General features: G+C 58.5%; 57 protein-coding genes, 1 tRNA gene and 2 pseudogenes (2 of these 60 cut by a window edge). 32 read left to right on the top strand and 28 right to left on the bottom strand.

Annotated features, from left to right (window positions below; genetic code table 11):
- The 6 genes from EAH78_RS08770 to puuE form a co-directional block, all read right to left on the bottom strand.
- Positions 1-417, bottom strand: partial view of a nucleobase:cation symporter-2 family protein gene (locus EAH78_RS08770; protein ID WP_140667201.1) — the start only. 942 nt of this gene lie to the left of the window's left edge; only the first 417 of its 1359 coding nucleotides appear in the window; the start codon lies at positions 415-417; its stop codon lies off the left edge, out of view.
- A 173-nt stretch (positions 418-590) separates the two neighbouring features.
- Positions 591-1892: a urate hydroxylase PuuD gene (locus tag EAH78_RS08765; RefSeq protein WP_140667200.1), complete on the bottom strand. Its 1302-nt coding sequence runs from the start codon at positions 1890-1892 to the stop codon at positions 591-593.
- A gap of 50 nt (positions 1893-1942) precedes the next feature.
- On the bottom strand, positions 1943-2446 hold the full coding sequence (locus tag EAH78_RS08760; RefSeq protein ID WP_010456681.1) for an ureidoglycolate lyase: 504 nt from the start codon (positions 2444-2446) through the stop codon (positions 1943-1945).
- A gap of 121 nt (positions 2447-2567) precedes the next feature.
- Entirely contained in the window at positions 2568-3563 is a 996-nt protein-coding gene (gene alc, locus EAH78_RS08755; protein WP_121733428.1) for an allantoicase, read from the bottom strand.
- Between the two features lie 92 nt (positions 3564-3655).
- Positions 3656-4171, bottom strand: a complete 516-nt coding sequence (uraD, locus tag EAH78_RS08750; RefSeq protein ID WP_140667199.1) for a 2-oxo-4-hydroxy-4-carboxy-5-ureidoimidazoline decarboxylase — start codon at positions 4169-4171, stop codon at positions 3656-3658.
- Entirely contained in the window at positions 4168-5094 is a 927-nt protein-coding gene (gene puuE, locus EAH78_RS08745) for an allantoinase PuuE (RefSeq protein ID WP_008031461.1), read from the bottom strand. Before puuE ends, uraD begins: the two co-directional genes overlap by 4 nt.
- A 419-nt stretch (positions 5095-5513) precedes the next feature.
- Here puuE and uraH point away from each other — a divergent pair, with 419 nt between their 5' ends.
- Entirely contained in the window at positions 5514-5867 is a 354-nt protein-coding gene (gene uraH, locus EAH78_RS08740) for a hydroxyisourate hydrolase (protein ID WP_042558430.1), read from the top strand.
- A 199-nt stretch (positions 5868-6066) separates the two neighbouring features.
- On the opposite strand, the gene EAH78_RS08735 is transcribed toward uraH, so the two are convergent.
- From EAH78_RS08735 to EAH78_RS08705, 7 genes are all read right to left on the bottom strand, one after another.
- Positions 6067-6693 carry a LysE family translocator gene (locus EAH78_RS08735; protein ID WP_140667198.1) on the bottom strand — a complete coding sequence of 209 codons (627 nt, stop codon included), beginning with the start codon at positions 6691-6693 and terminating at the stop codon, positions 6067-6069.
- A gap of 78 nt (positions 6694-6771) precedes the next feature.
- On the bottom strand, positions 6772-8121 hold the full coding sequence (locus tag EAH78_RS08730) for an NCS2 family permease (RefSeq protein ID WP_140667197.1): 1350 nt from the start codon (positions 8119-8121) through the stop codon (positions 6772-6774).
- A gap of 405 nt (positions 8122-8526) precedes the next feature.
- On the bottom strand, positions 8527-8898 hold the full coding sequence (locus EAH78_RS08725; RefSeq protein WP_140667196.1) for a glutathione S-transferase N-terminal domain-containing protein: 372 nt from the start codon (positions 8896-8898) through the stop codon (positions 8527-8529).
- Positions 8899-9002: 104 nt separating this feature from the next.
- Positions 9003-9548 carry a GTP cyclohydrolase I FolE gene (gene folE, locus EAH78_RS08720; RefSeq protein ID WP_003204506.1) on the bottom strand — a complete coding sequence of 182 codons (546 nt, stop codon included), beginning with the start codon at positions 9546-9548 and terminating at the stop codon, positions 9003-9005.
- 77 nt (positions 9549-9625) lie between these two features.
- On the bottom strand, positions 9626-10183 hold the full coding sequence (locus EAH78_RS08715) for a Smr/MutS family protein (RefSeq protein ID WP_140667195.1): 558 nt from the start codon (positions 10181-10183) through the stop codon (positions 9626-9628).
- Positions 10184-10268: 85 nt separating this feature from the next.
- Positions 10269-10589 (bottom strand): hypothetical protein, encoded by a 321-nt coding sequence (locus EAH78_RS08710; RefSeq protein WP_123434160.1) that lies wholly within the window; start codon positions 10587-10589, stop codon positions 10269-10271.
- A gap of 131 nt (positions 10590-10720) precedes the next feature.
- The gene (locus tag EAH78_RS08705) at positions 10721-11311 is read right to left on the bottom strand and encodes a cysteine hydrolase family protein (protein ID WP_027922498.1); all 591 of its coding nucleotides are present in this window, start codon (positions 11309-11311) and stop codon (positions 10721-10723) included.
- 239 nt (positions 11312-11550) lie between these two features.
- On the opposite strand from EAH78_RS08705, the gene prmB reads away from it, so the two are divergent.
- Positions 11551-12459 (top strand): 50S ribosomal protein L3 N(5)-glutamine methyltransferase, encoded by a 909-nt coding sequence (gene prmB, locus EAH78_RS08700; RefSeq protein WP_027922499.1) that lies wholly within the window; start codon positions 11551-11553, stop codon positions 12457-12459.
- 52 nt (positions 12460-12511) lie between these two features.
- Here prmB and EAH78_RS08695 read toward each other — a convergent pair whose 3' ends face one another.
- Together EAH78_RS08695 and EAH78_RS08690 are read right to left on the bottom strand one after the other, a co-directional pair.
- Positions 12512-13303: a hypothetical protein gene (locus EAH78_RS08695; RefSeq protein WP_140667194.1), complete on the bottom strand. Its 792-nt coding sequence runs from the start codon at positions 13301-13303 to the stop codon at positions 12512-12514.
- 95 nt (positions 13304-13398) lie between these two features.
- Complete coding sequence (locus EAH78_RS08690) at positions 13399-14352, bottom strand: alpha/beta hydrolase (protein WP_140667193.1); 954 nt, start codon at positions 14350-14352, stop codon at positions 13399-13401.
- Between the two features lie 130 nt (positions 14353-14482).
- On the opposite strand from EAH78_RS08690, the gene aroC reads away from it, so the two are divergent.
- The 5 genes from aroC to mtnC are packed head-to-tail and all read left to right on the top strand — an operon-like array spanning position 14483 to position 18649.
- Positions 14483-15574, top strand: a complete 1092-nt coding sequence (gene aroC, locus EAH78_RS08685) for a chorismate synthase (RefSeq protein ID WP_007914036.1) — start codon at positions 14483-14485, stop codon at positions 15572-15574.
- Positions 15575-15626: 52 nt separating this feature from the next.
- Entirely contained in the window at positions 15627-16772 is a 1146-nt protein-coding gene (locus tag EAH78_RS08680; protein WP_140667192.1) for an MFS transporter, read from the top strand.
- Positions 16769-17395, top strand: coding sequence for a methylthioribulose 1-phosphate dehydratase (locus tag EAH78_RS08675; RefSeq protein ID WP_140667191.1), 627 nt, complete (start codon positions 16769-16771; stop codon positions 17393-17395). Before EAH78_RS08680 ends, EAH78_RS08675 begins: the two co-directional genes overlap by 4 nt.
- Positions 17396-17415: 20 nt before the next feature.
- Positions 17416-17961, top strand: a complete 546-nt coding sequence (locus EAH78_RS08670; protein ID WP_140667190.1) for a 1,2-dihydroxy-3-keto-5-methylthiopentene dioxygenase — start codon at positions 17416-17418, stop codon at positions 17959-17961.
- A 4-nt stretch (positions 17962-17965) separates the two neighbouring features.
- Complete coding sequence (mtnC, locus tag EAH78_RS08665) at positions 17966-18649, top strand: acireductone synthase (protein ID WP_140667189.1); 684 nt, start codon at positions 17966-17968, stop codon at positions 18647-18649.
- 145 nt (positions 18650-18794) lie between these two features.
- Here mtnC and EAH78_RS08660 read toward each other — a convergent pair whose 3' ends face one another.
- Positions 18795-19073 carry a DUF3509 domain-containing protein gene (locus EAH78_RS08660; RefSeq protein ID WP_140667188.1) on the bottom strand — a complete coding sequence of 93 codons (279 nt, stop codon included), beginning with the start codon at positions 19071-19073 and terminating at the stop codon, positions 18795-18797.
- Positions 19074-19414: 341 nt separating this feature from the next.
- On the opposite strand from EAH78_RS08660, the gene EAH78_RS08655 reads away from it, so the two are divergent.
- The 10 genes from EAH78_RS08655 to EAH78_RS08605 all read left to right on the top strand — a co-directional run bounded on the left by EAH78_RS08655 (position 19415) and on the right by EAH78_RS08605 (position 28647).
- Positions 19415-21253, top strand: coding sequence for a long-chain-acyl-CoA synthetase (locus EAH78_RS08655; RefSeq protein ID WP_140667187.1), 1839 nt, complete (start codon positions 19415-19417; stop codon positions 21251-21253).
- Between the two features lie 96 nt (positions 21254-21349).
- On the top strand, positions 21350-21868 hold the full coding sequence (locus EAH78_RS08650) for an ankyrin repeat domain-containing protein (RefSeq protein WP_140667186.1): 519 nt from the start codon (positions 21350-21352) through the stop codon (positions 21866-21868).
- 281 nt (positions 21869-22149) lie between these two features.
- Complete coding sequence (locus tag EAH78_RS08640; RefSeq protein ID WP_140667185.1) at positions 22150-22680, top strand: hypothetical protein; 531 nt, start codon at positions 22150-22152, stop codon at positions 22678-22680.
- Between the two features lie 64 nt (positions 22681-22744).
- Complete coding sequence (locus EAH78_RS08635; protein ID WP_140667184.1) at positions 22745-22936, top strand: PLDc N-terminal domain-containing protein; 192 nt, start codon at positions 22745-22747, stop codon at positions 22934-22936.
- Between the two features lie 254 nt (positions 22937-23190).
- Entirely contained in the window at positions 23191-24066 is an 876-nt protein-coding gene (speE, locus tag EAH78_RS08630; protein WP_140667183.1) for a polyamine aminopropyltransferase, read from the top strand.
- Positions 24067-24284: 218 nt separating this feature from the next.
- Positions 24285-24518 carry a hypothetical protein gene (locus EAH78_RS08625; RefSeq protein ID WP_140667182.1) on the top strand — a complete coding sequence of 78 codons (234 nt, stop codon included), beginning with the start codon at positions 24285-24287 and terminating at the stop codon, positions 24516-24518.
- Positions 24519-24731: 213 nt separating this feature from the next.
- Positions 24732-25073, top strand: a complete 342-nt coding sequence (locus tag EAH78_RS08620) for a ribonuclease E inhibitor RraB (protein WP_027922513.1) — start codon at positions 24732-24734, stop codon at positions 25071-25073.
- 395 nt (positions 25074-25468) lie between these two features.
- Entirely contained in the window at positions 25469-26878 is a 1410-nt protein-coding gene (locus EAH78_RS08615) for a circularly permuted type 2 ATP-grasp protein (RefSeq protein WP_027922514.1), read from the top strand.
- A 12-nt stretch (positions 26879-26890) separates the two neighbouring features.
- Positions 26891-27841: an alpha-E domain-containing protein gene (locus EAH78_RS08610; RefSeq protein WP_140667181.1), complete on the top strand. Its 951-nt coding sequence runs from the start codon at positions 26891-26893 to the stop codon at positions 27839-27841.
- Entirely contained in the window at positions 27838-28647 is an 810-nt protein-coding gene (locus tag EAH78_RS08605) for a transglutaminase family protein (RefSeq protein WP_027922516.1), read from the top strand. The genes EAH78_RS08610 and EAH78_RS08605 overlap by 4 nt, the downstream gene beginning before the upstream one ends.
- A gap of 130 nt (positions 28648-28777) precedes the next feature.
- Here EAH78_RS08605 and EAH78_RS08600 read toward each other — a convergent pair whose 3' ends face one another.
- Positions 28778-29599, bottom strand: coding sequence for a c-type cytochrome (locus EAH78_RS08600; RefSeq protein ID WP_140667245.1), 822 nt, complete (start codon positions 29597-29599; stop codon positions 28778-28780).
- A gap of 593 nt (positions 29600-30192) precedes the next feature.
- On the opposite strand from EAH78_RS08600, the gene EAH78_RS08590 reads away from it, so the two are divergent.
- The 3 genes from EAH78_RS08590 to EAH78_RS08580 all read left to right on the top strand — a co-directional run bounded on the left by EAH78_RS08590 (position 30193) and on the right by EAH78_RS08580 (position 34388).
- Positions 30193-31398, top strand: a complete 1206-nt coding sequence (locus EAH78_RS08590; protein WP_140667179.1) for an acetyl-CoA C-acetyltransferase — start codon at positions 30193-30195, stop codon at positions 31396-31398.
- 27 nt (positions 31399-31425) lie between these two features.
- Positions 31426-33570, top strand: coding sequence for a 3-hydroxyacyl-CoA dehydrogenase NAD-binding domain-containing protein (locus tag EAH78_RS08585; protein WP_140667178.1), 2145 nt, complete (start codon positions 31426-31428; stop codon positions 33568-33570).
- A 95-nt stretch (positions 33571-33665) separates the two neighbouring features.
- A complete protein-coding gene (locus EAH78_RS08580; protein ID WP_140667177.1) occupies positions 33666-34388 on the top strand; it encodes an amidotransferase in 723 nt (240 codons plus the stop codon).
- Positions 34389-34552: 164 nt separating this feature from the next.
- Here the strand turns inward: EAH78_RS08580 and EAH78_RS08575 are convergent, their stop codons facing one another.
- The 3 genes from EAH78_RS08575 to EAH78_RS08565 form a co-directional block, all read right to left on the bottom strand.
- The gene (locus tag EAH78_RS08575; RefSeq protein WP_140667176.1) at positions 34553-35524 is read right to left on the bottom strand and encodes a magnesium and cobalt transport protein CorA; all 972 of its coding nucleotides are present in this window, start codon (positions 35522-35524) and stop codon (positions 34553-34555) included.
- Between the two features lie 149 nt (positions 35525-35673).
- Positions 35674-36396: a 1-acylglycerol-3-phosphate O-acyltransferase gene (locus EAH78_RS08570; RefSeq protein ID WP_140667175.1), complete on the bottom strand. Its 723-nt coding sequence runs from the start codon at positions 36394-36396 to the stop codon at positions 35674-35676.
- 214 nt (positions 36397-36610) lie between these two features.
- Entirely contained in the window at positions 36611-37300 is a 690-nt protein-coding gene (locus EAH78_RS08565) for a crotonase/enoyl-CoA hydratase family protein (protein ID WP_140667174.1), read from the bottom strand.
- A gap of 308 nt (positions 37301-37608) precedes the next feature.
- On the opposite strand from EAH78_RS08565, the gene EAH78_RS08560 reads away from it, so the two are divergent.
- The 9 genes and pseudogenes from EAH78_RS08560 (at position 37609) to EAH78_RS08520 (ending at position 41768) form a co-directional block, all read left to right on the top strand.
- A tRNA-Ser gene (locus EAH78_RS08560) sits at positions 37609-37698 on the top strand.
- A gap of 303 nt (positions 37699-38001) precedes the next feature.
- Positions 38002-38184: a hypothetical protein gene (locus EAH78_RS08555; RefSeq protein ID WP_140667173.1), complete on the top strand. Its 183-nt coding sequence runs from the start codon at positions 38002-38004 to the stop codon at positions 38182-38184.
- A gap of 113 nt (positions 38185-38297) precedes the next feature.
- A pseudogene (locus EAH78_RS08550) lies at positions 38298-39157 on the top strand (serine hydrolase domain-containing protein); the annotation flags it as partial.
- A 12-nt stretch (positions 39158-39169) separates the two neighbouring features.
- Entirely contained in the window at positions 39170-39490 is a 321-nt protein-coding gene (locus EAH78_RS08545; protein ID WP_123434228.1) for a YbjQ family protein, read from the top strand.
- Between the two features lie 176 nt (positions 39491-39666).
- A complete protein-coding gene (locus tag EAH78_RS32615) occupies positions 39667-39855 on the top strand; it encodes a hypothetical protein (RefSeq protein WP_140667172.1) in 189 nt (62 codons plus the stop codon).
- A gap of 335 nt (positions 39856-40190) precedes the next feature.
- Positions 40191-40562, top strand: a complete 372-nt coding sequence (locus tag EAH78_RS08535; RefSeq protein WP_140667171.1) for a bacteriocin — start codon at positions 40191-40193, stop codon at positions 40560-40562.
- Between the two features lie 114 nt (positions 40563-40676).
- Positions 40677-41150 (top strand): glycine zipper domain-containing protein, encoded by a 474-nt coding sequence (locus EAH78_RS08530; RefSeq protein WP_161599674.1) that lies wholly within the window; start codon positions 40677-40679, stop codon positions 41148-41150.
- Positions 41151-41272: 122 nt separating this feature from the next.
- Positions 41273-41455: a hypothetical protein gene (locus tag EAH78_RS08525; RefSeq protein ID WP_027922531.1), complete on the top strand. Its 183-nt coding sequence runs from the start codon at positions 41273-41275 to the stop codon at positions 41453-41455.
- 100 nt (positions 41456-41555) lie between these two features.
- Positions 41556-41768, top strand: a complete 213-nt coding sequence (locus EAH78_RS08520) for a hypothetical protein (protein ID WP_140667170.1) — start codon at positions 41556-41558, stop codon at positions 41766-41768.
- Positions 41769-42111: 343 nt separating this feature from the next.
- On the opposite strand, the gene EAH78_RS08510 is transcribed toward EAH78_RS08520, so the two are convergent.
- The 3 genes and pseudogenes from EAH78_RS08510 to EAH78_RS08495 all read right to left on the bottom strand — a co-directional run bounded on the left by EAH78_RS08510 (position 42112) and on the right by EAH78_RS08495 (position 48260).
- A complete protein-coding gene (locus EAH78_RS08510) occupies positions 42112-42510 on the bottom strand; it encodes a hypothetical protein (RefSeq protein WP_140667168.1) in 399 nt (132 codons plus the stop codon).
- 493 nt (positions 42511-43003) lie between these two features.
- Positions 43004-43414, bottom strand: a complete 411-nt coding sequence (locus tag EAH78_RS08500; protein ID WP_140667166.1) for a hypothetical protein — start codon at positions 43412-43414, stop codon at positions 43004-43006.
- 2 nt (positions 43415-43416) lie between these two features.
- Positions 43417-48260, bottom strand: a pseudogene (locus EAH78_RS08495) (RHS repeat-associated core domain-containing protein).
- 252 nt (positions 48261-48512) lie between these two features.
- Between EAH78_RS08495 and EAH78_RS08490 the strand changes: the two are divergent.
- On the top strand, positions 48513-49208 hold the full coding sequence (locus EAH78_RS08490) for an HAD-IA family hydrolase (RefSeq protein ID WP_140667165.1): 696 nt from the start codon (positions 48513-48515) through the stop codon (positions 49206-49208).
- A gap of 72 nt (positions 49209-49280) precedes the next feature.
- Here the strand turns inward: EAH78_RS08490 and EAH78_RS08485 are convergent, their stop codons facing one another.
- A complete protein-coding gene (locus EAH78_RS08485) occupies positions 49281-50027 on the bottom strand; it encodes a 3-oxoacyl-ACP reductase family protein (RefSeq protein ID WP_140667164.1) in 747 nt (248 codons plus the stop codon).
- Positions 50028-50152: 125 nt separating this feature from the next.
- Here EAH78_RS08485 and EAH78_RS08480 point away from each other — a divergent pair, with 125 nt between their 5' ends.
- Positions 50153-51076, top strand: coding sequence for a LysR family transcriptional regulator (locus tag EAH78_RS08480; protein ID WP_140667163.1), 924 nt, complete (start codon positions 50153-50155; stop codon positions 51074-51076).
- A 189-nt stretch (positions 51077-51265) separates the two neighbouring features.
- Here the strand turns inward: EAH78_RS08480 and EAH78_RS08475 are convergent, their stop codons facing one another.
- The gene (locus EAH78_RS08475) at positions 51266-52000 is read right to left on the bottom strand and encodes a phosphoadenylyl-sulfate reductase (protein ID WP_140667162.1); all 735 of its coding nucleotides are present in this window, start codon (positions 51998-52000) and stop codon (positions 51266-51268) included.
- A 173-nt stretch (positions 52001-52173) separates the two neighbouring features.
- Between EAH78_RS08475 and thrH the strand changes: the two genes are divergently transcribed.
- Positions 52174-52791 (top strand): bifunctional phosphoserine phosphatase/homoserine phosphotransferase ThrH, encoded by a 618-nt coding sequence (gene thrH / locus EAH78_RS08470; protein ID WP_123434240.1) that lies wholly within the window; start codon positions 52174-52176, stop codon positions 52789-52791.
- 109 nt (positions 52792-52900) lie between these two features.
- On the opposite strand, the gene pabB is transcribed toward thrH, so the two are convergent.
- The 3 genes from pabB to EAH78_RS08450 form a co-directional block, all read right to left on the bottom strand.
- A complete protein-coding gene (gene pabB, locus EAH78_RS08465; protein ID WP_140667161.1) occupies positions 52901-54238 on the bottom strand; it encodes an aminodeoxychorismate synthase component I in 1338 nt (445 codons plus the stop codon).
- Between the two features lie 246 nt (positions 54239-54484).
- Positions 54485-55471 (bottom strand): alpha-L-glutamate ligase-like protein, encoded by a 987-nt coding sequence (locus EAH78_RS08455; RefSeq protein WP_140667160.1) that lies wholly within the window; start codon positions 55469-55471, stop codon positions 54485-54487.
- A protein-coding gene (locus EAH78_RS08450; RefSeq protein ID WP_140667159.1) for an inactive transglutaminase family protein crosses the window boundary here: on the bottom strand, positions 55471-56094 show its final stretch. The gene runs 912 nt beyond the window's last position; the window shows 624 of its 1536 coding nt (coding positions 913-1536); its start codon lies beyond the right edge, outside the window; its stop codon occupies positions 55471-55473. Before EAH78_RS08450 ends, EAH78_RS08455 begins: the two co-directional genes overlap by 1 nt.

Below are 56094 nucleotides of genomic sequence, written 5' to 3'. Positions count from 1 at the left end.
CGGGAAGAAGCGCACGACTTTGGACATGAAGGGCGCGATGAGCATGCCGAAGAAACCGGCGGCGATGGTCGCACCGAAGATTCCTTGCAGACCGATGCCTGGCATGCCGGCCATGGCAACCATGCTGCCGACGGCGGCGAAACTGGCGCCCATCATCACGGGCATGCGGATGCCCATGGGGCCGATGCCCAGGGACTGGACGATGGTGGCGATGCCGGCGACCAGCAAGTCGGCGTTAATCAGAAAGGCGATTTCTTCACGACTCAGGCCAGCGGCCTGTCCGATGATCAGCGGCACCGCGATGGCGCCGCCGTACATCAGCAAAACATGTTGCAGACCGACCAGGATCAGTTGCAAAAGGGGCAAACGCTGAATGGCGGGTGCGTCGGGGATGCGCGCTTTGGATAGCTCGGACATGCAACACCTCGGGTCTTTTTTATTCTTGTGATTTTTGTATCAGGCAGACCTGTGGCGAGGGAGCTTGCTCCCGCTGGGTTGCGAAGCGACCCCAAAAGAGGGACTGCTACGCAGTCCAGCGGGAGCAAGCCCCCTCGCCACAAAAGCCTGCTTTTCACAGGCTTCTGTGTTGCTTAGTTGGTCTGGGCTCCCTGCACAATCCAGGCACCAATCAGGTCACGTTCCTGCTGGGTCATCTGCGTGATGTTGCCCAGTGGCATGATCTGGCTGGTGACGGCCTGAGCCTGAATGCGCGGCGCGTTCTGACGGATCTGCTCGGGGGTGTCGAACATCACACCGGCAGGGGCCGCGCTGAACAACGGGCTGGTCGGTTTGGCCGAGTGGCAAACCGCGCAACGCTCCTGAATCACGCTGTGGACCTTGTCGAAACCAGGGCCGGCGTTAGAGGCTTGAGCAGGTGCGGCGGCGGGTGCTTCTGCGGGTTTGGCATCAGCAGGTTTCAAACCTCCGCCCACTGCGGTTTCCGGCAGCGGTTGGTATTCGATCTTCACAGGGGCCTTGGCCACGTCCGGGCTGGTCATCGGCGCAGGGCCGGTGACGTAAGCCAGGCTGATCATGCCGACCGCGGCCACTGGCAGCGTCCAGGCGAACTTGTGGCTGTCATGACGGGTGTTGAAGTAGTGGCGCACCAACACCGCCAGCACCGCGATCCCGGCCAGGATCAGCCAGTTGTATTGGCTGCCGTAAGTGCTCGGGAAGTGGTTGCTGATCATGATGAACAGCACCGGCAAGGTGAAGTAGTTGTTGTGACGCGAACGCAGCAAGCCTTTGGCCGGCAGCGCCGGATCGGGCGTGCGGTTCTCGGCAATCGCGGCAACCAGTGCGCGCTGTGCCGGCATGATGATGCGGAACACGTTGCCGACCATGATGGTGCCGATGATCGCGCCGACGTGCAGGTACGCACCACGACCGCTGAACACTTTACTGAAGCCGTAAGCGGCGCCAATGATCAGCACGAACAGGATGAAACCGAGCAGGGCAGGGCGTTTGCCCAGGGCCGAGTCGCAGAGGAAGGAGTAGACGAACCAGCCGACGAACAGCGAGCCGATGCCCAACATCACACCTTCAGGGCCGCTCAGGCTGCTGCCCGGTGCCAGCAGGTACAGCGTCGGGTTGGAGTAGAACACCACGCACAGCAGCGCGATCCCCGACATCCAGGTGAAGTAGGCTTCCCATTTGAACCAGTGCAGGTTGTCCGGCATGGTCGGTGGAGCCAGTTTGTATTTTTCCAGGTGATAGATACCGCCGCCGTGGATCGCCCACAGATCGCCCGCCAGACCACTTTTCGGGTTGACCCGATTGAGGTTGTTTTCCAGCCAGACGAAATAGAACGACGCACCGATCCAGGCCACGCCAGTAATCATGTGAACCCAGCGCACGCTAAGGTTCAGCCATTCGAACAGATGTGCTTCCACAGTCTTTACCTCTCGCCTGTCACCCTGTTGTCGAGTGATCAGACCTTCTCTTATTGGTGGGGGGCGAGGATCAAACGCTCATCCTCTTTGAAAAAATGCTCATCGCAGTTATTGCCTGTGCCACTGCGATCAACCACCAGGAAGTCATCCCGCTTTTCGATCGTCAGCACCGGGTGGTGCCAAACGCCGCGATGGTAATTAATGCCCTGCCTGCCGTTGGTGACGAAGGCGCGGACCAAGCCTGATACAGGTTCATCGCCAAGTGGCGCGACCACGATCAGAAAAGGGTTGCCGAGCAGCGGAATAAACGCCTGGCTGCCCAGCGGGTGACGCTCCAGCATGCTGACGGTCAGCGGCATGTCCTGCGCGTCGGCGCGGAAGATACTGATGATCGCGTTGTCCTCTGGCGTGGCGGTTTGCACCGTCGCCAGTTTATGAAAGCGCATGGTCGAACCGTTGTTGATCATGAAGTGATCGCTGCCGTCGGTTTCGATCACGTCACCGAAAGGGGCGAAGGCTTCTTTGGTCAGCGGTTCAATCGTCAGTGTGCGCATGCTGGTCTTCTTATCCAAAATTCTGTGTTGTTAGTTCTGACGTCTTCGCGAGCAAGCCCGCTCCCACAGGGGAATGCATTTCAAATGTGGGAGCGGGCTTGCTCGCGAATGGCCTCACCGCTTATTTAGCGACCTTGCCGAGAACGCGCAAGCGGCTCACACCACCATCCGGGAACACGTTCAGACGGATATGGGTGATTGGACCCAGTGCCTTGATCTGCTCGGCGAAGGTGTGTTCGGCGTGCATTTCCAGTTTCTGCGCCGGCAGCAGTTCGCGCCAGAACAACGATTGGGTTTCGATCTGGCTGTCGGTGCCGCCTTTCACGAATGCGCCCTGGATCGAGCACGTGTCCGGGTAGTTGCCCTTGAAGTGCAGGGTGTCGACGATGACTTTCTCGACTTCACCGGCATGGCCCAGCGCGACGATCACCCAGTCATTGCCCGGGGTACGACGACGAGCGGTTTCCCAGCCGTCGCCCATGTTGATGCCACGGCCCGGGTTAAGGATGTTGCTCATGCGGCCGAAGTGTTCATCGGAGCAGGCGAGGGCGCGGCCACCATTCAGCGCTGCTGCCAGATCGATTTGCTCGTTATCGCCCACAGCGGACCAGTCGCGGTGTGGCACACCGTACACGCGCAGACGGGCCACGCCGCCATCCGGGTAGATGTTGAAGCGCAGGTGGCTGAACGCCTGATCGTTGTTGATTTCGTGGAAGTGGTGGCTGTTGCCTTGCAGCTCTACAGCGGACAGCACCTCAACCCACTGGGTGTTTTCAGTTGGCTCGCCTTCAGCCAGGAAACAGGCTTCCAGGGAAGCCGACGGCGGGAAGTTGCCGGTGAAGAATGAAGTGTCGATGTCGACGCCTTTGATCGAGCCCGGTACACCAAGGCGGATCACGGCGCTGTCGTAGCCTTCGAAGCGCTTGCGGCGCGACTCCCAGCCGTCCATCCACTTGCCGTTGTCATCGAACACGCCTTCTTTCCACACAGCCGGGGTCGGCTGGAACAGGCGGTTGGCATCAGCGAACCAGTCATCGGTGACCGAGATGATTTTGGTGCCCAGGCGGGCATCGGCCAGGTTGACGAACTTCTCGAAAGGTACGGCGTAAGCTTTCATTCTTCTTGTCTGCCTTTAATAAGTTGGCTTGGGATGCTTGCAGTGCCCTGGGCGATGTATGTATGCGTTCAATGTCGCTCGGGCAAAGCTCGCTATAGGGTCAGTAAACGGAACAACGCAATCTTGTTGATCTCTGCCAGCGCGCATTTGAACTCGGTGTCGACCGAATTGTGAATGCGCGTTTCGAACGCCGCGAGGATCTGATGCCGGTTGCTGCCTTTTACCGCCATGATGAAGGGAAACTTGAACTTGGCTTTATAGGCGTCGTTCAGCTCGGTGAAGCGTTGGAACTCTTCGGCCGTGCATTGGTGAATACCGGCGCCAGCCTGTTCATTGGTGCTGGCTTCGGTCAGTTCTCCCTGGACGGCCGCACGGCCTGCCAGGTCCGGGTGAGCGTTGATCAAAGCCAGCTGGCTTGCGTGATCGGCGCTCAACAGGATGTCGCTCATGCGCTGGTGCAGGGTTTCGATCTCGTCGATCGAGGCGTCCTGGCCCAGGTCGAAGGCCTTCTCGGCCACCCATGGCGAATGTTCGTAGATGTCGGCGAAAGCGGCGACGAACGCATCGCGGCTCAGGCTCGATGGCTTCAGCGTTTGAAAGGTGCTCATTGGGCAGCCCCTTGGTACGGGTGGGTTTCGTGCCAGTGGCGCGCGATGTCGACGCGGCGGCTGAACCACACCTGTTCATGACTTTTAGCGTATTCGATAAAGCGCTTGAGCGACGCCAGACGCGCCGGACGGCCAATCAGGCGGCAGTGCAGGCCGATCGACAGCATCTTCGGGGCTTCGGCGCCTTCAGCGTAAAGCACGTCGAAGGCGTCCTTGAGGTATTCAAAAAAGTCGTCGCCCTTGTTGAAACCCTGGACCTGGGTGAAGCGCATGTCGTTGGTGTCCAGGGTGTACGGGATCACCAGGTGCGGCTTGCCGGTCGGGTTGTTCGGTTCCCAGTAGGGCAGGTCGTCGTCGTAGGTGTCGCAGTCGTAGAGGAAACCACCTTCTTCCATCACCAGTCGACGGGTGTTCGGGCCGGTGCGACCGGTGTACCAGCCCAGTGGGCGTTCGCCAGTGATTTCGGTGAGGACGCGGATCGCTTCGAGCATGTGCTCGCGTTCCTGCGCTTCGTCCATGTACTGGTAGTCGATCCAGCGGTAGCCGTGACTGCAGATCTCGTGGCCGGCATCGACCATCGCGCGGATCACGTCCGGGTGGCGCTGGGCGGCCATGGCGACGGCGAAGATGGTCAGCGGAATGTCGAATTCCTTGAACAGCTTCAGAATCCGCCAGACGCCGGCACGGCTGCCATACTCGTAAAGGGATTCCATGCTCATGTTGCGCGCGCCTTGAAGCGGCTGCGCCGAGACCATTTCGGAGAGGAAGGCTTCGGATTCTTTATCGCCGTGCAGGATGTTGCGCTCGCCGCCTTCTTCGTAATTGAGTACGAAAGACAAGGCGATGCGGGCATTGCCCGGCCAGTGTGGGTGAGGAGGGTTACTGCCGTAACCGATCAGGTCGCGTGGGTAGTCAGCGCTCACTGCAGTCTTCCTTCTTATTCGTGTTGACAGGTTGTGTGGCGCCTTGGCGATGGAATTCAGGCTGGCGTCACAGCGATGGACTGATTGTATACAACTTTATATCCACTTTGTAAGCCTGAATTTCTGCATTTTTCGCGAACTGTCATGAATGACTGGTATTGCAAGAAACCTGCCTGACTAGTCAGCTAAAGGATAGAGGGGCCGCTGATCGTAGGGTGTGGCGGAAATTCGCTGAAAATTTGCGACTGGCGGGCATGGCGGGAAATATGTCGTTTTTATTGTGTACAATTTTTTTGAAAAGTGTCTTAATCAATCGCTCGCCGCAGTGATTCGTGCTCCGAATCGGTGCGGTCTCCTTTTCAACTGACTTCGGGAGGCGCGAGGTCTGGCTGCTCCACGCAGGCAGGCGCGCAGAATCAATGGGACGTTTGACAACACACGTTTTGGACGCTGCACACGGTTGCCCGGGCAGCTCGATCAAGGTCGAGTTGTACCGTGTTGAAGGTTCTCAGCTGGAATTGGTCGCCAGTGCGACAACCAACAGCGATGGCCGTGTCGATGCACCGCTGCTGCAAGGCGATGACTACCGTACCGGGGTCTATCAGGTTCAGTTTCATGCGGGCGATTACTACCGCGCCCGTGGCGTTCAGCTGCCGGAGCCGGCGTTTCTCGATGTAGTGGTGCTGCGTTTCGGCATCTCTGCGGAACAGGATCACTACCATGTGCCGCTGCTGATTTCGCCGTACAGCTATTCCACGTACCGCGGCAGCTGATCCCCCAAGCAGCTGCCTCAACCTGGAAGCGACTGCGCATATAGCTTCTTTGGTCTTTCGCCCGCTCACACTGCGGGCTTTTTTTCGTCTTCAAGAAATCTGGTGTGGCTGCTGACCCCTTCGCGAGCAAGCCCGCTCCCACATTTGAACGTCAGTGCAACGGAGATCAAATGTGGGAGCGGGCTTGCTCGCGAAGCTTTTAGCGGCTCAAAAGGGATGCGGCGCCTGCACCACCAAACAGCGCCGCACTCACTCGATTAAACCAGCTCTGCCCCTTGCCACTGCGCAGATATCGCGCCGCGCCATGCGCACCCAGCCCATAAGCCAATTTGCACAGCAGGTCGAGCACGGTCCAGGTCGCAATCATCACCAGCAACTGCGGCAAAAACGGTTGTTCCGCGCTCAGAAACTGCGGCAAGAAAGCGGCAAAAAACAGAATGTCTTTCGGATTGCTCGCGCCCAGCACAAACGCACGCCCGAACAGTGCACGAAAACGTGGCACCGGCGCCGCCTGAGGCACTTCGGCGCCCACCGATGGCTGGCGCGATTGCTGCCAGCTCTGCCAGGCGAGGTAGAACAGGTACAGCGCCCCGACGATTTTCAGCGCGCTGAACAGCTGTTCCGACGCCAGCAGCAAGGCGCCCAGACCCAGCGCGGAAGCACTGAGCAAGCAGATCGAAGCAATCACGCCACCGAGAAACGCCGGGTAGGAGCGGCGCAAACCGTAATTCAAACTGTTGCTGATCATCAGCAACGACAGGGGCCCCGGGATCAGGATCACCACCAGCGCAGCGCCGCTGAACAGCAGCCAGGTTTCCAGACTCATCACTTTCCTCCATTTGTGCAAAAGCCCCACCCGGTGGGGTGAGGCTGTTTTGAAACACTGTGTTTGAAACGTAAGCGCTTACAAGAAAATGAACTTGGCGATGAAGATTGCGCAGAGCACCCACAAGCTGACGGAGATTTCCTTGTACTTACCGGTGCCGGCCTTCAGCGCCACATAGGTGATGAAACCCAGTGCAATGCCGTCGGCGACCGAGAAGGTCAGCGGCATCATGATTGCGGTAACGATGGCCGGAATGCTGTCGGTCGCTTCGTCCCATTCGATGTGCTTCATACCGCCCATCATCAGCATCGCCACATAAATCAGCGCGCCGGCGGTGGCATAGGCGGGAATCATCCCGGCCAGTGGTGCGAAGAACATCGCGGCAATAAATAGCACACCGACGGTCACCGCGGTAAGACCAGTCCGACCACCCGCAGCAACACCCGCTGCACTTTCAACATAACTGGTGACCGGCGGAACACCCACGATCGCGCCAAAGACGCTGGAAGCACTGTCGGCTTTCATGGCGCGGGAGAGGTTCTCGATTCGCCCGTCGGCGCCGACCAGGTTGGCGCGCTGGGCCACGCCCATCAGGGTGCCGGCGGTGTCGAACATGTGCACGAAGAGGAACGCCAGGACCACGCTGATCATGCTGACGTTGAACACTCCGGCCAGGTTCATCGCCATCCAGGTCGGGGCAAGGCTCGGCGGGGCCGACATGATGCCCTCGTAGTGCACCAGGCCCAGGCCCCAACCGGCCAGGGTCACGGTGATGATGCTGATGAGGATTGCGCCGAACACTTTGTGGTAGCTGAGGATGGCGATCATCAGGAAGCAGACGGCGGCGAGCAGCGGGCCGGGTTCGCGCAGGGAGCCGAGCTTGATCAAGGTGGCCGGACTATCGACAACGATGCCTGCGGTTTTCAGGCCGATCAGGCCCAGGAACAAACCGACGCCGGCGCCCATGGCGAAGCGCAGGCTCACTGGAATGCTGTTGAGCAGCCATTCGCGAATCCTGGAAAAGGTCAGGATCATGAACAACACACCGGAAACAAACACCGCGCCGAGGGCGGTTTCCCAGTTGTAGCCCATGGTGCCGACCACGGTGTAGGTGAAGAAAGCGTTCAGGCCCATGCCCGGCGCCAAGCCGACGGGCCAGTTGGCGTAGAGGCCCATCAACAGGCAACCCAGCGCAGCCGCGATGCAGGTCGCCACAAACGCTGCGCCGTGATCGATCCCGGCGTCGGCCATGATGTTGGGGTTGACGAAGATGATGTAAGCCATGGTGATAAAGGTTGTCAGACCGGCGATCAGCTCGGTCTTCACCGTGGTGCCGTGCAAGGTGAGTTTGAAGATGCGCTCAAGCAAGCCATTGCGTAACGGCGGCGAGAGTTCCAGCGTCGATGCTTCGGATTTGCGGCTTTCCACAGCGAATACTCCTCAAGAGTTTTATTGTTATTTCCAGGACCGGACCCATGAGGGTGGCAGCGATCCTTTGAGGCACTTGCGAATTTGTTGACCGTCTGGTCAGGAACTCGCTCGAAGTGGATTATGCTTTTGTATACAAAGAAAGCAAATAATGTTTTCGATTTTGTTTACGAAAAGTTTGGCGATAAGGATATATCGCCTGTGCGGAAGCCTTCGCGAGCAAGCCCGCTCCCACATTCAACCGCGTTCGTTCAGGGGCATGCGGTTGAATGTGGGAGCGGGCTTGCTCGCGAAGGCGCCAGACCACCCACTTGAGGGGAGGGTAGAAACAAATAAACCGGCCATTGGGCCGGTTTATTTTTGACTGGGATTTGTGGTGGAGTCAGTCAGCTCACCACACAACCATCAAGCAGCAGCAAACCGCTTATCCAGATAATCAATAATCACCTTGGACTCATACATCCAGGTGGTCTGCCCATTTTCTTCAATACGCAGGCACGGCACCTTGATCTTGCCACCTTGCTCCAGCAGGGTCTGGCGATCCTGTTCGTTGTTCTTCGCATCACGCAGTGCCACCGGCACATTCAGGCGACGCAGGCTGCGGCGGGTTTTCACGCAGAACGGGCAGGCGTGGAATTGATACAGGGTCAGGTCCTTGGCGGCGGAGTTGACCTTGGCTTGCGCCTCGGCAGCGCGCTGCTTCTTGCCGGGGCGGGTGATGAAGTCGATGAAGATGATCAGTTGGCCAAGGCCGACACGAAGCGCTTTTACGAACACGTTGAAAGCCTCACGGTACGAATGAAGAAGGGCGCGCAGCTTACCTGATTTTTTGCAGACGAAAAAAAACCGGCGATGAATGCCGGTTTTCTTCGTGCCGAACGTTACTTGATCAGGCTGAGAAACTCGCTGCGGGTGGCCGCGTTTTCGCGGAACTCACCAAGCATCACCGAAGTGATCATCGACGAATTCTGTTTCTCCACACCGCGCATCATCATGCACATGTGCTTGGCCTCGATCACCACCGCAACGCCCAGGGCGCCGGTGACTTGCTGGACCGCATCGGCGATCTGGCGGCTGAGGTTTTCCTGGATCTGCAGGCGGCGAGCGTACATATCGACGATTCGCGCCACTTTCGACAGGCCCAATACTTTGCCGCTCGGGATGTAAGCGACGTGCGCCTTGCCGATGAACGGCAGCAGGTGGTGTTCGCACAACGAGTACAGCTCGATGTCCTTGACCAGCACCATTTCGCTGTTGTCGGAGCTGAACAAGGCACCGTTGGTGACTTCTTCGAGCGTCTGTTCATAACCGCGGCAGAGGTACTGCATGGCTTTGGCGGCACGCTTTGGCGTGTCGAGCAGGCCCTCGCGGGAGACGTCCTCGCCCAGTTGGCCGAGAATCGCGGTGTAATTCTGTTCCAGGGACATGAAACTACCTGTGGGGATTTTCGCAAAGGGCAAGGGTACGGTGGCAAACACGGCGCTGCAAGCATGACGCGACAGCTTTACTCGTCGCGACCTTCCATCATGGTGCGTTTGAGCATCACATACACCGCTCCGGCGCCGCCATGTCTGGCCTGGCACGAGGTGAAGCCGAGCACCTGTGAATGCTGGCGCAACCACGTGTTGACGTGACTCTTGATCATCGGCCGCTTGCCGTCCAGACGCACGGCTTTGCCGTGGGTGACGCGCACGCAGCGAATTTCGAACTTGGTGGCTTCCGCCAGAAAGGCCCAGAGGGTTTCCCGGGCCTTTTCCACGCTCATGCCGTGCAGGTCAAGGCTGCCCTCAAACGGAATCTGTCCGATCTTGAGCTTGCGCATCTGGCTTTCCTGGACACCGTCACGGGCCCACATCAACTCGTCTTCCGGGCCGACATCGATGACGAACTGATCGGACAGCCCATCCACGGTGGTCGCATCGGTACGAATGGTTGCGGCTTGACGCAGCTTAGCGATTTGCGCGCGGTCGGCCTTGGGTTTACCGGTTTCGGCGCGATCGTGCTTGATCGGCTTGACGCCTTGGATCGCACTTTTGAACAGGGAAAAATCGTCGTCTTGCATGTCAGCCTCCGCGAAGGTCGGCCAGTTTACCCAAGTCGAGGCGCTATCCATAACAATTGAGGCCCGGCTGATGCCAGGCCTCGGTTCAATCGTGTTTTTTCATCAGGTGCGGGGACATGTTCAGCTCTCGCGACTGACGCGAACGGCGCCGGCAGCGACGCCACAGCCACACGCCGAGGTACAGCACGAACAGGCCAACCGCCAGGACCACCGCCGCACCGGTGCGGCTGGTGTTCAGTTCGCCCAGCGCGGGGACGTGGCCAAACAGGCTGGCGGCAGCGGCCATGGCGAGCAACACACCGCACGTTGCCAGCAACGCGGCAAAGGCCGCGCCAATACGAAAACGCCAGTTGCGTTGGCCTTTGGGCCGCAAGCGGCGAGCGTCAAAACCATCGGATAACTTCATTCCGACCTTCCTCAATGGGTATCGGCCCTTCGACCGGGAGTTGACCGGGATGTTCCTGAGGCTAAGACAATTGCGGCAAACGAAAGGCTTTTGCAGATGAGCGGCGCTATTGGCCGCTCGTCACGGGACGATCAAATCAGGTCGTGAGTGAGCGCGAGGGTGGCGAAATTGTCCGCCATGATCGCCATTTCGGTCTGCTGAACGTGCTCGGCACTCAGTACGCCGCCCTTGTAAGGCAAGTCGCGCGTGGCGCAGGCGTCTTCCACCAGCGTGCAACGGAAACCCAGGTTCTTGGCGGCACGCACCGTGGTGCTGACGCTGGAATGGCTCATGAAACCGCAGACGATCAGGTCAAGGGCGCCGAGGTCTTCCAGGCGTTTGGCCAGTTCGGTGCCGTGGAACGCACTCGGCAGCAATTTGCCGAGGATGGTTTCGTCGGCCTGTGGCTCAAGGCCGGGGATGAACTCACCGCGCTCGCCTTGTGGGTCGAATAGTCCGCCGACCGTACCGAGGTGGCGTACATGCACGATGGGGCGGCCGGCCGCACGGGCAGCCGCCAGCAATTGCTTGATGTTCGCGACGGCAGCGTCCATGCCGCTCAGGGCCAGCGGACCGCTGAGGTATTCCTTCTGGGCATCGATGATGACAAGGGTCGCATGGCTCAGATTGGCTGCTGCGTAACCGCGGCCGCTGAGTTGAAACATCGTTTTTGGAACGGACATTCTGGGGCTCCTTGGAGTGGGGCTTTTGCGACATTGTCCTCTGGCTGAGCGGTTCTGTGAATCGCTACTATCGTAGGCGCCGTCATTACTGGCTCGCAGCCTTGTCAAGTTGCGGGTTTTGTTCAATAGCCAGCGGCAAAAAGGGATCGATCCTACATCTGGTCCGGTATTTTTCCTGCGTCGTCGCGGCGCGTTTTGGCTGTTAGAATCGCCAGTCGTTTTTTCTGGAGTTTGCCGTCGTGATCACTTCCCGCCTTCGTACCCTGCGTGACCATATCCGTTGGGCCGTCAGCCGCTTCCATGGGGAGGATCTGTTTTTCGGCCATGGGACCGACAACGCCTGGGACGAAGCCCGTCAACTGGTGTTGGGTGCATTGCACTTGCCGTGGGAAATCGCCGACAGCTACCTCGACTGCGCGCTGGAAGATGATGAGCTGGTGAATCTGCAGCGCTTGCTCAAGCGCCGCATCGAAGAACGCATTCCGACCGCTTACCTATTGGGCGAAGCGTGGTTCTGCGGCATGTCCTTCATCGTCGACGAGCGCGTGCTGATCCCGCGTTCACCGATTGGCGAGCTGATCGAAAAACGCTTCGAACCTTGGTTGGGCGCAGAGCCTGCGCGCATTCTCGACCTGTGCACCGGTTCCGGTTGCATCGGTATCGCCTGTGCCTACGAGTTCCAGAACGCCGAAGTGGTGCTGGCCGATCTGTCGTTCGAAGCGCTGGAAGTGGCCAATCAGAACATTGAGCGTCACGGTGTCGATGAGCGGGTGTACACGGTTCAGGGCGATGGCTTTGATGGCTTGCCGGGTCAACGTTTCGACCTGATCGTGTCGAACCCACCCTACGTCGATGCGGAAGATTTCGCCGATATGCCGGACGAGTATCAGCACGAACCGGAGCTGGGCCTGGCCTGTGGCGATGACGGTTTGAACCTGGTGCGCCGCATGCTCGCTGAAGCAGCGGATCATCTGACCGAGAAAGGCTTGCTGATTGTCGAAGTGGGCAACAGCCAGGTTCACGTCGATGCGCTGTACCCGGAAGTCGATTTTGCGTGGCTCGATTTCGAGCGCGGCGGGCATGGGGTGTTTATGTTGACGGCTGAACAGTGCCGCGATCATCAGGCATTGTTCGCTTCTCGCGTCTGACTGAATCCGCTTTTGTGGTGAGGGGGCAAGCCCCCTCGCCACAAAAAAGCTATCAGCGATGCGTAGCAATCCAGATCAACAACCCCGCCTGAAACACCGCAAACGCCACCAGGCACGTAATGGTAAAGCGCAGCCCGGCGTCTTCACGCTTGTACTTGCTGACTTTTTCCTCGTGCGTCTTCAGTTTCACTTCCTGCTCGGCCAGGTTCTGCTCGGCCTGCTGAAGCATTTGCGCGGCTTCGAGAATTTCCACCAGTTGCAGCTTTTCAGTGTTCCACTCGCCCGTCAGGTCGCCGACCTGCACGTCTTTGACGCTGCCCTTCAAATGCTGGGCATCGGCATACACCACCTCAAAACCATGGGCCTTGAGAAAGTGATCGCGGCGCAGTCGCGTGTCTTCGTTCAGCGCATCTTTATTGTTCAGATCCGTGCCGTCGACGGTGTAACCGGACCAGCGCTTCTTCGCCCACGTGATGCCTTGAGCGGCCATGAAGCGGCCGATGCCACGGTTCATCGGTTCAATCTGCAGGCCACTGTCGGGCCCGAAACGCACGCGCTTGGTGGTGTGGTCGACCCACACGTCGAGGTGATTCTGTTCTTTGCGCACACGCTGGCCGGGCAGGGTGATGCTCATGCGCATCAGGCTCTGCTCCTTGCTGTTGCGTTCGGCGTAGCCGAATTCGACAAAGCGCAGCGGTCGCCCGCCGGTATTACGGTCGGTTTTCAGCGGCGCCAGACGGAGCATCTTGTGGTGCTCGACGTGGACGTCCGCCCACGGCAGCTCAACCGCTGGCGGTGCGTCTTTTTCAGCGGTGGTGTCGGGTGAAGTCTGGGTATCAGTCATAACGGCGCGATCCTGTCCAAGCCCTGCCGCCAGCCATTGCGCTGGCGACAAAGGCTTATCGGCCGTTTTTGACAGGACTGGAGGGGCAACAGCGCTTAACTGGGGCGAAGTCCGTCAATAAATCCGAGGATGCGCGTGCCAAGCTCGGCCGCCAGTGGCAATTGCGGGTCTTTATACGAGGCCAATTGCCGTTTGACGTCGTTGGGCACGATGCGCATGACGTGGTTCATGCCGTCGATCAGCGCCAGCTCTGCGTCCGGTTTGGCCGCCTTCAGCAGCCTGGCGTCACCGACACCCACCTGAATGTCGTTGCTGCCCTGAATGATCAGCGCCGGCATCTTCAACCTGGCGAACGCTGCCGCCGGGTCCTGACGGAACAATGAAATCAGGTACGGCTGCACACTCGGGCGGAAAACCGTCTGAAGGGGAGGCGGCACGTTGTCGTCGGTGTGACCGGCCTTGAGGCTGTCGAGCAGCTCATTGCTGCGCTGCATCAGCGCCGGTGGCAGTTGATTGCTCAATTGTTGACGCAACACCTGATCGACCGGGCGAGCGCTGCCGGACAGCGAGATGACCGCCGCGGCGTCCACACTCGGCGCCGCCAGGGTGGCGATCAGCGCGCCTTCGCTGTGGCCGAGCAGAATCAGCGGGCCGAAACGCGGATCACTTTTCAGCTTTTGGCCCCAGGCTTCGGCATCGGCCACATAGGCTTCTACCGACAGATTGCGTTCATCCGGCGTGGCGGCAAGGCTCGCTGCCACCCCGCGTTTGTCGTAGCGCACGCTGGCGATGTTGTGTTTGGCCAGCACCCAGGCGAGCCGTTTGAGGCTGTCATTGCGTCCGCCGTCGGTGTTATTGCCGTCACGATCCGTAGGGCCGGAGCCGGAAATGATCAGGACGACCGGCACAGGATTGTCGGACTTGGGCAGTAACAGCGAGCCGAAAAGCTCACCGGTGCCGGTATCCAGCGTAATAGGTCGTTGCAGGACGCTCGCCTGCACGTAGCCGGTAAACAGGGTCAGGCTCAAGGCTAGAACTCGCAGCATCATCACGCCATCATTCACAAAGATGCCGTTTGGACTCGCCGGCACCCATAAGGTTCGAGGATGAACTACTCGGGTAGCCTGCGTATACTGGCGCGCATTACGTATTCAGGTTCTATTTCACGGAGCGTCCTGCATGTCCGGCAATACCTACGGCAAGCTGTTCACTGTCACCACCGCGGGCGAAAGCCATGGTCCGGCGTTGGTCGCCATTGTCGACGGCTGCCCGCCGGGGCTGGAGATTTCCCTGGAGGATTTGCAGCGTGACCTGGACCGCCGCAAGCCGGGCACCAGCCGTCACACCACGCAACGCCAGGAAGCCGACGAAGTCGAAATCCTCTCCGGCGTGTTTGAAGGTCGCACCACCGGTTGCTCCATTGGCCTGCTGATCCGCAACACCGACCAGAAGTCCAAGGACTACTCGGCGATCAAGGATCTGTTCCGCCCGGCCCACGCCGACTACACCTATCACCATAAATACGGTGAGCGCGATTACCGTGGCGGTGGTCGCAGTTCGGCGCGGGAAACCGCGATGCGCGTAGCGGCTGGCGCGATTGCCAAGAAATACCTGGCAACCCAAGGCATCGTCATTCGCGGCTACATGAGCCAACTTGGCCCGATTGAAATCCCGTTCAAGACCTGGGACTCGGTGGAAGAAAACGCCTTCTTCAGCCCTGACCCGGACAAAGTCCCGGAGCTGGAAGCCTATATGGACCAGCTGCGTCGCGATCAGGATTCAGTTGGCGCGAAAATCACCGTGGTGGCTGAAGGCGTGATGCCGGGCCTCGGCGAGCCGATTTTCGACCGCCTCGACGCTGAACTGGCCCACGCGCTGATGAGCATCAACGCGGTGAAAGGCGTGGAAATCGGCGCCGGTTTCGCCAGCGTGGCCCAGCGCGGCACCGAACACCGCGATGAAATGACCCCGGAAGGTTTCCTCAGCAACAATGCCGGCGGCATTCTCGGCGGTATTTCGTCCGGTCAGCCGATCGTCGCGCATCTGGCGTTGAAGCCAACGTCGAGCATTACTACGCCGGGCCGTTCCATCGACATTCATGGCAACCCGGTGGACGTCATCACCAAGGGCCGTCACGACCCGTGCGTCGGCATCCGCGCTACGCCCATCGCTGAAGCGATGATGGCCATCGTGTTGATGGATCACCTGTTGCGTCACCGTGGGCAGAACGCTGATGTGCGCGTGAGCACCCCGGTGTTGGGTCAGCTTTAATGGCTGACCTTGGGTCTGTACAGAGCCTCAACGCCGCTGCGGTCTGACGGCTGTGGCCGCGCTCCCGTACTGGCGGCTCTCCAGTTTCTATCTGTTCTATTTCGCCTTGCTCGGTTCGACAGCGCCGTTTCTGGCGCTGTACTTCGATCACCTGGGATTTTCCAGTGCGCGCATCGGCGAACTGGTGGCAATCCCGATGTTGATGCGCTGCGTCGCGCCGAACATCTGGGGCTGGCTGGGTGACTACACCGGCCGGCGCCTGGCCATCGTGCGCTTCGGCGCGGTGTGCACGCTGCTGACGTTCTCACTCATTTTCGTCAGCAAGACCTACGCCTGGCTGGCGATGGTCATGGCGTTGCACGCGTTCTTCTGGCACGCGGTATTGCCGCAGTTCGAAGTCATCACCCTGGCGCACCTCAAAGGCCAGACCTCGCGCTACAGCCAGATTCGCCTCTGGGGTTCCATCGGTTTCATCATCACCGTGGTGTTGCTGGGTCGATTGTTTGAATGGCTCAGCCTCGACATCTATCGGGTGGCGTTGGTATTGATCATGGCCGGTATCGTGGTCAGCAGCCTGTGGGTGCCAAACGCGCAACCGGTTCAGGGCCTTCGTGAAGCGGGGGACGGGTTTCTCAAGCAATTGCGCAGCCCCGGCGTACTGGCGTTTTATGGCTGCGTGGCGCTGATGCAGATGAGCCATGGCCCGTATTACACGTTTTTGACCTTGCACCTTGAACGGTTGGGCTACAGCCGTGGCGTGATCGGCATGCTCTGGGCGGTCGGCGTGGTGGCTGAAGTGCTGATGTTTTTGGCCATGAGCAAAATCCTCGCACGCTTCTCGGTACGCCGGGTGCTGCTGGCGAGTTTCCTGCTGGCCGCCCTGCGCTGGGTGCTGCTCGGTTCGTTTGCCGAATTTCTCTGGGTGTTGCTGCTCGCCCAAGTGCTGCACGCGGCCACGTTCGGCAGCTTTCACGCGGCTGCCATCCAGTTCGTGCAACGTAGTTTCGGCGCACGCCAGCAAGGGCAGGGCCAGGCGTTGTATGCCGCACTGGCCGGCACCGGTGGCGCATTGGGCGCGTTGTATGCCGGCTACAGCTGGAATGCCCTCGGCGCCCCGTTGACCTTTAGTATTGCAAGCCTCGCAGCCCTGGCGGCTGCCGTTATCATTGCCACACGACTGCAAGAGGACAGGCCATGAGCCTTACCCGTGAACACCTCGCCCAGGAAATCATCGACGCCGGGCGTTTTCTGTATGGCCGCGGCTGGTCACCGGCCACCAGCAGCAACTACTCGACGCGTCTGTCGCCGAGCGAAGCGCTGCTGACGGTGTCCGGCAAGCACAAAGGCCAGTTGGGGCTCGACGATGTGCTCGCCACCGATTTGTCGGGCAACAGCCTGGAACCGGGTAAAAAGCCGTCCGCCGAAACCTTGTTGCACACTCAGCTCTACCGCTGGCGCGCGGAAATCGGCGCGGTGCTGCACACCCATTCGGTCAACGCTACGGTGCTGTCGCGCCTGACCCCGGAAGATTTCATCGAGTTCGAAGACTACGAACTGCAAAAAGCCTTCACCGGCGTATCGACCCACGAGTCCCGGGTGCGGGTGCCGATTTTCGACAACGATCAGGATATTGCGCGCCTCGCCGCCAAGGTGCAGCCTTGGCTGGACGCCCATCCCGATTGCGTCGGCTACCTGATTCGCGGCCATGGCCTCTACACCTGGGGCGCGCGCATGAGCGATGCGCTGCGGCAGATCGAGGCCTTTGAATTTTTGTTCGAGTGCGAGTTGAAGACGCGCGCGCTCTTTAACCGTAACGCATGAACTGTTAAGGAGTTGCCCTGATGAGCAGCCTGTCCGTTTACCACGTCTCAAGCCCTGACCTGCCGAACAAGGTGCTGACCCATTTCGAAGACATCGCCTCCACGCTAGCCGAGCAGGGCGTGCGTTTCGACCGCTGGCAAGCGGCGGCGAAGATCCAGCCGGGCGCCAGTCAGGAAGAAGTGATCGCCGCGTATCAGCAACAGATCGACAAGCTGATGACCGAGCGCGGTTACATCACGGTCGACGTCATCAGCCTGAACAGCGATCACCCGCAAAAAGCCGAATTGCGCGCCAAGTTCCTCGACGAACACCGTCATGGCGAAGACGAAGTCCGGTTTTTCGTGGCGGGTCGTGGCCTGTTTACCCTGCACATCGACGATTACGTCTACGCCGTGCTCTGCGAAAAGAACGACTTGATCTCGGTGCCGGCCGGCACGCCGCACTGGTTTGACATGGGCGAGCATCCGCATTTCGTCGCGATCCGCCTGTTCAACAATCCTGAAGGCTGGGTGGCCAACTTCACCGGCGAAGACATCGCCAGCCGCTTCCCGCGTCTTGAGGACTGAACCGATGCCGATCAAAGCGATTCTCACCGACATCGAAGGCACCACCAGCGCGGTGAGTTTTGTGTTCGACGTGCTGTTTCCCTACGCCGCCAAACACCTGCCGGATTTTGTCCGTCAGCACGCCGCGCGCGCCGATGTGGCTGAACAACTGGCCGCCGTGCGCCGCGACAGCACCGAGCCGGACGCCGACGTTGAGCGGGTGATCACCATCCTCCTGGGCTGGATCGCCGAAGACCGCAAAGCCACGCCGCTCAAAGCATTGCAAGGCATGGTGTGGGAGCAGGGATATCAGGCCGGGCAGTTGAAGGGCCATGTTTACCCGGACGCCGTTGAAGCGCTCAAGCGCTGGCATCAGGAAGGCTATCAACTGTTGGTGTATTCCTCGGGCTCGATCCAGGCGCAAAAACTGATTTTCGGCTGTTCGGAGGCGGGGGATTTGTCGCCACTGTTTAGCGGCTATTTCGACACCACGTCGGGACCCAAGCGGGAAGCGCAGTCTTACCAACGCATCACTCAGGCCATCGGTATTGAGCCTGCGCAGATTCTATTTCTGTCCGACATCGTCGAAGAGCTGGACGCTGCACGCACGGCCGGGATGGCGACCTGCGGGCTGGCGCGAGAGGGCGGGGAGCTGGCAGGCCATCTGACCGTCGACAGCTTCGCGCGAATCAACCCCTCCACCTTTTAAGACATCTACTACATCACACACATAACCTGTGGGAGCCGAGCTTGCTCGCGATTGCGGTGTGTCATTCAACAACAATGTTGACTGGCGGACCCTCATCGCGAGCAAGCTCGGCTCCCACAGTGTTTTGTGTTGCCATCAGGGTGATTTACGCCGTGTGATAAGTCGGCAAGGCAAATCGTTGCTGGCTTTGCAGCATGGAGATCTGCGGCAGTTCACTCGCCTGTTCGGCCAAGTCACGGCGAATCGCACTGATGGCCCAGGTCAGTTGGTCACCGGCGTGCAATTGCTGGTAGGACAGCGAACGTTTGAACACTCTGCCTTCTGTACTACGAAGGGTCAGCAGAATCCCGCCGTCAGGACGCGCCTGGGTGGTGACTTCGAAGTTGGAGAACAGGGAGGAAAATTTTTCTTGGATCAGGCTCATGTCTATCAGCTCCGTTTGCACGTGATTGGCAAGCATGGAGAGGTAGTTGCAGCGATTGTGCCAGTATTTTAATTTAATAAAATCCTTATAAATCAATTAGTTAATTTTTTATGTAGTTTTTGCCTTCGTGCAATCTGCATGAATGGCCATCGTGCATCCTGCATTTTGAAAGATCGTCGCTGATTCGATGGAACCAATCGGCATGACGATGTTCACCCTTTATCTGTCCGGGTGGCGGATACAAAACATTGCAAAAACCGCGTGTACAGCCCAAGAACCGCTGACGTATTTTCGAGCTCATGGAACGCCGCCCGACAATAAAAAAATCAGCGGGAGCACAGATGAAACGCAGGCCGAACGACACGATTACCTGGAGCATGATGCTCCGCAAACTGCCGACGATCGCCAGAGCCATTCCCCGCGTGGTGAAGGGCCTGAAAGTCGCCAACGTCAAGGATCCGACCCAACCGTGTGGCCTGGGCTGGTGTTTCGAACAGGCGACATCGCGCAATCCCGATGGCCCCGCGTTACTGCAGGGCGACGTGACGCTGACCTATACGCAGGTCAACCAGTGGGCGAATCGCATTGCTCATCATCTGATTGCCCGAGGCATCGGCAAGGGAGACGTGGTCGCGGTCTTCATCGAGAACCGCCCGGAACTACTGGTGACGATTCTGGCGGTGGCCAAGGTCGGCGCGATCAGCGCGTTGCTTAACACCTCGCAGACCCGCGATACCCTCGCGCACAGCCTGAACCTGGTGGCCCCGGTGGCGATCATTGTCGGCGGCGAATTGGTCCCGGCTTTTTCCATGGTCCGCGACCGGGTGTCCATCGCGCCGGCGCGAACCTGGTTCGTCGCCGATCAAGACACCTACAACCATCCGGGCATTGCGCCCGAGGGCTTCGTCAACCTGATGACGGCCAGTGTCGACGCAACCGACGACAATCCTGCCAGCAGCCAACAGGTTTTTTTCGACGATCCTTGTTTCTATATCTACACCTCGGGCACCACCGGTTTGCCCAAGGCCGGCGTCTTCAAGCACGGGCGCTGGATGCGCAGTTCCGCCAGTTTCGGCCTGATTGCCCTGGACATGCAGCCGCACGACATCGTCTATTGCACCTTGCCGCTGTATCACGCTACCGGGCTCTGCGTGTGCTGGGGTTCGGCCATTAGCGGCGCCTCGGGGTTTGCCATCCGCCGCAAGTTCAGCGCCAGCCAGTTCTGGAACGACGTACGCAAATACCATGCGACTACTCTCGGCTACGTCGGCGAACTGTGCCGCTATCTGGTGGATCAACCCGCCAGCGCCGAGGACAACCAGCACGGCGTGACGAAGATGATCGGCAATGGTTTGCGGCCCGGCGCGTGGGACGCCTTCAAGACCCGCTTCGGCGTCGACCATATCTGTGAACTGTATGCGGCCAGCGACGGCAACATCGGCTTCACCAACATGCTCAATTTTGACCACACCATCGGTTTCTCGCTGATGGCCTGGGAGCTGGTGGCCTACGACCACGACAGCGGCCAGCCGATTCGCAACGCCAAGGGTTTCATGAACAAAGTGGCCAAGGGCGCGCAGGGTTTGTTACTGGCGAGAATCGACGACAAGGCGCCGCTGGACGGCTACACCGATCCGCTAAAGACCGAAAAAATCGTGCTGCATGACGTGTTCAAGAAGGGCGATCGGTACTTCAACACCGGTGACCTGCTGCGCAACATTGGTTTCGGCCATGCGCAATTCGTCGACCGGTTGGGTGACACCTACCGCTGGAAAGGCGAAAACGTCTCGACCACGGAAGTGGAAAACATCCTCCTGCAACATCCGCACATCGCGGAAGCCGTGGCGTATGGCGTAGAAGTCCACAACACTAACGGGCGTGCCGGCATGGCGGCGATTACCCCGGCCGAATCCCTGGCCACCCTGGACTTCAGCGAACTGCTGGATTTCGCTCGTCAGCAAATGCCGGCCTATGCGGTGCCGTTGTTCCTGCGGGTGAAAGTGAAAATGGAAACCACCGGGACCTTCAAATACCAGAAGACCCGGCTCAAGGACGAAGCCTTCGACCCCGGCAAAACCGGCGATGACCCGATCTACGCCTGGCTGCCCGGCACCCAGACTTACGTGCAGGTCACCGAGCAGGTGCTGGCGGATATTCACTGCGGCAAGTACCGCTATTGAATGTGCCTATGGCGGCCCTTGAGAAAAAACAAGTGACAGCACGGGGGCTGCTCGGGAAACTGTCGGCTTTGCGAATAACCGAACAGGGAGCCCCCGATGTCAGACCAAAGCCGCCAGATGACCCCCGAAGAAGCCGCTGAATTTGCCGAACAGGTATTCAACAAGGCGCGCGAGGGCGATGCGGCCATGATGGCTGCGCTGCTGACCAAAGGCCTGCCGCCCAACCTGCGTAACCACAAGGGCGACACCTTGCTGATGCTGGCCGCCTACCACGGCCACGTGGACACCGTGAAAGTCCTGCTCGAACACAAGGCCGATCCGGAAATCCGCAACGACAACGGCCAAAGCCCGATTGCCGGTGCCGCGTTCAAGGGCGACCTGGCGGTGGTCAAGGCCTTGGTCGAGGGCGGCGCGCAAGCGGAAGGCTCATCGTTTGATGGCCGTACTGCGCTGATGATGGCGGCGATGTTCAACCGCGTCGAAATCGTCGACTACCTGATCAGCAAAGGCGCCGATCCGAAAGCCAAGGACGCCAACGGCGTGTCGGCCCTCGATGCCGCGAAAACCATGGGCGCCGTTGACACCACCGCCCAGCTGGAAAAACTGCTCGGCTGATCCGTTCAGCGGGTTGTGGGTGAAAGTTTTTTTGTGGCGAGGGAGCTTGCTCCCGCTCGGCTGCGTAGCAGTCGTAAACCGGCGCATTCGGTCTGTCTAAATGATCGCGCTGGTTGTTTTGGGGGCTGCTTCGCAGCCCAGCGGGAGCAAGCTCCCTCGCCACAGGGTTTTCCATCACAGGTAAATTGCTACTTGGCCACAGGTCTTACCCTGCTCGGTAACTTCCTCCGAATGCGCTATCCTTCGCGCCCTCAAAATTCATTCGCTACAGGATTCACCTCATGAAAGCCGCACTCGTCGAACTCATCAGCAAAATCAGCTCCGGGTGCATGAGCGATGACGAAATCCTCAAAGTCGCTGACGAAGCGGCTCAGGCTTACGCTAATCCTCAGGCTTTCCTGACGGCCAACCCGGATATCAACTTCGACGACACGTTTCCGATCCCGTTGGGTGAATGGGTGGTGGTCGGCAGTCTGCCGGAGACGGTGCTGTTCCAGGCCGACACCTACATGGACCTGTTCGCCCAAATCGTCGCCTCGTTCGGCCCAGGCGTTGATTTCAATATCAAACCCAAGCAATTGGCCAAGACCGAAGCCCTGACCGCGCTCAACCGCATTCAGGTGCAAATGGGCAGCATGAACAAGGAAAACGGCGGTTACACGCTGATGAACTTCAGCCAGTTGCTCGACGACGAGCTGCAAGTGGTGCTGGTCTACGGCAACGACGTGCCGCGCGTGCTGGAGCTGTGCGCCGAAGTCGGCATCAGCGCTGCGCCATCGCTGGAAGCGCTGAAGATTGCGATTCACGTTTAAAAAGCGGAACCCTCCCAAGGCCCGGCTATCCTAAAGGTGCACATCACTCTTAGGGAGCGTCACCATGGGTTCTACGTTCAACAGCCTGGTCGCCTTGATCATTTTCGTGCTGGATATCTGGGCCATCATCAACGTGTTTAAAAGTGGCGCCACCACCGGGATGAAAATCCTCTGGGTGCTGTTGATCGCGTTCCTGCCGGTGTTGGGTCTGATCATCTGGGCCATTGCCGGGCCACGGGGCAACGTGCGGATCTGAGTGCGCTCGCACAACCGACACTGAACCTGTGGGAGCGTGGCTTGCCCGCGATGGAATCGCCGCGGTCTACCTGACAGACCGCATCGCAGGCACGTCAGCTCTCACAGGAGATTGTGTCGACTCATCAAGTGAGGTTCGACCTGTCATCTTCCGCGACGTAGAATGCGCGCCTTTCCTGGTTAATCGAGCTGCTCGATTGGCCATCATGGGCGGGTAACCGTCCGTTGCCACCCGCATTCATCGGAGCACTTCCCATGAGCAATACCCCTACCAGCGAATACCTGGAAACCCTGTACGAAGGCTACGGCCAGCGTTTTCGCATGGAAAAACTGCTGCACGAAGTGCGCACCGAACACCAGCACCTGGTGATTTTCGAAAACCCGCGCATGGGCCGGGTGATGGCGCTGGACGGCGTGATCCAGACCACCGAAGCCGACGAATTCATCTACCACGAAATGCTCACCCACGTGCCGATCCTCGCGCACGGCAGCGCCAAGCGCGTGCTGATCATCGGTGGCGGCGACGGCGGCATGCTGCGTGAAGTGGCCAAGCACCGCAGCATCGAACACATCACCATGGTCGAGATCGATGGCACCGTGGTCGACATGTGCAAGGAATACCTGCCGAACCACTCCAAAGGTGCGTTCGATGATCCTCGCCTGAACCTGGTGATCGACGACGGCATGCGTTTCGTCGCTACCACCACTGAAAAGTTCGACGTGATCATTTCCGACTCCACCGACCCGATCGGTCCGGGCGAAGTGCTGTTCTCGGAAAACTTCTACCAGGCCTGCCGTCGCTGCCTGAACGAAGGCGGCATCCTGGTTACCCAGAACGGCACCCCGTTCATGCAGATCGAAGAAGTCAAAACCACCGCCGGGCGTCTGCGCAGCCTGTTCCCGGACTGGCACTTCTATCAGGCGGCCGTGCCGACCTACATCGGCGGCGCGATGACGTTTGCCTGGGGCGCGACCAATACCGCTTATCGCAAACTGTCCCGTGAAACCCTGCAACAGCGTTTCGCCGGCAGCGGCATCATTACCCGCTACTACAATCCAGAGATTCACATCGGCGCCTTCGCCTTGCCGCAATACGTGCTGCAAGCGGTGAACAAGCCAAGCAACGACTAAAGGTTGTACCTAACCCCAATGTGGGAGCGGGCTTGCTCGCGAAAGCGGTGGTTGAGTCGACATGTATATTGACTGAACCACCGCTTTCGCGAGCAAGCCCGCTCCCACAAGGGGACATGTTTTTCCTGTCAGAACACCGCAATTCGTGTGAACGATCAGTCAGCGCAAAAGTCCAGATGCATGTGAGCCCATCCATGGGCTTTATCGAGGAGGCACTGATGCAAAAGTGGAAAATCACTTTCGTGGATGATCACGGTGAAACAGTCGATGAAGTCTTTGAGTGCGACGAATGCCCGGACAACGAGCACGCCGCCAAACTCATCAAGGCCCGACTCCTGCCTGTCGCCGCCGAACTGGATCTGAACGATCTGGAAGGGCGAACTTCCGATGCGAGCGTCAAAAGTCTCAAAGCCCAGAACAGCATACAAATCCTTGGCATCACGCCAATCTGAACCTCTCCTGTCTTACTCTCATCCAGGCCTTGGCAGCGGCTCTCTCTTGAGGCTACTCTGCAATCGAGATCAGCGAACGGATCGCTAAGGTCTGGTCTTGTCAGCTACATGCTTGCTTCCCACCGGCAACGAGGTTGCCGCATCGCGCGCACCACTCGGTTGCGTGTGCCGGGAATACGGAAAGTCTATCCATCACTATGAGGGGGACGTTTCATGAGCACAGCCTATCAAGAAGACATCAGCAGCTCGGTGCTGCGCCGCATGAAAGAAGGCGGTTTCGACTTTTCAAGATTCCACCCCATCGAGTTCTACGCGATTTTTCCCGACGAGGAGCGGGCCCGCAGAGCAGCAGGTCATTACCGTGGCGAATCCCTGAATGCGCAAATCAGTGTGCGCGACGACGGCGCTTGGGCACTCGAACTGAGCAAAGTCATGTATGCCACTTACGATGACATTGGCGATTTCGAGCAAGGCTTCGAGGCGGTGGTCGAGCCTCTGGGCGGCATCATCGAAGGATGGGGCGTCAAGCAGGAGGTACGAGGGCTACTCGCATAATCCTATGAACAGTGACACGCACTAACGGCTGGCCTTCGGGTTGGCCGTTTTAGTTTGTGGGGGCGGTAAAACCCGTCCGGCAAAACCCTGAAACAAGAATCCGGCGCAAAAAAAACCGCCTGAGCAGGCGGCTAAAGGGAAGTCTGGGGTGTTTTTCCAGCGAATGCGCGGATTATCCGCACCGGCGGCCGGGCAGTGAAATCAACTCTGACTATGCTGGTGATAGGCGACAACGTCGCCTTGCAATGAAGCGGGGGCTGTCAGGTTGGGGCGTTTGCTGCACAGGAATGGTGCGGTGCAAACGGGGCGATTATCCAACCGATTGATATCAAAGCGTTTCTGCCGATGGCACGGGCCTTGCGAAGCCTAGATGTCCGGGTGACAAGGAGTACGGCATGATCCGCACCTATTTTGATGAAATGTACGATGCCGGCGGCCAGGTCCGCCCGCATTATCGGGAGTTTGCCCGTTGGCTGGCCGAAACGCCTGACGAGCTTTTGGCACAACGGCGACGCGAGGCCGATCTGTTGTTTCATCGCGCCGGGATAACCTTCACGCTCTATGGGGACGAGCAGGGGACAGAGCGCCTGATTCCCTTCGACACCATCCCCCGCAGTATTCCTGCCAGCGAATGGCGGGTTGTAGAACGCGGCTGCATTCAGCGGGTCAAGGCATTGAACATGTTCCTTGCCGACCTCTATCACGAGCAGCGCATCATCAAGGCCGGCATCATCCCGGCCGAGCAAGTGCTGGCCAACGAGCAATACCAGTTGGCGATGCAAGGGCTGGATCTGCACCGGGATATCTATTCGCACATCTCTGGCGTCGATCTGGTGCGCGACGGTGACGGCACGTACTACGTGCTCGAAGACAACCTGCGCACACCGAGCGGCGTCAGCTACATGCTCGAAGACCGCAAGATGATGATGCGCCTGTTCCCCGAACTGTTCGCGGCGCAACGTATTGCACCCATCGATCACTATCCGAATTTGCTTCTGGATACCCTGAAAAGCTCCAGCCCTATCGATAATCCGAGCGTGGTGGTGCTGACGCCGGGCCGCTTCAACAGTGCGTTTTTCGAGCATGCCTTTCTGGCGCGGGAGATGGGGGTTGAACTGGTGGAGGGCGCCGACCTTTTCGTGCGCGATGACAAGGTGTTCATGCGCACCACGGACGGGCCGAAAGCCGTCGACGTGATCTACCGTCGCCTCGACGACGCGTTCCTCGATCCGCTGGCGTTCAATCCGGATTCCATGCTGGGCGTTCCGGGACTCCTGTCGTCGTACCGTTCCGGCAACGTCGTGCTGGCGAACGCCATCGGCACCGGGGTGGCGGACGACAAGTCGGTGTATCCGTTTGTCACCGACATGATCCGTTTTTACCTCGACGAAGAACCGATCCTGAAGAACGTGCCGACGTTCCAGTGCCGCAATCCCTCCGAGCTGTCCCACGTGCTGGCCAATCTTCCGGACCTGGTGGTCAAGGAAACCCAGGGCTCCGGCGGTTACGGAATGCTGGTGGGGCCGGCGGCGACGGCGGCGGAAATCGAGTCGTTCCGCGCACGGATCAAAGCCAAGCCCCACGCGTACATCGCGCAACCGACGTTGTCCCTGTCGACCTGTCCGACCTTTGTCGAAAACGGCATTGCGCCACGCCACATCGACCTGCGTCCGTTTGTTTTGTCTGGCCGCGAAACCCGGGTCGTGCCCGGCGGTTTGACCCGTGTTGCTTTGCGCGAAGGCTCCCTGGTGGTGAATTCCTCCCAGGGTGGCGGAACCAAGGACACCTGGGTGGTCGAGGATTGAAGGAAGCCTGCCATGTTAAGTAGAACTGCCTCGGATTTGTATTGGATGTCGCGTTACCTGGAGCGGGCGGAAAACCTCGCACGGATGCTCGACATCAGTTATTCGCTGTCGTTGATGCCACAGGATGGTCGCGGTGACGGTCTGCACGAACTTGCCATGCCGCTGCTGATCACCGGCACCCTGGACGATTACCTGGAGCGCCACGGCGAGTTGCATGCCGAACGGCTGCTGCATTTCTTCGCCCTCGATGCGGCCAACCCGGCGAGCATCTACAGCTGCCTCGGTTCGGCGCGAGCCAGTGCCCATGCGGTGCGTGGGCGAATCACTGCGGACATGTGGGAAAACATCAACGCCACCTGGCTGGAAATTCGCGGGATCGCCGAACAGGGCTTGAGCCGCTACGGCATGAGCCGCTTTTGTGAGTGGATCAAGGAACGTTCCCACCTGTTCCGGGGCGCGTCCTACGGCACCATCATGCGTAACGATGCGTTCCGCTTCATTCGTCTGGGGACGTTTATCGAAAGGGCGGACAACACGTTGCGCCTGCTCGACGCGCGCTACGAAATGGCCGGTGATCAAGCCGAAGCGGTCAGCGATGGCACGGCTCACGCGTACTACCAGTGGAGTGCGCTGCTGCGCGCCTTGTCCTCGTTCGAGGCTTACACCGAGATCTACCGCGATGCGCCCGGTGCCCGTCAGGTGGCCGAATTGTTGTTGCTGCGGGCCGATGTGCCGCGCTCCCTGCGCGCCTGCACTGAAGAAATCGACCAGATCCTCGCCAGCCTGCCCGGCGCCAACGGCCGCCCCGCGCAACGCTTGGCGGCAGAAATGGATTCGCGCCTGCGCTACACCGGTATTAACGAAATTATCGAGGAAGGCCTGCATGCCTGGCTGACCGAATTCATCCCGCTGGTGCGCCAGTTGGGCAACGCCATTCACAGTTCTTACCTGGAGGCTGCATGAGACTTTCCATTAGCCACGAAACCACCTATCACTATGAAGATCAGGTGCGGGCGAGCATCCAGTACCTGCGACTGACACCCCACGACAGCGAGCGCCAGCACGTGCTCAGCTGGCAACTCGACCTGCCGCGCCCGGTGCGCGCGCAACTCGATCCATTCGGCAACATCCTGCACGTGCTGACCATGGACGAGCCGCACGAGGCGATCATCATCGGCGCCCGTGGTCAGGTGGATATCGATGAACTGCGCGAAGCCGAGCATGAGAGCCAGTCGGCGCTGCCGTTCCTGCGTTTCACCCGACTGACCGAGGCCGACGAAGCCTTGCGAGCGTTCGCGCAAAAAGAATGCAAGACACGCCGGGATCGCACCGCGCTGATCGACTTGATGCATGGCTTGAACCAGCACATGACCTACACACCGGGCTCAACCGAAGTCGACACCAGCGCGGCTCAGGCCTTCGCCGGCCGTTCTGGCGTCTGTCAGGACCATACTCATGCGTTTCTCGCCTGCGCGCGTAGCCTGGGCATTCCGTCGCGTTATGTGTCGGGTTATCTATACAGTGAGAACAGCGAACACCTGGCCAGTCACGCCTGGGCGGAAGCGTGGCTCGATGATGCGTGGTACAGCTTCGATGTGACCAATGAATTGGCCCGGCCTGAGCGGCATTTGAAACTGGCGGTAGGCCTGGATTACCTGGATGCCTGCCCGGTACGCGGGATGCGCCGGGGCGGCGGGTGCGAGCAGATGCATGCAAAGGTGTTTGTGTCGCCGACACCGATGCCGGTTATCTCCGTTCAGCAACAGTAATCGGGGATACCGCTTCGCGAGCAAGCCCGCTCCCACATTTGATCTGCGGCGAACGAAAATCCTGTGTTCGCTGACGATCCAATGTGGGAGCGGGCTTGCTCGCGAAGAGGCCAGTCCTTGCAACACAACGCTAGGGCTTAATTTTGCGCCCGGCCATGTGCTTCAAATACCCCACCAGCATGTCCAGATCCGCATCCGGCAAAACCTGCGCCGTAAACCCCGGCATCTTCGCCTGCGGCCACTGGCGCAAGCTCTGTGGATCACGGATGTAACGCTTCAAGAACTCCGCGCCGAAATACTCGGTCGGGCTAAACGGAATATTCAAATCCGGCCCGAACTGCGCATCCCCGACACCGTTCAATCGATGGCACGCGAGACAGTTCTTCTGAAACAACGCAAATCCCTGATTCACCGGGTCGTTCGCCTTCAACGCCGGATCAGGCAGCAGGGCAGGGAAGCGCGCAGCCACCGGCGCCAGTCGCTTGATGCTGGACACCTGAAACGGCCATTGCTCCGGGCTGATATTGCCGGCTTGCGGATCTGTCCAGACCAGATAAAACGGCCCGGCACTCGGCTTGCCTTCTGACAACGCTGGCCACGGTTTCGCCGGGTCTTCAATCGCCAGCCATGCCCGCGCACCTTGGGTGTTCAGCAAAGGCGCCGCGGCCAACTCGGCGGCAAATCCGTCCAGTGCCACGGCTTGCAAATGGTCATCGGGCTTGATGCCGGTCAACAGCGCCGCCAGCGGCACCGCTTGATAGCTCATGTCCCGTTTGTAGGAAACGTCGTCGGCAATATGGAGGGTCTGGACTTGCGGGTGCTTGAGCAGTTCCTCGGTCTGCCAGTTGCGACTGGTCGCGCCCAGCTCGAGGTTCAGCTGTGCGGCCAACAGAGGCGTGCTGAGCAGCAAGGCCCCGAACAAAATGAGCTTTTTCAATAGATCGCCGTCCATGTCGTGGAAGTGCCCAAAGGTTGGCACACCCACGCTGGCCCGGGTAGCGGGCCAGTCACATTTTTGGAATGACGATATAAATACCTGACACCGTATTTCTTACCGACTAGCCAATCACCTTGGTCAGATTCGGCAAAATCAATAACAGCGTGGTGGCGAAAAGGATGAGACCGGCTTGACGTACTTTCGAATGTTTGAACATGGCTTGACCGCCTTTTTTGTTATTTCCCGATGCCTGCCTGCATATCTCCATGACGGCAGAGCGTTGCACTTCCTGTAGGACGAGCGCCTCGGCAAAACCCGACGACAACTTCGTACACTTCACCTTAGAGCCCGCGTCACGCGTGGTTTAGATCCATTTCGTATGGAACTACCGGAAAAAACTATTAAAACAGCATGAGGCTTATTGCCAGCTTCTTGGGCGCCCTATTGCTAGACACTTCCGGCTCCTGAATCGGTTAATCCCATCGCTCACTACCGTTCGTCTGAGCGTGTCAGTCAACGTCGATGAGCACTGCGGTCATTGAATCCGCAACGGCCCGGCATAAGAGTGAGCGCTCAGTTTTTACTCACCGCCCAGGTTCGAGGACGTCATGACCCAAGCTTTGATTTTCGACGCGTTACGCACGCCCCGTGGCAAAGGCAAAGCCGATGGCGCCTTGCACAGTGTCAAACCGGTCAATCTGGTGGCCGGCTTGCTCACGGCGCTGCAACAGCGCACGTCGCTCGATACCAGCCAGGTCGATGACGTGGTGCTCGGCTGCGTGACGCCGATGGGTGATCAAGGCTCCGACATAGCCAAAACCGCGGCCCAGGTGGCGGATTGGGATGTCAGTGTTTCGGGCGTGCAGATCAACCGCTTTTGCGCATCGGGGCTTGAAGCGGTGAACCTCGGCGCGATGAAAGTGCGCTCCGGTTTCGAAGACCTAGTGGTGGTCGGCGGTGTCGAGTCGATGTCCCGAGTGCCGATGGGCAGCGACGGTGGGGCCTGGGCGCTGGACCCGGAAACCAACCTGCACAGCCATTTCACTCCACAAGGCGTGGGCGCCGACCTGATTGCCACTCTCGAAGGGTTCAGCCGTCAGGACGTTGATGCCTACGCGCTGCACTCGCAACAGAAAGCGGCGCGGGCACGGGCGAACGGCTCGTTCAACAAGTCGCTGGTGCCGGTGCAGGATCAGAACGGCATCATCCTGCTCGATCACGATGAGTTCATTCGCGCCGACTCGACCCTGGAGGGTTTGGGCAAGCTCAAGCCGAGTTTCGAGATGATGGGGCAAATGGGCTTCGACGCGACGGCATTGCGTGTCTACAGCCATGTCGAACGGATCAATCATGTGCACACGCCGGGCAACAGCTCGGGGATCGTCGATGGTGCCGCGTTGATGTTGATCGGTTCCGAAGTCAAGGGCCGGACGCTGGGCTTGCAGCCTCGGGCGCGGATCGTCGCCACGGCGGTCACCAGCACCGATCCGACCATCATGCTCACCGGCCCGGCGCCGGCCACCCGTAAAGCGCTGGCCAAGGCCGGCCTGCGTGTGGAAGACATCGACCTGTTCGAAGTCAACGAAGCGTTCGCCTCGGTGGTGCTCAAATTCATCAAGGATATGGCCATCGATCCGGACAAGGTCAACGTCAACGGCGGCTCCATCGCCATGGGCCATCCGCTCGGCGCCACGGGCTGCGCGATTCTCGGCACGCTGCTCGATGAGCTGGAAACCCGGCGTCTGCGCTATGGCCTCGCGACGTTGTGTGTCGGCGGCGGCATGGGCATTGCCACCATCATCGAACGCCTCTGAGCCCCCGACTTTCAAGGAAACATGTTCATGACTGAAGCCATTCGTTACGAAAAAGGTCAGGACCAGATCGTCGTCCTGACCATCGACATGCCGGGCCAGAGCGCCAACACCATGAACGCGGTCTACCGCGAAGCCATGGCCGCCTGCGTTGCCCGGCTGATCGCTGAAAAAGACAGCATTGCCGGGGTCATCATCACCTCGGCGAAAAAGACGTTCTTCGCCGGCGGCGACCTCAATGAACTGATCAAGGTCGGCAAGCCCGAAGCCAAAGCGTTCTACGACATGGTGCTGACCCTCAAAGGTCAATTGCGCACCCTGGAGACCCTCGGCAAACCGGTGGTGGCCGCGATCAACGGCGCTGCATTGGGTGGCGGTTGGGAAATCTGCCTGGCGTGCCATCACCGCGTAGCGCTGGACAATCCGTCGGTGCAACTCGGCCTGCCGGAAGTGACGCTCGGCTTGCTGCCGGGCGGCGGCGGGGTGGTGCGCATGGTGCGGATGCTGGGCATCGAGAAAGCCTTGCCCTACCTGCTGGAAGGCAAAAAAGTCCGGCCACAACAGGCGTTGCAGGCTGGGTTGATTGACGAGTTGGCGAAGGATCCCGGCGAACTGCTGAGCAAGGCACGGGCCTGGATTCTGGCCAATCCGACGGCGGTACAACGTTGGGACGTGAAGGGTTATCAGATCCCCGGCGGCACACCGTCGAATCCGAAAGTCGCGCAAATGCTCGCCATCGCGCCATCGATCCTGCGCAGTAAAACCCAAGGCTGTATGCCCGCGCCGGAAAAAATCCTCTGCGCGGCGGTTGAAGGCGCCCAGGTGGATTTCGACACGGCGCACCTGATCGAAACCCGCTACTTCACCGAGTTGACCACCGGCCAGGTCTCGAAAAACCTGATTGGCACGTTCTGGTTCCAACTCAACGAGATCAATGCCGGCGGCTCGCGGCCGCAGGGTTTTGCGCCTTGTGTGACGCAAAAAGTCGGGGTGCTCGGTGCCGGGATGATGGGCGCGGGCATCGCATTTGTCAGCGCATCGGCGGGCATAGAGGTGGTGCTAAAGGACATTACTCTGGCGGCAGCGGAGAAGGGCAAGGCCCATTCGGCGGCGCTGCTGGACAAGAAAGTCGCGCGCGGCCAGATGATTGCCGAGCAGCGTGAGGCGATTCTGGCGCGGATTCGCACCACGCAAAGCGATGCCGACCTGGCCGGTTGCGATCTGATCATCGAGGCGGTATTCGAAGACCGCGAGCTCAAAGCCAAGGTCTCTTCGGCCGCACAAAAAATCGTCGGGCCGGATGCGGTGATCGCTTCCAACACTTCGACTTTGCCGATCAGCGGCCTGGCCACCGCAGTGCCAGATCAGAGCAAATTCATCGGCCTGCATTTCTTCAGCCCCGTGGAAAAAATGCCGCTGGTGGAAATCATCAAAGGCGCTAATACCAGCGACGAAACCCTGGCTCGCGGGTTTGATTTCGTCCTGCAAATCAAGAAAACCCCGATTGTGGTCAACGACAGTCGCGGCTTTTTTACCTCGCGGGTGTTCGGCACCTTCACCAACGAAGGCATCGCCATGCTCGGCGAAGGCGTCAGCGCGCCGATGATCGAAACCGAAGCGCGCAAGGCCGGCATGCCCATCGGGCCGCTGGCGATTTCTGACGAGGTTTCCCTCAGCCTCATGAGCCATATCCGTCAGCAAACAGCCAAAGACCTGCAAGTCGAAGGGAAACCGCTGACAGAACATCCGGCATTTGCGGTGATCGACTTGTTGCTCAACGAATACAAACGGCCCGGTAAAGCGGCAGGAGGCGGTTTCTACGACTACCCGGCCGCTGGCCAGAAACATCTGTGGCCAGAGCTGAAAAGCCGTTTCGAGAAGCCTGACGGGCAGATTTCGCCCAAGGATGTACGTGATCGCCTGCTGTTCGTGCAAGCCATCGAAACCGTGCGCTGTGTGGAGGAGGACGTGCTGATGTCGACGGCGGACGCCAACGTCGGTTCGATCTTCGGCATCGGTTTCGCGGCCTGGACCGGCGGTGCGCTGCAATTCATCAATCAGTACGGCGTGCAAGACTTCGTCGCCCGCGCCCAATACCTGGCCACGCAGTATGGCGAGCGCTTCAACCCGCCAGCGTTGTTGCTGGAAAAAGCCGCAAAAGGGGAGGCGTTTTAAGGGACCGGTGACGCCTCGCGGGGCTTGCCTTGGAACGGTGTTTCGAGGCAGGCTCTGGGGTGTGCATTATTCCCATCACGTGTCAGGTATTTTTTATGTCGTTACGCATCTGCATTCTGGAAACCGACATTCTGCGTCCAGAATTGGTCGACCAATATCAGGGCTACGGGCAGATGTTCAAACACCTGTTTTCGCAGCAACCTATCGCGGCCGAGTTCACGGTCTACAACGTGATGCAGGGCGAATACCCAAGCGATGACCTGACCTTCGACGCTTATCTGGTCACCGGCAGCAAGGCCGATTCCTTCGGCACCGACCCATGGATCGAAACCCTCAGGAAGTACCTGCTGACCCGCTACGAGCGCGGCGACAAACTGTTGGGCGTGTGTTTCGGCCATCAATTGCTGGCACTGTTGTTGGGCGGCAAAAGTGAACGCGCCACCCAAGGCTGGGGCGTCGGCACCCACAGCTACAAACTCTCGGCCAAGGCGCCGTGGATGAGCCCTGTCAGGGAAGAGTTGACCTTGTTGATCAGCCACCAGGATCAAGTGACGTCGCTACCGGAAAACGCCACGGTTATCGCCTCCAGTGATTTCTGCCCGTTCGCCGCTTACCACATCAACGATCAGGTGCTGTGCTTCCAGGGGCATCCGGAATTCATTCACGACTATTCGCGAGCGCTGCTGGAAATTCGCCAGCAAGTGCTGGGCGAGCAAATCTACTCGAAAGGTGTGGCCAGCCTTGAGCATGAGCAACATGGCGCTACGGTTGCGGAGTGGATGATGCGGTTTGTTGCGCACAAGCCAGAAACGGTCTGACGATCACAATACCTGCGGTGAGAGGCTTTCTGTGGCGAGGGAGCTTGCTCCCGCTCGGCTGCGCAGCAGTCGTCATTCAGGCAACGCGATTTGTCTGAAGAATGTTGGGGGGGCGCTTCGCACCCCAGCGGGAGCAAGCTCCCTCGCCACAGAGAACCCAGTTGTTACAACCACCCCGATTTTTTGAAACTCGCCCACAAACCCGTGCATCCCAGCGTAATAAACCCTAACACCCCGAAGTACCCGTAGTGCCATGCCAGCTCCGGCATGTTCTGGAAGTTCATCCCGTAAATCCCGGCCACCGCCGTCGGAAACGCCAAAATCGCCGCCCACGCCGCAAACTTGCGCTGCACCACACTCTGGCGTGAAGCCTCCAGCAGCACCCCCACCTCGATCGTCTGGCTGGCAATGTCGGCCAACGTTGTCAGGTCTTCCATCTGTCGTGTCACGTGAATCTGCACATCACGGAAGTACGGGCGCATGTTCTTGTCGATAAAGGGGAAGCTCAGCCTCTGCAGCTCCTCACCGATCTCCACCATCGGTGCCGCGTAACGACGCAGACGCAACACGTCCCGGCGCAGGCCGTGAAGTTTCTGGATGTCATGTTCATTCAGCGCACTGCACAACACGTTGCGTTCCAGCTCATCGATCTCGGCGTGGATCGCTTCGCCCACCGGCTGGTAGTTTTCAATCACGAAATCGAGGAGGGCATAGAGGACGAAATCTTCCCCGTGCTCAAGCAGCAACGGACGCGCCTCACAACGCTGTCGGACATAGGCGTAGGACGCCGAATGTCCGTTGCGCGCGGTAATGATGTAACCATTGCCGGCAAAAATATGCGTCTCGATGAACTCAAGTTTGCCTTCCTTGCGAATCGGCGAGTACGTGACGATAAACAGTGCGTCGCCAAAGGTTTCGAGCTTCGGCCGGCTGTGCTTTTCCAGGGCATCTTCGATGGCCAGTTCGTGCAGGTTGAACTGGCGTTGCAGGTTGGCCAGTTCCTGGGCGTTCGGCTCTTCAAGGCCGATCCAGACAAAGTGGTCAGGCTTTGCAGCCCATGCGGCGCCTTCGTCGAGGGTGATATTGGTGACTTTCTTACCGGCGCTGTAAACCGCAGCAGCAACAACTCTACCCATGATTCAGGTTCACTTCTTATTAGCAGGTGGCAGTGGCAGGCAATCTTCAGCTTAGCCTTGTCTGATGCTTCAGAGTGAGCGAACTCTGCAGAGTTCTAAAGTGAAAGTTCGAAGGCAAAAGAAAACCCGCACCAGGCGGGTTTCTTTGTTTACGCGGCTTGCAGTTGCCGATCCATCGAAGCGATGCATTCGCGCATCTGTTCGCGGCACTGGGCCATCAGCAGGGGCATGTCGTCCAGGCTCAATCCCGCTGTCGGAATCGCCGGCAGCGAACGAATCAGAATTTTCCCACTGCGCCAGCGGTTCAATCGCATGTGTTTGACGTAACTGCTGACACACACGGGCACGATCGGTACGCCGGCAGCAATCGCCATCTGGAACGCGCCTTTCTTGAACGGCAGCAACTCTTCGCCAAGGTTGCGCGTGCCTTCCGGGAAGACCCAGATCGACGTGTCTTCATGCTGCAAGGTGTGTGTGGTGGTCAACATCGACTGGCGCGCCTTGTGCGCATTGCCGCGATCGATCAACACGTTGCCGGCCAGCCAGAACAACTGCCCGAACAGCGGCACCCACTTCAGGCTCTTTTTGCCGATGCACACGGTGCGGCGGGGCACCACGTTGCCAAACACAAACAGGTCGTAGTTGGACTGGTGATTAGCGATGATCACGCAGCTCTCAGGCTTGTCCATCAAGGGCCCGACATCGGCCTTCACCCGCAAACGCAAAATACACATCGCCGGCCACGCATACAGACGTGCGCACACCCGGCTGTTGTCCGGGTTGAACGGGCGACACAGGCCCAGAATCACCCCAAGCACACCGGCGAGAATAAAGTGCAGGCTCATCAAGAACATACGAAACACAAACAGCATTTACAGGCCCCACCGGGACAAAAGGTGGCGCAGTGTACGGATGTGCACTGTTTTCGGCAATTGCCACTATAGAGGAAGGAGATAGGCGATGTTTGTGCGCATGTTTCCGACTTGTGGGTCAGACGCGTTCTAGAGCAGTTACAGACTTTTCAACACAACGCGTAAGAAAAAGCCCGACACGACGGTCGGGCTTTTCGGTGCAGCCAATCCGGGCTTAACCCAAGTGTTGCTGATCGAGGATGATAGCGTTGTCCAGCGTCTCCAGCAGCGCCTTGCGTACTTTCAACTTGGTATTCTTGTGCGCGGTCATGTTGATCTTTTTCAACTGACGAGCCGCCGCCAGCGCAGCACCTTGCAGCTCTTCGGCTGACACCACCACATCAAGGAAACCAGCATCCACGGCGCTCTTCGGAGTGAACATCTCGCCGTTGATCACCGAGCGATGCAGCGCCGCCTTGCTCAGGCGATCACGTGCGATCTCGATACCGGCGTGGTGCATGGTCATGCCGATCTGCACTTCGTTCAGGCCAATGCTGAACGGGCCATCAACCCCAATGCGGTAATCCGCCGACAACAGCAGGAACGCACCCTTGGCCACGGCATGCCCAGGGCACGCCACGATCACCGGGAACGGGTGCGAGAGCAGGCGACGGGCCAGCGTCGAACCGGCAGTGACCAGCGCCACGGCTTCTTTCGGGCCGGACGTCATCACCTTCAAGTCATAACCACCCGACAAAATCCCCGGTGTACCGGTAATGATCACCACCGCACGATCAGTCACCGCCTGATCCAGCGCAGCGTTAAACGCGGCAATCACGTCGGGCGAGATGGCATTGACCTTGCCATTACTCAAGGTCAGGGTCGCGATACCGTCTTCGAGATGGTAGGAGATCAACTCACTCATGACGCTATTCCTTGTATGAAAGTTGGGGCAGACGTTACCCACCGCGGCAGGCCAGGTAAAGCGCCGTGACTGACCCGCCAGTCACCCTTTCCCCGCCGGGCAAGCGTAGCCCGCCACATCCGCGGCGCATTCCCTTCTATATAGAAGGAGGCGCGAAGCCGGAGATTGGCAGGTTTGCCATGACCCCAAATCCTGTGGAACGACTAAAACGCTAAGCGCATGAAAATTCTGCAAAATAAGTTTGCCATCGGAAAAGGTTTCGACTACATTAGCGCGCCTCGACAGACAGAACTTGTTTGACGAGATACGGTGAAGTGTCCGAGTGGCTTAAGGAGCACGCCTGGAAAGTGTGTATACAAGAAATTGTATCGAGAGTTCGAATCTCTCCTTCACCGCCAAATTCGATGTAACCAGAACCCCTGATTTCGAGAGAAATCAGGGGTTTTGTGGTTTCTGGGGTCTGGATTTTGTGAGTGGCGCTGTCATTTCTGAAGTTTTTGTAGGACGAGTCTCAGGCTTGTAGGAAGTCGTGCCGGAAAGCTTGGCTGTTGGGGCGTTATCAGGTTTTAGTGTTTCTTTGAGCCATCTTGGGAGGGGGTATTCGTTTTGTGCCATAGGGTTCAAGATTAAAAAAGAGCTACACACAAGACGACTCCCTCATTTATTCGGAATGGATTTACGCGTTTATGCAGGATATGACCATGGAACAGGCAGAACTCGAAAAGCTCCACGTAGAGATCGTCAAATTGCTTGCCGAGCAACGCAAGCTGAATGCTGAAGCGGGCAAGATGACCCGTGAAACCTTTTGGTATCCGGTGGCGATAGCCATCGGGATGATGGGTACGGTAGCGACCGTCACTGCGGTGTTGATCAAGTTTCTTTAACGCCTGATTTTCCCCATTCAGTCCCTCGAAAAGCCCGGTCTTCAGCCTCGCCGCCCACCTGTTAGACTGCCCGAACCCCTCGAACGGAATCGACACAATGCCTCGCCTTGTAAGTGACCAAATCCGTGGTCGGCACGCTGGGTGCGATGTTGGTAGCTGAAGGGCAAATCGATGCGAACAAGCCTGTCGCCAAATACGTTCCCGAACTGGCGGCCTCTCCGCGTTTGGCAGCGCCACGGTGCGTCAGGTCCTCGACATGACCACCGCGCTCAAATACAGCGAAGACTATGCCTACCCGAACGCCGAAGTCTGGGCGCACGCGAAAGCCGGCAGTCCATTGCCCGAGCCCAAGGACTACACCGGGCCGCGAAGTTACTACGAGTTTTTGCAGACCGTTCAACTGCAAGGCGAACACGGCAACGCGTTTGGCTACAAGACCGTCAACACCGATGTCCTCGGCAGGATCATTTCCCGAGCGACCGGTCGCAACGTTGCGCAGTTATTGTCGGAGCGCATCTGGAGTCGTTTGGGCGCCGAGCAGGATGCCTATTTCACCGTGGAGTCCATTGGTACCCCGTTTGCCGGTGGTGGCTTGAATACTGGTTTGCGAGACCTTGCCCGGTTTGGCGAGATGCTGCGCAATGACGGCCAGTTCAACGGCCAGCAGGTCGTACCCAAAGTCGTCGTGGATGACATTCGTCGGGGTGGCGACAAACAGGTTTTTGCCAAGGCCGGTTATGACTTGCTGAAGGGCTGGAGTTACCGCTCGATGTGGTGGGTGACGGACAAGGAGGGCGGGGCTTTCATCGCGCGCGGCGTTCATGGACAGCGCATCTATGTCGATCCGAAAGCCGAGATGGTGATTGTTCGTTATGCCTCGCACCCGGTTGCCAGTAACTTGGCGAATGATCCGGTGACGTTGCCAGCCTTTGATGCGTTGGCCGCGTATTTGTCGAAGTTGCCTGTTTATTAAGAAGGAATACCCATGATCACCACCACAACCCACGCCATCGAAGGCCGCCAAATCACCGCCTACCTGGACATCGTCAGCGCCGAATCGGTGCAGGGCGTTAACGTTATCCGCGACATGTTCGCCGGGATGCGGGATTTTTTCGGTGGGCGTTCTCAGACGTTGGAGCGGGCGTTGAAGGAAGCGCGGATTCAGGCGACTGACGAGATCAAGGAGCGGGCGCGAGCGCTTCAGGCGGACGCAGTGGTGGGGCTCGATTTCGAGATCAGCATGCCGGCCGGCAAGGGCGGGATGGTGGTGGTGTTTGTGACGGGGACAGCGGTCAAATTGAAGTGATCGATCAGTTTGATCCCGCGGTGTTTTATCGGTCGGGACGCGGGCCATTCGTCGGGCATGCAAAAATCTGAATTACAAGTCCGGTAATGACCGGCTAGTCTCAAAAGCCTTGGTGGTCGATATTTTTCAGGCAAAGGGCTTTGCCGGTGTCGACCCTTTTTGAGAGGGGAAGCGGTATGGCTGATCCGTATATCGAAGACGACGGGGCTGAATTTCCAATCAACAATTGCGTTAAATGCGGCCAGACAGACTATGTATCGGGCTTCGGGGAAGACCCGGTCCAGATCAGCAAAGTGAAATCGACAGTGCCCAGAGGGCCGAAGGCGAAATTTCTGCCGAGAGTGGCGGCCCCTTCCAGGAAGTAACCGTTAACCGGACAAACCCCGCCATTGAGCGGGGTTTTTCATTGATGCAGTACCGATTATCGGTTGAAAACCGGGCTGCAGACGCTAGGTGGTGGTGGCCGTTTATTTTTCACAAACTTTTCACACCATCGCCCGTAGTCTCAAACCATCCGTTAGAAAGCAGTACCTGGCCCGTTCCCCAGCGGGCTTTTTTTTGCCTGTCATAAAACCTTTTTCATAAAAGCTGTCCAACCGTCGCTAATTGCGAGGTGCGGAGGTTTTTATGTGGACGTTTCGTGCGCTAAAGCATTCAATCCCCGCCTTTCGTTTATCCCCCTATTTTTGAGGTTTTCGTCATGCGTTTAACACTGCCTGCACTGGTTCTTGGGCTTCTGGTTGCTCAAGGTGCGATGGCTGCCAGTGATGGCACCGCGGCAATCGGCGGCGGTCTTGGCGGCGCGCTGGGTAATGTGGTCGGCCAAAGCATGGGCGGCAGCACCGGCGCAGCGATTGGTGCGGGCGTAGCGGGCGCAGCCGGCAGTGCGGTTGCAGCACGCAAAGGCCACCGTACTTCCGCTGCCATTGGTGGTGGCGTTGGCGCGGCCGGTGGTTCGGTGATCGGCAACAGCCTGGGCGGTAAGAGCGGTTCCACCATCGGCGCTGGTTTGGGTGGTGCTTTGGGCGGCGGCGTTGGCAGCAACCTGGCCAACGGTCACAAGCGTCACTGATCCTGAACGATCAGCATCGAAGAGCCCGGCTAAACGCCGGGCTTTTTCGTTAATGAACGATTCTTTGACCCAAGCCTCAAAGGTCGTATACCCCCGAAGAACAAGAGGCGTCATATGACTCCGGTTAACAACGGCAAAAAGTGTAGAAACATCAGCGTTCGAAGTCTGGCGCTTTCTGCGTTTGTGATTGGACTGTTCGCGGCTCAAGGTGCAATGGCGGCCGGCGACGGCACCGCAGCAGTGGGTGGCGGTCTGGGTGGTGCGTTGGGTAATGTCGTCGGCGGACAATTGGGCGGCAGCACAGGCGCCGCTATCGGCGCGGGCGTTGGTGGTGCGGCGGGTAGTGCGGTCGGGGCGAGCAAAGGCAATCGCAACGAGGCGGCTATTGGCGGTGGTTTAGGTGCGGCAGGCGGCTCGGTGGTTGGCAACAGCCTCGGCGGCTCGACCGGTTCGACCATCGGCGCGGGCCTTGGTGGCGCCGCAGGTGGTGCAGTCGGGAACAATCTGGGCGACGATGGCAACAATGGCGGTTCACATTCCGGCCACGGAAACGGTCACAAGCATAAGCACAAAAACAAGAATCACTAATACGCTCTCGAATAGAAACCCGGCCTGGTGCCGGGTTTTTCGTATCTGCCATTCGCAATCCGGAACGATTGGCCACAGGCAGTCTCGAACTTCATACACACCCCAACATTGCGAGGCATGCCATGACGCCGGAAACCGAAGGCAAAGAACAAAAAGGCCCGAGCGGGCTTCCGTTCATCAACGACCCTGGCAATGAAGATCCGGGTTCACTGATGGACGACGCCACGGTGCCCCTCAACGATTCTGATGACGCGGGCGATGTGGGGAACCTTGAGTACGAAGAAGAGGATGAAGACGTCGATTGATGTGTTCTGTTTGACCGATCGTCTCTCTGATCGAACAAACAACCCCGCATCACGCCTCGAACTATCAGGGCCTGCTATTCAGGCCCTTTGAGAGGTGCTTATGAACGCAGACCCGAAAGACACCGAAACCGACGACACCCCTGAATATCCGCTGCCTTCACCGACCGATTCGTTGAGTCGCGATCAGCGTCCGCCGGATGACGATACGGCGGTGGAACAAGTGCCCGCTGATGATGTGAGGCGCGGTGATGTCGAGGCGGATCCTGAAGATCCGGATATTGCCGGAGAGGATTATTCGGGTGAGCCTAGCTGAATATGTCGCTCGTCGATTGAGTTGCACCTATAAAAAGTGAGCGCTGCCAGATCGGGTATACACTTTTTTTAGATGCGTCATGGTCAGTACAAAATTAACAGCCCTGATCATTACAGGGCTGTTGTGTGTTGGCTCGTTGAGTGCGCTTGCTCAATCCAAAGGGAACGATGCGCCTGTGGATAAAGGTGGGGTGCCTCCGTCGACTGAAATGAATGCGAGTTCTGCGGATAGGGCTGGAAAATCTGGTAGTTTCGGGGGGGGGGGAGTGGATCGGTTAGTTAAAACTGACTGTCCACGAATGTCGGAGCCCAAGAGTCGAACTGGGCTTTTCCTGAGGTGAGGTCTACTCGTTGATGCGATTAGACCAAAACCATTGCAGGAAAAATTCTTCCTGAAGATTGGGGTCGTTAGTTAGATTTTTTTCTTCGTAATCAAAAATATTCACGATATTACTTAATAATGCTTGTTTTCCAAGCGTGAGTTCGTACGCTTTCACTCCAAGTGACCTCTGTGAGGACATTGTAGAAGGATGCACCTTAATTTTTGCGCCTTTACACAAGAAAATTACATTAGGGTGATCTGCTCTGACTTTTCCAAGGCATTTGTAAAAATCATTACCTACGTAAGAGTTTTGGTATCCGTCTGCCATTGTGAAGGTTATGGTCAGGTTCTTTGGGTCGCAGAGAAGCATGGCGGTTTGACGCTCACCGTTTTTGCATATTGAGTTTTTAATGGTATTCATAGGGGGGTTGGCTTAGGACCAAAAAAGCTTATCCAGTGTCGGTAAAAATCTATTTGCTCCGAAATATCGGCAGTGATGTCTTTATCCTCGAAATCAAAAATGTGGACGATGTCCTTACGTCTCGCCTGTTTCCCCAGTGTCATTTCGTAAGCCACAGAGCCATTACTCATTTGTGAGCACATTCTCGAAGGGTAAACGTTTAATTTTGCTCCTTTGCAAAGAAATTTTATTTCAGGAAAGTCTCGACGTATTTTTGCTAGGCATAAGTATAAATCGTCGCCGCTATAGGTTCTTTTGAAGCCATTGTCCCTTATGAGGGTTAGTGAGCTAATGCGCTCTATGAGTGATGCAATCTCAAAAGTATCCCCGATTTGTAGGGTTATTCGATGCTTCATTTGTATCCAATCTTGTGTAGTGGGTTTAAAAAAGCGTCTGGACGCTGAAATATTAGATGTTTATTTTTTTGGATTTTAATAAGCTATCTATGTTGTTTTCAGAGTTTGTCTGGGGCTGACTGCGCCAGTGAGGCGATCCAGTTTTTATAGAATGCATGCTGCTTATTGATGTCGTTGGTGATGTCCTTGTCCTCGTAGTCAAAAATCCGCACGATGTTTTCTTCTTCGCTAGGTACTCCAAGCTCAAGCTCATATGCTACTAATCCGTTGGACATTTGAGACGACATTCTTGAAGGATGAACGTTTAATTTTGCCCCTTTGCACAAAAAATTTGTTTCAGGGAAGTCGGCTCGTAGCATGCCAAGGCAAACATACAGATCATAGGATGTATAGGATTTTGTAAAGCCGTTTTGCATTATGATTGTAAGCGTCAATTTTTTTCTGTCACATTCGATCGTAGCTGTCTCTACTATGCCGTGGTTACTGATAAGTATTTCAATGGTTTTCATGTTTATTTCCTGAAAGGATTAGGTATCGAATAGCCTTTGTAGCTGCCATCTGCATGTACCGGTGTGGCTCCGACAATGTCTTTGTTTTTCATTCCTCCCGGAAACGCTATTTCTATCTCCCGCCTATGTGGCGATATCAAACCCAGTTCTTTATTTACATCAATTCCGCGGATATTTTTTAATACATATACATATCCCTCTTCGAAGCCGAAACCGGTGGCAAATTTTTTAGCCTCATGCTCAACGGTGGAAGAGCTGACAAAGTAACTAGGGGGCTGCGATTATCCAAAGCATGAAGGTAAAGGTCCGTACTTTCCCCCAATGGTTCGAATCCAGCCTCAAAAATTTCCCATGGCTCTCGACTGTCGCCTCGGTACAAATAATAGTTCTCTTGTTTAGGTTTTGGATTTTCAGGCTCGGCATTACTACTAAGCTTCCCCGCCGGATCCTCCTCCCCAAACGCCGGCCGCTTACACCCATCCCCCCCAGGACACTCATTCAACCCCAACGGATCAACCCACCCCGTCGGATTTCGCGTGTACTGATACCCGTTCAACCCACCCTTTAACCCACTCGGATCCGGCGTCAAATACCGCCCCACATCCGGGTTGTAATACCGATGCCGGTTTTAATGGAGCCCCGTCTCCGCGTCGAAATACTGCCCTTGAAACCTCAACGGTTGATCCAGCACCTGATGCGTATCGCGGTTCAACCGGGTCAGGCGGCCGTAGGCGGTGTATTGCGCGGCCCAGATGATGTCGCCGCTGTAGTCGGTGAGTTCTTGCGGGGTGCCGAGGTGGTCGAGTTGGTAGTAGAACGGGCAGGCCTGGCGTGGGCCTTTGCCGTCGAGCATGGCGAGGGGGCGGAAGGTGCCAGGTTCGTAGAGGTAGCTGCGGTGGTGGTCCTGGCTGTGTTCGGCGACGAGATGGTCGCCTTGCCAGAAGAACTCGGTGGTTTTGCCGTCGACGGTTTTTCTGATGCGACGGCCGAAGGCGTCGTAGCGGTAGGTCGCGCAGGTGCCGTTGGGCAGCGTGGCACTGATTAACCGGTGCTGGCAGTCGTAGCGGTATTCGGTGACGAGTTTTTGCGCGGTGCCGCGGCGTTCGCGGATCAGGTTGCCGAAGGCGTCGTAGTCGAAGTGGCGGTCGCCTTGCATCAACAGGCGATTGCCCTTGACGGTGACCGGGCCGGGGCGATCCTGCATCAGCAGGTTGCCGGCGGGGTCGTGGGCGAAGCTTTCGGGTTGTTGATCGCGGGAGTGGCGGACGCGGATCAGGCGGTTGAGCGGATCGTATTGGTAGTTGCGTTGGCCATGGCGGGTGTCGGCGATGGTGTCGAGGTTGCCGTTGGCGCTGTAGGCAAAGTCGCGCCGATACAGCGATTGCTGATTTTGGCTTACAGCGTGGGCCATCAGTCGACCTTGTTCGTCGTGGTCGTACTGACTGCTCAGCTGGCCTTGCTGGCGTTGTAATTCGCGGCCGAATTGATAGGTATGGCTTGTGAGGCGGGTGCCATTGAGGTCAATGGCTGTCAGCGCACCCCCCTTGGCACGGTGGTAACCGATTTTGCTGTTGTCTGGCAGGCGCAGGTAGTTGAGTCGGCCGCACGCGTCGTAGCCGTAGCGCAATGTGGCCCAGCTCTGGTGTTCAGTGATCAGCCGGTTCTGAGTGTCGTATTCGAATTCCAGCGGGTGATCGTGGTTGTCGTCGACGCTGACCAAACGGCCCAGGCTGTCGTAGTGGTATTCGACGTTGATGCCGTCGGGCAGGGTTTTGATCAGCAGGCGACCGACCGAGTCCCGCTGGTAACGGGTCATCAGTTGCGAGCCGTCATCGCCGAACTCGGTTTTTTCCAGCAGATGACCATTGAGGTCATAGGCATACGCAGTGCGTCTACCGTCAAACCCGACTTCCTGTCGGATCAATCCGCCGGCCGTGTAATCCAGTCGATAGTGTTCGCCGGACTCGTTCTCGATTTCGGTCAGCAGAAGCCGTGCGTTGTCATAGCGATAGTGCAGATGCGTGCCGTCGGGGTTGATCCGGCGGCTGACCAGGTGCAGGTCATCGTCGTACTCAAAGCGCGTGACACGCCCCAACTCATCACGTTCGGCGGTGATTTTGCCGTAGGCGTTGTAGCTGAAGGATCGGCTGGCGCCAGTAGGACGCGTCGTCTGGAGCAATCGGCCAACGGCGTCCCATTGGTAGCGAGTGACAGCGCCATGTTCATCCTGACGGGTAATTTGCCGTCCCAGAGCGTCGTAGGAAAACCTCCGCTGACCGCCGTCTGGCAGGGTTTCCTCGATCAGTTGCCCGATAGCATCCCGAACGAAAACATGACGGCTTCTGTCCGGATAACGGATCGACAGCAGTCGTCCTTGAGCGTCGTAGTGGTGGTGAGTGACCTGGCCGTCGGGGTCGATGGATTCGGTGACATCGCCCTGAGCATTGCGTTGATATTTCCATACCGCCTGACCGCGATAGCGCGCATGCAGGAAACCGTTGCGGTATTCGTAGGACGTTGGCTCATCTTCAGGTGGAATCAGCGCAATCAGCCGCCCGAGATCGTCGTAGCGGTATTGAGTAATCGCCCCTAGCGGTCCCTGTTCGGCAATCAGCTGACCCTTGTGGTCATAAGTCTTGAGGTGCTCGGCGCCATCCGCCCCGCCCCGGCGCACCAAGCGCGCCGTATCGTCGTGGACGTAAACCTCCTCGCTGCCATCGACGTTTTTAACCCGTACTGCGCCGTTGTCGTCCCAGGCATAGCGCGTGTCCATCTGCGAAAACGTCGCCCAGTGCCTTGTACATCGAGCCGCTTTGCCGGACCGTTCCCACTCCCAAAAGAAACTCGCTCCACCGGCCAATTGCCGCTGGAGAATCACGTGTTGGTCGTCGTAGTCGTATCGTTCGCTTTCCCCGGCGGCGTTGGTCGCTTCGATAAGACGCTGTCGCGCGTCGTAGCGGTAGGCAACCAGCGTTTGCTCTGTACGCCAGGCGTCGTCCGCAGTGTCGACAGGGTGAAACGATTGATACTCGACCGCGACGATGTGCCGGCGCTCGTAGCGCAATAGCAGCGAACGACCGGCACCGTTGTCGAGGCGCTGAATGCGATCCTGCCGGTCGCGGGTGATGTGCAGCCGGTTGTTGTAGGCGTCGCTTATCGTGGTCAGCCGGCCATTGCGGAAGTGATAAAACCGCACCGTCTCGCCAGCGAGGGCGAGCACCAGTTCCTCTGGCTGGTCCCCCAAATAAATCGCCGCCCGCGACAGGCTGTTATGAATGGCCGGGCGTTCCACGCTGGGCAGCGGAAACGTCGTGCGGCGGTTTTCATGGTCGATCCAGACGACCTGTTCTGCGTCCAGCTCCAACCGATGCGCCAGCGAATGACTCCAGCCCCAACCCAGGCCGCAATCGATTTGCACAGCGCTGGTTCTGTACAATCGGGTGAACGCAAACGGCAGTAAACCGTTGAGCGATCCATCGTCCAGGGTCAGCAGCTCTTCGCCGGTGACCATCGACACCGGGCAGCCATTGGTGCAAGTCAGTAGAGAGCAATCGGCGCTGTCGCCGTTGGGGTTTTTCGCCTGGTCGGAGGCGTCGTCACGCTGTTCTTGCCGGCTAAGGCGAGTCTTGGCTGCGGATTTGTGGCGAGCAATGGCGACCGGGTTGTTGACCAACACGACCGGCGCAGAGCCGGCACTGATCTGTAACGGCACCGCAGGCGCAGGGTTCAGCGGCGCATTCCGGATGTTGACGGCGAGGGGCTTGAATACAGCCGCATGGGGCGTCAGATCGGATAGGGTAGCCAGTCGCAGACTCGCGGCTGCCAGCCATTTACGCGCTCGCTCCGATTTGATCGTGCTAAGCACCTTGGCACTGATACCGACCTTCACCCCTACAGACCCCGTGTAGCGTGCCAATAGGAGTCCGATCAATATCCCTGTACGAATTTCCGCCACAACTTCGGCGATGTGCTGCGGTGGCATCATCCGCAGCCAACTGGTGAACGCCGCCAGATGGATGAACATCAGCGGCTCGTCACTCAACACCAGCAACAGATTGGCAATCGATTCAGCTGAGGCGTTCAGCAGCGTTTCAAGCTCGATCTCGGTCAGGTATTCAAGGAGCTTTTCGCTATTGGCTTGCAGGTCGGTGATCAGCTCGTAAATCTGCTTCACGTCGTCCCACAAACCATTGAGCGAGTTCTCGAAACCGCGCCAGTCAGCCTGTTTCAGCAGGCCGTAGCGCTTGATGAATCCGGCCTCGGAGAACTCGGCCCATGACGCTTCGAATTCAGTCGCCCACTCGTTGCGCAGCCAGTCTTCCAGGCCGTCGATGACGCCTTGATAGGAGGCGTACAGCGCTTTGACATGGTCAGTGGAAACATTCGGAAAGAAGGTGATGCGGTAACGTTGACCTCGGTCGCAGTCGGGGATTTCGAGAATGCCACTGGGGCCGATCTCGTGGTTGACCGGCTCGCCATAGGTGCCGTCAGCGTTCAACGGCTCGAGCTTCACCGGCGTATTGCCAATCGGCACGAATCGCGCTGCGTCGAACATGTGCACCAGCGTCAACGGGCCGTTGGCCGGGCACGCCCCGACGGTGGAGCTGACAGGTGCAGTGGAATGCTTTGGCGCGACCAGCCGGACTTCATTGCCGACCTTGAACACCTGCTCGATATCCAGCGCGTTGCCGGTCCAGAAACTCTCCGCCCAGGCGTCGTAGTCGTTGAGGCACAGTCGAAAGTCGGCGAGCAGCGCCTCGACGTCCGGCCGCTCAGGGTTCATGGCGGCGACCACCAGCAGCCCGATGGTGTTATTCAAGGCCAGTAGCTGGTCAGGTACGAACATTCGCATTCCCTCGCGCAGATCAAATGTGAGCGCGAGACTTTGCTTGGGATCAGCGGGTAAAGAAGTCAGGAAAAGAGGCGTTTTATGTAGGGGAAGTCGCTAAATGACGACCAGCACTTTTTGTAACGGTCGGGCATTGCCCGTTGCTCAATGTCGGCCGTGCTCGCTATGCTGCTGAATCCTTTAATCGATCACGGACCCGGCTACACCTGAGCCGTCTCTGGGATGTCATTTGAAAACGGATCCGATGCGATGAATGCACCGCTCAATCAGTTCGGCCCGATCAAGGCTGTGATTTTCGACATGGACGGCTTGTTGCTGGACACCGAGGGCATTTATACCGAGGTCACGTCGCTGATTGCGGCGCGTTACGGCCGGGTTTTCGACTGGAGCATCAAGCAAAACATTATCGGCCGTGGGGCCGGTGATCTGGCGCGCTACGTGGTCGAGGCGCTCGATCTGCCGATTACCGCCGAAGAGTTCCTGGTGATCCGCGAGCCGTTGATGCGCGAGCGTTTTCCGGCCGCGCTGGCGATGCCGGGTGCTGAGGAGCTTGTGCGGCACTTGAAGGCCAACAACATTCCGATTGCAGTGGGCACCAGTTCTTCGCGTCAGTCGTTCGGGCAGAAAACCACGTTGCACCGTGACTGGTTTGCGCTGTTCGATTTCGTCGTGACGGCCGATGACCCGGAAGTCGGCGCAGCCAAGCCGGCGCCGGATATTTTTCTCACCGCCGCGCGGCGCCTGGGCATCGCGCCTGAGGACTGCCTGGTGTTTGAGGATTCGCCGTTCGGTGTCACCGCGGCGAAAGCGGCGGGGATGACTGCGATAGCCATCCCCGACGCGGCCATGGCGGATGAAAAATACGCACATGCCGATGGCATTCTTCGTACGCTGAAGGCGTTCACGCCGAGTGCATGTGGCTTACCGGCCCTCGAATGGGCCTGAAGTGATAAACAAACAAAAACGCCGGCAACCTGTTAAAGGTTGCCGGCGTTTTTGTTTCGATCAAGCCGTGGATCAGGCGCCGAAACCACCGTCGATGGTCAGGCTGGCCCCTGTGATGTAACCGGCTTCCGGGCCGACGAGGTAGGCAACGAAACTGGCGATTTCTTCGGCTTTGCCGTAGCGACCCACTGCCATCAACGGGATCAGGCTTTCCGCAAAGTCACCGTCGGCCGGGTTCATGTCGGTGTCGACCGGGCCGGGTTGTACGTTGTTGATGGTGATGCCGCGTGGGCCGAGGTCGCGGGACAGGCCTTTGGTCAGGCCGACCAATGCTGCTTTGCTCATGGCGTAAGGGCCACCACCGGCGAAGGGCATGCGGTCGGCGTTGGTGCTGCCGATGTTGATGATGCGACCGCCCTCGGTCATGTGCGCGGCAGCAGCCTGGGTGGCGATGAACACGCTGCGCACGTTGATGGCCAAGGTCTGGTCGAAGTCTTCGAGTTTGAAGTCTTCCAGCGGCGCAACGGCCAGCACGCCAGCGTTGTTGACCAGGATGTCCAGGCGACCGAAGGCTTTAACTGTAGCGCTCACGGCGTTGCGGATGGCTTCTGCGTCGGCGCTGTCTGCCTTGATGGCCAGCGCTTTGCCGCCGCTGCTGGTGATGCTGTTTTGCAACTCTTCGGCTTTGGCCGTGGAGCTGACGTAGGTGAAGGCAACGGTCGCGCCTTCAGCGGCCAGGCGTTTGACGATGGCGGCGCCGATACCGCGGGAACCGCCTTGAATCAAAGCCACTTTGCCGCTGAGGTTCTGAGTAGTCATAACGATCTCCAAAGTCCCGAGGCGAGATGCCTCGGTTGATGGAGCCTAGTATCAATTGAGGCTCAGGCACTGAGTAGACGGTAATTGCGATAGTCTGTGTAAACCAAAAGTTTATAGTGGCGCGTATGGAAACCTTCAGCAGTATCGAATGCTTTGTGCGCAGTGCTGAGGTTGGCAGCTTTGCCGAAGCTGCGCGGCGCTTGAGCCTGACCCCGGCTGCGGTGGGCAAGAGTGTGGCAAAGCTTGAGGCGCGGCTCGGTGTGCGGCTGTTTCAGCGCAGCACACGCAGCCTGACGTTGACCGAGGCCGGTCAGATGTTCCTTGGCGAAGTCAGCTCCAGCCTGCACACAATCCAGAATGCCGTGGCCAATCTGGCCAGCGCTGAAGGCCGACCGGCGGGGACGCTGAAGGTCAGCATGGGCACGGTGTTCGGGCGTTTGTATATCGTGCCATTGCTGGGGGAGTTTTTGCGGCGCTTTCCGGCGATCAATCCGGATTGGCATTTCGATAACCGTCAGGTTGACCTGATTGCGCAGGGGTTCGATGCGGCCATTGGCGGTGGTTTCGATCTGCCCCAAGGGGTGGTGGCGCGCAAACTGACACCGGCGCATCGGGTGCTGGTGGCGTCAGCCGGTTATCTGGAGGCACATGATGCGATCGCCGAGCCCGATGACCTCAAGCACCACGACGGCATTCTGATTCGTTCGCCGCAGACGGGTCGGGTGCGTTCCTGGCAGTTGACCAGTCGCACGCAGCAACACAGTCCGCTGACGCTGAAGGCGCGAATGACCATGAGCGATTCGGAAGCCGCGTGCGCGACGGCCGCCCAGGGGCTGGGGATTGCGCTGGTGAGCATGCCGTTCGCCTCGGGGTATCTGGAGGACGGAAAACTACAGCGGGTTTTGCCGGACTGGTATGTTGACGATGGCAACATTTCGATCTATTACGCGGAACACAAACTGTTGCCGGGCAAGACCCGGGCGTTTGTGGACTTCATCATTGAGCAGTTTGCGGAGCGGGGGCTGGGGCGCAGGTTTAGCGCGGTTTGAACCCTGGCTTGGACCGGGGTGCTGCCATCGCGGGCAAGCCCTGCTCCCACAGGGTTAGGTGTAACGACACAGAACCTGTGGGAGCGAGCCTGCTCGCGAAGACGGACTCACATTCAACATGGATGGCGCCTGACACGACGCCTTCGCGAGCAAGCCCGCTCCCACATTTGGATCTCACATGGCTCGGGATCAGGACTTGCTGATGATATTCCCGGCATGCAACCCGCATTCTTTCTGCGTCGCCTCTTCCCACCACCAGCGACCTTCGCGCTCATGCTGGTTCGGCAACACCGGACGGGTGCACGGTTCGCAGCCAATGCTGATGAACCCACGCTCGTGCAGACTGTTGTACGGCAGCTCCAGCATGCGGATGTAGCCCCAGATCTCTTCGCTGGTCATTTGCGCCAACGGGTTGAATTTGTACAGGGTGCGCTCGGGTGTAGAGAACGCGGTGTCAATTTCCAGCACGGCAACGGCGCTGCGGGTGCCGGGGCTCTGGTCGCGGCGCTGGCCAGTGGCCCAGGCGGTCACGCCGGACAACTTGCGGCGCAGCGGCTCGATCTTGCGGATGCCGCAGCATTCGCCATGGCCGTCCTTGTAGAAGCTGAACAGGCCTTTTTCCTTCACGAACGGTTCAAGTTTCGTGTAGTCCGGCGACACCAATTCGATGTCGATCTTGTAGTGATCGCGCACCTGCTCAATGAAGCGGTAGGTCTCTGGGTGCAAGCGGCCGGTGTCGAGGCTGAACACCTTAACGTTCTTGTTCAGCTTCCAGGCCATGTCTACCAGCACCACGTCTTCGGCGCCGCTGAAAGATATCCACAGGTCATCGCCAAACTCGGCGAACGCGAGTTTCAGGATGTCCTGAGCGGATTTGTTGGCATAGGTCGTGGCGAGTTCCACGACGTCGAACGTTGGGCTCATCAGGGCGGCTTCCTACAGGTCGGTGGCGCTGGGCGCTCTATATGGCTGCGATGGTAACAAAATCCTGCAGCCGCTGGCGCGTCCTCTGCGTTGCGCCGGTCAGCCCGAATCGCTAGAGTTCGGCAGTCTTTTTGCTCGCTCGACTCAATAATCACTACAAATGGGAGTGTCTTGTGGAAATTGCCTGTCTGGATCTTGAAGGTGTACTGGTCCCGGAAATCTGGATCGCTTTCGCCGAAAAAACCGGGATCGAATCGCTCCGGGCCACCACTCGGGACATTCCCGATTACGACGTGCTGATGAAACAGCGCCTGCGAATCCTCGACGAACACGGCTTGAAACTCGCCGACATTCAGGAAGTGATCGCCACGCTCAAGCCACTCGATGGCGCCATCGAGTTCGTCAACTGGCTGCGCGAGCGCTTTCAGGTGGTGATTCTGTCAGACACGTTCTACGAGTTTTCGCAGCCGTTGATGCGCCAGCTGGGCTTCCCGACGTTGCTCTGCCATCGACTGATTACTGACGATTCCGGTCGGGTGACCAGCTATCAGTTGCGTCAGAAAGATCCCAAGCGTCAGTCGGTTTTGGCCTTCAAGAGCCTTTACTACCGGGTGATTGCAGCGGGGGACTCTTACAACGACACGACGATGCTGGGTGAGGCGGATGCGGGGATTCTGTTCCATGCGCCGGACAATGTGATTCGCGAGTTTCCGCAGTTCCCGGCGGTGCATACGTTTGAGGCGCTGAAGCAGGAGTTCATCAAGGCTTCGAATCGGGCTTTGAGCTTGTAACATCATTTTTGTGGTGAGGGGGCTTGCCCCCGTTGGGGCGCGAAGCGGCCCTAAAAACAGGCGACTGCTGCGCAGTCGAACGGCGGCAAGCCCCCTCGCCACAATAAAGCTAGAGATTTTGCAGGGTATCGAGCAGGACTTTGACCTTGGTGATCGATTCCTGATACTCGGCCTGCCACTCGGAATCGGCGACTATCCCGCCGCCGCCCCAGCAACACACCTGCCCATCCTTGACCAGCAAGCTGCGAATCGCGATGGAGCTGTCCATCTCGCCGCGCACATCCAGATACAGCAATGACCCGCAGTACAACCCGCGTCGGGTCGGCTCCAGTTCGTCAATAATCTGCATCGCCCGAATCTTCGGCGCACCGGTGATCGAGCCGCCGGGGAAGCTGCCGGCGATCAGGTCCAGCGCATCGCGGTCATCCGCCAGTTCACCGGTCACGCTGCTCACCAGATGATGCACGTTCGGATAGCTTTCCAGGCTGAACAACTCCGGCACCCGCACCGAACCGATGCGGCAGGTACGGCCGAGGTCATTGCGCAGCAGGTCGACAATCATCAGGTTTTCCGCACGATCCTTGGGGCTGGCCAGCAGTTCGGCGGCGTTCGCCGCGTCTTCGGCAGCGGTCAGGCCGCGAGGGCGGGTGCCTTTGATCGGACGGGTTTCTACCTGCCGTTCGCTGACTTTGACAAAGCGCTCTGGCGACAGGCTCAGCACCGCGCCGCCTTCGGGCAGGCTCTGGAAACCGGAAAATGGCGTCGGGCACGCGGCGCGCAACGCGACGTAAGCTGCCCATGGATCGCCTTGGCACTCGGCCCGAAAGCGCTGGGCAAAGTTGACCTGATAGCAGTCACCGGCCTGGATGTAGTTCTGAATGCGTTCCAGCGCCTGGCGATACTCTTCGGCGCTCAGGTCGGCTTTCATCGGCGCTTTCAGTGTGAAAGGTTCAACGGCTGCGGCCGATGGCTGACTGAACAGCGTGATCAAACGTTGGCGTTCGCTAGCGATCAACGACGGGTGAAACACCAGTTGACTGGTTTTCACGTGGTGATCGCTGATCAAGGCCCAGTCGTACAACCCGAAACGCGCGTCGGGCAATTGCAGGTCGTCCTGCGCCTGGTTCGGCAGGTTTTCCAGGTGTCGACCGAAGTCGTAGCTCAGGTAACCGATCAGCCCGCCGGCGAAGGGCAGTTGCTCAGGAACTTGCGCTTCACCGAGTCGTGTCAGATGCTCGCGCAGGCGTTGCAGGAAATCGCTGCCGCTTTCGTCGGGCAATACAGCCAATTGCTCCAGCGGCCAGGCGCTGAGCAGGTCAAAACGCCCACGCTCGGCGGTTGGCCGGCCACTGTCGAGCAGCACGGCGCCGGGCGCATGACGAATCGCCGCGAAGTAGTCGGCGGGGTTGGCGCGATAAGGAAGCGGGTGTACGGAACAGGTCAACATGGGCGGGGCGGGTCAGCCATCGAGGCGGGGTGGCGATTGTAGTCCTCCGAAGGATTTGCTCCTAGAGGGGATGTCGGGGATTGGCAGGTTGGTAACGGCTGGCGAGGGCTTTGTGGCGAGGGAGCTTGCTCCCGCTGGGTTGCGAAGCAGCCCTAAAACAGGCAACTCGGTTTGTCAGGAAAATTCGATTAACCGATTTACGACTGCTGCGCAGCCGAGCGGGAGCAAGCTCCCTCGCCACAGGGATCAGCCCTCAACCGCCGGAATATGCCCAAACATCTCCTGAACAAATTCCACTCGCTCCTTCACCGTCTCGGTAATCCCGCGAGCCTTCAATTCTTCCAGTCGCGCTTCAACCGCATGCGTACGCAACGTCAGCCCGCAATCGTTGGCGATCTGGATGTTCAACCCAGGGCGGGCATTGAGCTCGAGGATCAACGGGCCTTTTTCCTGGTCCAGGACCATATCAACGCCGATATAACCCAACCCGCACAGCTCATAACAGCCGGCCGCGAGTTTCATGAAACCGTCCCAGTAGGGCAGTTGCACGCCATCGACGGCGTTGGTGGTGTCCGGGTGTTTGGTGATGATGTTGTTCAGCCAGGTGCCGCGCAGTGTCTCGCCGGTCGCGAGGTCGACACCGACGCCGATGGCGCCCTGGTGCAGGTTGGCCTTGCCGCCGGATTGCCGGGTTGGCAGGCGCAGCATGGCCATCACCGGGTAGCCCATCAGCACGATGATGCGAATGTCCGGCACGCCTTCATAGCTGATGCTCTTGAAGATCTGGTCCGGGATCACCCGGTATTCGATCAGCGCGCGGTCGCGATGACCACCGAGGGAATACAGGCCGGTGAGGATGCTGGAGATGTGGTGCTCAAGCTCTTCGTGGGCGAGGATTTTACCCGACACCGTGCGATAGCGGCCCTCGAACCGGTCGGCAACTACAATGATGCCGTCGCCACCCGCGCCCTGGGCCGGTTTGATCACGAAGTCGTTGCGCTCGCCGATGATGTCGTCGAGGTTGTCGATTTCTTTTTCGGTGGAGATCACGCCATACAGTTCCGGCACATGAATGCCGGCGGCAATCGCGCGTTCCTTGGTGATGATCTTGTCATCGACGATCGGGTACAGGCTGCGCTTGTTGTACTTGAGCACGTAGTCGGCGTTACGCCGGTTGATGCCCATGATGCCCCGGGCTTCCAGGGCCTTCCAGGTCTTCCAGAAGCCGAACATCAGGCGTCAGCCTTTTTCAGGAACGCCTTGAAGCGCACCAGTTCGGTCAGGCGGTAGCCGCGATAGCGACCCATGGCCAGCATGAAGCCCACCAGGATCAGCAGGATCGCCGGGAACGTGAACACGAAGTACACCAGCTCCGGCACGGTCATGATCAAGTGCGCCAGGGACGCAGCGAACAGCGTGCCGATCGCCACTTTCATGGCATGGCCCGAACCGCGTTCTTCCCAGGTAATCGACAGGCGTTCGATGGTCATCGTCAAAATCACCATCGGGAACAGCGCCACGGACAGCCCGCGTTCCAGGCCAAGTTTGTGGCTGAACAGGCTGATGGCCGCAATCAGCACCACCACGAACGTCAGTACCACAGACAGCCTCGGCAGCATTTGCAGCTTCAGGTGTTCAAGGTAGGAACGCAGCGACAGACCCAGCGCGGTGATGATCGTGAACAGCACGATGCCGAAGCCGAGACCGGTTTCGCGGAAGGCCAGGGCGATCAGCACCGGGGTAAAGGTGCCGAGGGTCTGGATGCCGATCAGGTTGCGCAGGATCAGGATCACCAGCACGCCAATCGGGATCATCACCATGATCATGAATGTCTGTTGGGTCTGCAGCGGCAAGCC

The organism is Pseudomonas arsenicoxydans, from assembly GCF_006438915.1.
Taxonomy (GTDB): domain Bacteria; phylum Pseudomonadota; class Gammaproteobacteria; order Pseudomonadales; family Pseudomonadaceae; genus Aquipseudomonas; species Aquipseudomonas arsenicoxydans_A.
Note: the sequence above shows the minus strand (reverse complement) of the source record. Positions and strands in the feature narration are given on the sequence as shown.

Excerpts from the sequence above, each read along its gene's own strand:
- EAH78_RS08760 (WP_010456681.1), bottom strand. The coding sequence starts at position 2,446 with ATGCGCACACTGACGATTGAACCGCTGACCAAAGAAGCCTTCGCCCCT.
- alc (WP_121733428.1), bottom strand. The coding sequence starts at position 3,563 with ATGAAAGCTTACGCCGTACCTTTCGAGAAGTTCGTCAACCTGGCCGAT.
- uraD (WP_140667199.1), bottom strand. The coding sequence starts at position 4,171 with ATGAGCACCTTTCAAACGCTGAAGCCATCGAGCCTGAGCCGCGATGCG.
- uraH (WP_042558430.1), top strand. The coding sequence starts at position 5,514 with ATGGGACGTTTGACAACACACGTTTTGGACGCTGCACACGGTTGCCCG.
- EAH78_RS08735 (WP_140667198.1), bottom strand. The coding sequence starts at position 6,693 with ATGAGTCTGGAAACCTGGCTGCTGTTCAGCGGCGCTGCGCTGGTGGTG.
- folE (WP_003204506.1), bottom strand. The coding sequence starts at position 9,548 with ATGTCCCTGGAACAGAATTACACCGCGATTCTCGGCCAACTGGGCGAG.
- EAH78_RS08715 (WP_140667195.1), bottom strand. The coding sequence starts at position 10,183 with ATGCAAGACGACGATTTTTCCCTGTTCAAAAGTGCGATCCAAGGCGTC.
- EAH78_RS08710 (WP_123434160.1), bottom strand. The coding sequence starts at position 10,589 with ATGAAGTTATCCGATGGTTTTGACGCTCGCCGCTTGCGGCCCAAAGGC.
- EAH78_RS08705 (WP_027922498.1), bottom strand. The coding sequence starts at position 11,311 with ATGTCCGTTCCAAAAACGATGTTTCAACTCAGCGGCCGCGGTTACGCA.
- EAH78_RS08695 (WP_140667194.1), bottom strand. The coding sequence starts at position 13,303 with ATGACTGATACCCAGACTTCACCCGACACCACCGCTGAAAAAGACGCA.
- EAH78_RS08690 (WP_140667193.1), bottom strand. The coding sequence starts at position 14,352 with ATGATGCTGCGAGTTCTAGCCTTGAGCCTGACCCTGTTTACCGGCTAC.
- aroC (WP_007914036.1), top strand. The coding sequence starts at position 14,483 with ATGTCCGGCAATACCTACGGCAAGCTGTTCACTGTCACCACCGCGGGC.
- EAH78_RS08675 (WP_140667191.1), top strand. The coding sequence starts at position 16,769 with ATGAGCCTTACCCGTGAACACCTCGCCCAGGAAATCATCGACGCCGGG.
- EAH78_RS08670 (WP_140667190.1), top strand. The coding sequence starts at position 17,416 with ATGAGCAGCCTGTCCGTTTACCACGTCTCAAGCCCTGACCTGCCGAAC.
- mtnC (WP_140667189.1), top strand. The coding sequence starts at position 17,966 with ATGCCGATCAAAGCGATTCTCACCGACATCGAAGGCACCACCAGCGCG.
- EAH78_RS08660 (WP_140667188.1), bottom strand. The coding sequence starts at position 19,073 with ATGAGCCTGATCCAAGAAAAATTTTCCTCCCTGTTCTCCAACTTCGAA.
- EAH78_RS08655 (WP_140667187.1), top strand. The coding sequence starts at position 19,415 with ATGAAACGCAGGCCGAACGACACGATTACCTGGAGCATGATGCTCCGC.
- EAH78_RS08650 (WP_140667186.1), top strand. The coding sequence starts at position 21,350 with ATGTCAGACCAAAGCCGCCAGATGACCCCCGAAGAAGCCGCTGAATTT.
- EAH78_RS08640 (WP_140667185.1), top strand. The coding sequence starts at position 22,150 with ATGAAAGCCGCACTCGTCGAACTCATCAGCAAAATCAGCTCCGGGTGC.
- EAH78_RS08635 (WP_140667184.1), top strand. The coding sequence starts at position 22,745 with ATGGGTTCTACGTTCAACAGCCTGGTCGCCTTGATCATTTTCGTGCTG.
- speE (WP_140667183.1), top strand. The coding sequence starts at position 23,191 with ATGAGCAATACCCCTACCAGCGAATACCTGGAAACCCTGTACGAAGGC.
- EAH78_RS08625 (WP_140667182.1), top strand. The coding sequence starts at position 24,285 with ATGCAAAAGTGGAAAATCACTTTCGTGGATGATCACGGTGAAACAGTC.
- EAH78_RS08620 (WP_027922513.1), top strand. The coding sequence starts at position 24,732 with ATGAGCACAGCCTATCAAGAAGACATCAGCAGCTCGGTGCTGCGCCGC.
- EAH78_RS08615 (WP_027922514.1), top strand. The coding sequence starts at position 25,469 with ATGATCCGCACCTATTTTGATGAAATGTACGATGCCGGCGGCCAGGTC.
- EAH78_RS08610 (WP_140667181.1), top strand. The coding sequence starts at position 26,891 with ATGTTAAGTAGAACTGCCTCGGATTTGTATTGGATGTCGCGTTACCTG.
- EAH78_RS08605 (WP_027922516.1), top strand. The coding sequence starts at position 27,838 with ATGAGACTTTCCATTAGCCACGAAACCACCTATCACTATGAAGATCAG.
- EAH78_RS08600 (WP_140667245.1), bottom strand. The coding sequence starts at position 29,599 with ATGGACGGCGATCTATTGAAAAAGCTCATTTTGTTCGGGGCCTTGCTG.
- EAH78_RS08590 (WP_140667179.1), top strand. The coding sequence starts at position 30,193 with ATGACCCAAGCTTTGATTTTCGACGCGTTACGCACGCCCCGTGGCAAA.
- EAH78_RS08585 (WP_140667178.1), top strand. The coding sequence starts at position 31,426 with ATGACTGAAGCCATTCGTTACGAAAAAGGTCAGGACCAGATCGTCGTC.
- EAH78_RS08580 (WP_140667177.1), top strand. The coding sequence starts at position 33,666 with ATGTCGTTACGCATCTGCATTCTGGAAACCGACATTCTGCGTCCAGAA.
- EAH78_RS08575 (WP_140667176.1), bottom strand. The coding sequence starts at position 35,524 with ATGGGTAGAGTTGTTGCTGCTGCGGTTTACAGCGCCGGTAAGAAAGTC.
- EAH78_RS08570 (WP_140667175.1), bottom strand. The coding sequence starts at position 36,396 with ATGCTGTTTGTGTTTCGTATGTTCTTGATGAGCCTGCACTTTATTCTC.
- EAH78_RS08565 (WP_140667174.1), bottom strand. The coding sequence starts at position 37,300 with ATGAGTGAGTTGATCTCCTACCATCTCGAAGACGGTATCGCGACCCTG.
- EAH78_RS08555 (WP_140667173.1), top strand. The coding sequence starts at position 38,002 with ATGGAACAGGCAGAACTCGAAAAGCTCCACGTAGAGATCGTCAAATTG.
- EAH78_RS08545 (WP_123434228.1), top strand. The coding sequence starts at position 39,170 with ATGATCACCACCACAACCCACGCCATCGAAGGCCGCCAAATCACCGCC.
- EAH78_RS32615 (WP_140667172.1), top strand. The coding sequence starts at position 39,667 with ATGGCTGATCCGTATATCGAAGACGACGGGGCTGAATTTCCAATCAAC.
- EAH78_RS08535 (WP_140667171.1), top strand. The coding sequence starts at position 40,191 with ATGCGTTTAACACTGCCTGCACTGGTTCTTGGGCTTCTGGTTGCTCAA.
- EAH78_RS08530 (WP_161599674.1), top strand. The coding sequence starts at position 40,677 with ATGACTCCGGTTAACAACGGCAAAAAGTGTAGAAACATCAGCGTTCGA.
- EAH78_RS08525 (WP_027922531.1), top strand. The coding sequence starts at position 41,273 with ATGACGCCGGAAACCGAAGGCAAAGAACAAAAAGGCCCGAGCGGGCTT.
- EAH78_RS08520 (WP_140667170.1), top strand. The coding sequence starts at position 41,556 with ATGAACGCAGACCCGAAAGACACCGAAACCGACGACACCCCTGAATAT.
- EAH78_RS08510 (WP_140667168.1), bottom strand. The coding sequence starts at position 42,510 with ATGAATACCATTAAAAACTCAATATGCAAAAACGGTGAGCGTCAAACC.
- EAH78_RS08500 (WP_140667166.1), bottom strand. The coding sequence starts at position 43,414 with ATGAAAACCATTGAAATACTTATCAGTAACCACGGCATAGTAGAGACA.
- EAH78_RS08490 (WP_140667165.1), top strand. The coding sequence starts at position 48,513 with ATGAATGCACCGCTCAATCAGTTCGGCCCGATCAAGGCTGTGATTTTC.
- EAH78_RS08485 (WP_140667164.1), bottom strand. The coding sequence starts at position 50,027 with ATGACTACTCAGAACCTCAGCGGCAAAGTGGCTTTGATTCAAGGCGGT.
- EAH78_RS08480 (WP_140667163.1), top strand. The coding sequence starts at position 50,153 with ATGGAAACCTTCAGCAGTATCGAATGCTTTGTGCGCAGTGCTGAGGTT.
- EAH78_RS08475 (WP_140667162.1), bottom strand. The coding sequence starts at position 52,000 with ATGAGCCCAACGTTCGACGTCGTGGAACTCGCCACGACCTATGCCAAC.
- pabB (WP_140667161.1), bottom strand. The coding sequence starts at position 54,238 with ATGTTGACCTGTTCCGTACACCCGCTTCCTTATCGCGCCAACCCCGCC.
- EAH78_RS08455 (WP_140667160.1), bottom strand. The coding sequence starts at position 55,471 with ATGTTCGGCTTCTGGAAGACCTGGAAGGCCCTGGAAGCCCGGGGCATC.